Source organism: Nocardioides sp. NPDC057772, from assembly GCF_042798075.1.
GTDB lineage: Bacteria > Actinomycetota > Actinomycetes > Propionibacteriales > Nocardioidaceae > Nocardioides.
The window spans coordinates 1-54,588 of sequence record NZ_JBHVKN010000001.1; the positions used below are offsets into that span (position 1 = coordinate 1).

At 69.0% G+C, this 54,588-nt stretch carries 57 protein-coding genes (1 of these 57 only partly in view); 32 read left to right on the plus strand and 25 right to left on the minus strand.

Going from position 1 to position 54,588, the window contains the following annotated elements:
* Together ACFVJS_RS00005 and ACFVJS_RS00010 are read right to left on the minus strand one after the other, a co-directional pair.
* The coding region (locus ACFVJS_RS00005) for a superoxide dismutase, Ni (RefSeq protein WP_218131477.1) at positions 1-104 on the minus strand (104 nt) is incomplete at its 3' end.
* Between the two features lie 47 nt (positions 105-151).
* Positions 152-682 (minus strand): flavin reductase family protein, encoded by a 531-nt coding sequence (locus tag ACFVJS_RS00010; protein WP_378876118.1) that lies wholly within the window; start codon positions 680-682, stop codon positions 152-154.
* A 309-nt stretch (positions 683-991) separates the two neighbouring features.
* Between ACFVJS_RS00010 and ACFVJS_RS00015 the strand changes: the two genes are divergently transcribed.
* From ACFVJS_RS00015 to ACFVJS_RS00035, 5 genes are all read left to right on the plus strand, one after another.
* Positions 992-2,005 (plus strand): TerC/Alx family metal homeostasis membrane protein, encoded by a 1,014-nt coding sequence (locus ACFVJS_RS00015; protein ID WP_378876120.1) that lies wholly within the window; start codon positions 992-994, stop codon positions 2,003-2,005.
* 16 nt (positions 2,006-2,021) lie between these two features.
* The gene (locus tag ACFVJS_RS00020) at positions 2,022-3,212 is read left to right on the plus strand and encodes a sensor histidine kinase (protein WP_378876123.1); all 1,191 of its coding nucleotides are present in this window, start codon (positions 2,022-2,024) and stop codon (positions 3,210-3,212) included.
* On the plus strand, positions 3,209-3,886 hold the full coding sequence (locus tag ACFVJS_RS00025) for a response regulator (protein WP_378876125.1): 678 nt from the start codon (positions 3,209-3,211) through the stop codon (positions 3,884-3,886). Before ACFVJS_RS00020 ends, ACFVJS_RS00025 begins: the two co-directional genes overlap by 4 nt.
* 75 nt (positions 3,887-3,961) lie before the next feature.
* Entirely contained in the window at positions 3,962-4,573 is a 612-nt protein-coding gene (locus tag ACFVJS_RS00030) for a DUF2867 domain-containing protein (protein WP_378876128.1), read from the plus strand.
* Positions 4,570-5,580: a hypothetical protein gene (locus ACFVJS_RS00035; protein WP_378876130.1), complete on the plus strand. Its 1,011-nt coding sequence runs from the start codon at positions 4,570-4,572 to the stop codon at positions 5,578-5,580. Before ACFVJS_RS00030 ends, ACFVJS_RS00035 begins: the two co-directional genes overlap by 4 nt.
* An 85-nt stretch (positions 5,581-5,665) precedes the next feature.
* On the opposite strand, the gene ACFVJS_RS00040 is transcribed toward ACFVJS_RS00035, so the two are convergent.
* From ACFVJS_RS00040 to ACFVJS_RS00060, 5 genes are read right to left on the minus strand one after another with little or no spacing between them, the layout of a single operon-like run.
* Positions 5,666-5,992: a putative quinol monooxygenase gene (locus ACFVJS_RS00040; protein ID WP_378876132.1), complete on the minus strand. Its 327-nt coding sequence runs from the start codon at positions 5,990-5,992 to the stop codon at positions 5,666-5,668.
* Entirely contained in the window at positions 5,989-6,477 is a 489-nt protein-coding gene (locus tag ACFVJS_RS00045; protein WP_378876136.1) for a DUF1097 domain-containing protein, read from the minus strand. The genes ACFVJS_RS00040 and ACFVJS_RS00045 overlap by 4 nt, the downstream gene beginning before the upstream one ends.
* 11 nt (positions 6,478-6,488) lie before the next feature.
* Positions 6,489-7,523 carry an NAD(P)-dependent alcohol dehydrogenase gene (locus ACFVJS_RS00050; RefSeq protein WP_378876139.1) on the minus strand — a complete coding sequence of 345 codons (1,035 nt, stop codon included), beginning with the start codon at positions 7,521-7,523 and terminating at the stop codon, positions 6,489-6,491.
* A complete protein-coding gene (locus ACFVJS_RS00055; protein ID WP_378876141.1) occupies positions 7,520-8,278 on the minus strand; it encodes an iron-sulfur cluster assembly protein in 759 nt (252 codons plus the stop codon). Before ACFVJS_RS00055 ends, ACFVJS_RS00050 begins: the two co-directional genes overlap by 4 nt.
* A gap of 1 nt (position 8,279) precedes the next feature.
* Positions 8,280-9,323 carry an amidohydrolase family protein gene (locus ACFVJS_RS00060; RefSeq protein ID WP_378876144.1) on the minus strand — a complete coding sequence of 348 codons (1,044 nt, stop codon included), beginning with the start codon at positions 9,321-9,323 and terminating at the stop codon, positions 8,280-8,282.
* 155 nt (positions 9,324-9,478) lie between these two features.
* On the opposite strand from ACFVJS_RS00060, the gene ACFVJS_RS00065 reads away from it, so the two are divergent.
* The 3 genes from ACFVJS_RS00065 (at position 9,479) to ACFVJS_RS00075 (ending at position 14,847) form a co-directional block, all read left to right on the plus strand.
* Positions 9,479-10,951: a helix-turn-helix domain-containing protein gene (locus ACFVJS_RS00065; protein WP_378876146.1), complete on the plus strand. Its 1,473-nt coding sequence runs from the start codon at positions 9,479-9,481 to the stop codon at positions 10,949-10,951.
* Between the two features lie 103 nt (positions 10,952-11,054).
* Complete coding sequence (locus ACFVJS_RS00070) at positions 11,055-12,662, plus strand: serine/threonine-protein kinase (RefSeq protein ID WP_378876148.1); 1,608 nt, start codon at positions 11,055-11,057, stop codon at positions 12,660-12,662.
* Positions 12,663-12,744: 82 nt separating this feature from the next.
* Entirely contained in the window at positions 12,745-14,847 is a 2,103-nt protein-coding gene (locus ACFVJS_RS00075) for a protein kinase (RefSeq protein ID WP_378876150.1), read from the plus strand.
* Here the strand turns inward: ACFVJS_RS00075 and ACFVJS_RS00080 are convergent.
* Positions 14,831-15,655 (minus strand): metal-dependent hydrolase, encoded by an 825-nt coding sequence (locus tag ACFVJS_RS00080; RefSeq protein ID WP_378876153.1) that lies wholly within the window; start codon positions 15,653-15,655, stop codon positions 14,831-14,833. The genes ACFVJS_RS00075 and ACFVJS_RS00080 overlap by 17 nt on opposite strands.
* A 186-nt stretch (positions 15,656-15,841) precedes the next feature.
* Here ACFVJS_RS00080 and ACFVJS_RS00085 point away from each other — a divergent pair, with 186 nt between their 5' ends.
* The 4 genes from ACFVJS_RS00085 to ACFVJS_RS00100 all read left to right on the plus strand — a co-directional run bounded on the left by ACFVJS_RS00085 (position 15,842) and on the right by ACFVJS_RS00100 (position 18,626).
* Positions 15,842-16,144 (plus strand): hypothetical protein, encoded by a 303-nt coding sequence (locus tag ACFVJS_RS00085; RefSeq protein WP_378876155.1) that lies wholly within the window; start codon positions 15,842-15,844, stop codon positions 16,142-16,144.
* A gap of 69 nt (positions 16,145-16,213) precedes the next feature.
* Entirely contained in the window at positions 16,214-16,747 is a 534-nt protein-coding gene (locus tag ACFVJS_RS00090) for a glutathione peroxidase (protein ID WP_378876157.1), read from the plus strand.
* A gap of 114 nt (positions 16,748-16,861) precedes the next feature.
* Positions 16,862-17,335, plus strand: coding sequence for a MarR family winged helix-turn-helix transcriptional regulator (locus tag ACFVJS_RS00095; protein WP_378876159.1), 474 nt, complete (start codon positions 16,862-16,864; stop codon positions 17,333-17,335).
* A gap of 70 nt (positions 17,336-17,405) precedes the next feature.
* Positions 17,406-18,626: an MFS transporter gene (locus ACFVJS_RS00100; protein ID WP_378876161.1), complete on the plus strand. Its 1,221-nt coding sequence runs from the start codon at positions 17,406-17,408 to the stop codon at positions 18,624-18,626.
* Positions 18,627-18,667: 41 nt separating this feature from the next.
* Here the strand turns inward: ACFVJS_RS00100 and ACFVJS_RS00105 are convergent, their stop codons facing one another.
* The 4 genes from ACFVJS_RS00105 to ACFVJS_RS00120 form a co-directional block, all read right to left on the minus strand.
* Complete coding sequence (locus tag ACFVJS_RS00105; protein WP_378876163.1) at positions 18,668-20,503, minus strand: CocE/NonD family hydrolase; 1,836 nt, start codon at positions 20,501-20,503, stop codon at positions 18,668-18,670.
* A gap of 93 nt (positions 20,504-20,596) precedes the next feature.
* On the minus strand, positions 20,597-21,247 hold the full coding sequence (locus ACFVJS_RS00110) for a CoA transferase subunit B (protein ID WP_378876165.1): 651 nt from the start codon (positions 21,245-21,247) through the stop codon (positions 20,597-20,599).
* A gap of 3 nt (positions 21,248-21,250) precedes the next feature.
* Positions 21,251-22,048, minus strand: a complete 798-nt coding sequence (locus ACFVJS_RS00115) for a CoA transferase subunit A (protein WP_378876168.1) — start codon at positions 22,046-22,048, stop codon at positions 21,251-21,253.
* A 50-nt stretch (positions 22,049-22,098) separates the two neighbouring features.
* On the minus strand, positions 22,099-23,325 hold the full coding sequence (locus ACFVJS_RS00120; protein ID WP_378876170.1) for an acetyl-CoA C-acetyltransferase: 1,227 nt from the start codon (positions 23,323-23,325) through the stop codon (positions 22,099-22,101).
* Positions 23,326-23,514: 189 nt separating this feature from the next.
* Between ACFVJS_RS00120 and ACFVJS_RS00125 the strand changes: the two genes are divergently transcribed.
* The 4 genes from ACFVJS_RS00125 to ACFVJS_RS00140 are packed head-to-tail and all read left to right on the plus strand — an operon-like array spanning position 23,515 to position 25,904.
* Entirely contained in the window at positions 23,515-24,207 is a 693-nt protein-coding gene (locus ACFVJS_RS00125) for an energy-coupling factor ABC transporter permease (RefSeq protein WP_378876352.1), read from the plus strand.
* Entirely contained in the window at positions 24,204-24,539 is a 336-nt protein-coding gene (locus ACFVJS_RS00130; protein WP_378876172.1) for a PDGLE domain-containing protein, read from the plus strand. The genes ACFVJS_RS00125 and ACFVJS_RS00130 overlap by 4 nt, the downstream gene beginning before the upstream one ends.
* A gap of 4 nt (positions 24,540-24,543) precedes the next feature.
* The gene (cbiQ, locus tag ACFVJS_RS00135; protein WP_378876174.1) at positions 24,544-25,155 is read left to right on the plus strand and encodes a cobalt ECF transporter T component CbiQ; all 612 of its coding nucleotides are present in this window, start codon (positions 24,544-24,546) and stop codon (positions 25,153-25,155) included.
* On the plus strand, positions 25,152-25,904 hold the full coding sequence (locus tag ACFVJS_RS00140; protein WP_378876176.1) for an energy-coupling factor ABC transporter ATP-binding protein: 753 nt from the start codon (positions 25,152-25,154) through the stop codon (positions 25,902-25,904). The genes cbiQ and ACFVJS_RS00140 overlap by 4 nt, the downstream gene beginning before the upstream one ends.
* A gap of 97 nt (positions 25,905-26,001) precedes the next feature.
* On the opposite strand, the gene ACFVJS_RS00145 is transcribed toward ACFVJS_RS00140, so the two are convergent.
* The 3 genes from ACFVJS_RS00145 to ACFVJS_RS00155 are packed head-to-tail and all read right to left on the minus strand — an operon-like array spanning position 26,002 to position 29,347.
* Positions 26,002-26,421: a DUF3054 domain-containing protein gene (locus ACFVJS_RS00145; RefSeq protein ID WP_378876178.1), complete on the minus strand. Its 420-nt coding sequence runs from the start codon at positions 26,419-26,421 to the stop codon at positions 26,002-26,004.
* A gap of 23 nt (positions 26,422-26,444) precedes the next feature.
* The gene (locus tag ACFVJS_RS00150) at positions 26,445-27,575 is read right to left on the minus strand and encodes an N-acetylglucosamine-6-phosphate deacetylase (protein ID WP_378876180.1); all 1,131 of its coding nucleotides are present in this window, start codon (positions 27,573-27,575) and stop codon (positions 26,445-26,447) included.
* Positions 27,566-29,347 (minus strand): dolichyl-phosphate-mannose--protein mannosyltransferase, encoded by a 1,782-nt coding sequence (locus ACFVJS_RS00155; RefSeq protein WP_378876182.1) that lies wholly within the window; start codon positions 29,345-29,347, stop codon positions 27,566-27,568. The genes ACFVJS_RS00150 and ACFVJS_RS00155 overlap by 10 nt, the downstream gene beginning before the upstream one ends.
* A 33-nt stretch (positions 29,348-29,380) precedes the next feature.
* On the opposite strand from ACFVJS_RS00155, the gene rsmI reads away from it, so the two are divergent.
* Both rsmI and ACFVJS_RS00165 read left to right on the plus strand, forming a co-directional pair.
* Positions 29,381-30,229 (plus strand): 16S rRNA (cytidine(1402)-2'-O)-methyltransferase, encoded by an 849-nt coding sequence (gene rsmI / locus ACFVJS_RS00160; protein WP_378876184.1) that lies wholly within the window; start codon positions 29,381-29,383, stop codon positions 30,227-30,229.
* Between the two features lie 13 nt (positions 30,230-30,242).
* Positions 30,243-31,064: a TatD family hydrolase gene (locus ACFVJS_RS00165; RefSeq protein ID WP_378876186.1), complete on the plus strand. Its 822-nt coding sequence runs from the start codon at positions 30,243-30,245 to the stop codon at positions 31,062-31,064.
* 65 nt (positions 31,065-31,129) lie between these two features.
* On the opposite strand, the gene ACFVJS_RS00170 is transcribed toward ACFVJS_RS00165, so the two are convergent.
* Positions 31,130-33,466, minus strand: a complete 2,337-nt coding sequence (locus tag ACFVJS_RS00170) for an immune inhibitor A domain-containing protein (RefSeq protein WP_378876188.1) — start codon at positions 33,464-33,466, stop codon at positions 31,130-31,132.
* Positions 33,467-33,944: 478 nt separating this feature from the next.
* Between ACFVJS_RS00170 and ACFVJS_RS00175 the strand changes: the two genes are divergently transcribed.
* Genes ACFVJS_RS00175 through ACFVJS_RS00185 form a run of 3 tightly spaced genes read left to right on the plus strand, consistent with a single transcriptional unit; the run spans position 33,945 to position 36,935 of the window.
* Complete coding sequence (locus ACFVJS_RS00175) at positions 33,945-35,102, plus strand: ubiquitin-like domain-containing protein (protein ID WP_378876190.1); 1,158 nt, start codon at positions 33,945-33,947, stop codon at positions 35,100-35,102.
* Positions 35,103-35,136: 34 nt separating this feature from the next.
* Complete coding sequence (gene rsmA, locus ACFVJS_RS00180; RefSeq protein WP_378876192.1) at positions 35,137-36,036, plus strand: 16S rRNA (adenine(1518)-N(6)/adenine(1519)-N(6))-dimethyltransferase RsmA; 900 nt, start codon at positions 35,137-35,139, stop codon at positions 36,034-36,036.
* Positions 36,033-36,935: a 4-(cytidine 5'-diphospho)-2-C-methyl-D-erythritol kinase gene (locus tag ACFVJS_RS00185; RefSeq protein ID WP_378876194.1), complete on the plus strand. Its 903-nt coding sequence runs from the start codon at positions 36,033-36,035 to the stop codon at positions 36,933-36,935. Before rsmA ends, ACFVJS_RS00185 begins: the two co-directional genes overlap by 4 nt.
* 129 nt (positions 36,936-37,064) lie before the next feature.
* Here the strand turns inward: ACFVJS_RS00185 and ACFVJS_RS00190 are convergent, their stop codons facing one another.
* Both ACFVJS_RS00190 and ACFVJS_RS00195 read right to left on the minus strand, forming a co-directional pair.
* Entirely contained in the window at positions 37,065-37,877 is an 813-nt protein-coding gene (locus ACFVJS_RS00190) for an IclR family transcriptional regulator (RefSeq protein WP_165110623.1), read from the minus strand.
* A 220-nt stretch (positions 37,878-38,097) separates the two neighbouring features.
* A complete protein-coding gene (locus tag ACFVJS_RS00195; protein WP_378876197.1) occupies positions 38,098-39,360 on the minus strand; it encodes a TetR/AcrR family transcriptional regulator in 1,263 nt (420 codons plus the stop codon).
* A gap of 107 nt (positions 39,361-39,467) precedes the next feature.
* Here ACFVJS_RS00195 and ACFVJS_RS00200 point away from each other — a divergent pair, with 107 nt between their 5' ends.
* Entirely contained in the window at positions 39,468-41,261 is a 1,794-nt protein-coding gene (locus ACFVJS_RS00200) for an ABC-F family ATP-binding cassette domain-containing protein (RefSeq protein ID WP_378876199.1), read from the plus strand.
* Positions 41,262-41,363: 102 nt separating this feature from the next.
* On the opposite strand, the gene ACFVJS_RS00205 is transcribed toward ACFVJS_RS00200, so the two are convergent.
* Positions 41,364-41,852, minus strand: coding sequence for a MarR family winged helix-turn-helix transcriptional regulator (locus ACFVJS_RS00205; protein WP_378876201.1), 489 nt, complete (start codon positions 41,850-41,852; stop codon positions 41,364-41,366).
* 108 nt (positions 41,853-41,960) lie between these two features.
* On the opposite strand from ACFVJS_RS00205, the gene ACFVJS_RS00210 reads away from it, so the two are divergent.
* The 4 genes from ACFVJS_RS00210 (at position 41,961) to ACFVJS_RS00225 (ending at position 44,068) form a co-directional block, all read left to right on the plus strand.
* Positions 41,961-42,758, plus strand: a complete 798-nt coding sequence (locus tag ACFVJS_RS00210) for a methyltransferase domain-containing protein (protein WP_378876203.1) — start codon at positions 41,961-41,963, stop codon at positions 42,756-42,758.
* Positions 42,758-43,135, plus strand: coding sequence for a VOC family protein (locus ACFVJS_RS00215; protein WP_378876205.1), 378 nt, complete (start codon positions 42,758-42,760; stop codon positions 43,133-43,135). Before ACFVJS_RS00210 ends, ACFVJS_RS00215 begins: the two co-directional genes overlap by 1 nt.
* A 149-nt stretch (positions 43,136-43,284) precedes the next feature.
* A complete protein-coding gene (locus ACFVJS_RS00220; protein ID WP_008362591.1) occupies positions 43,285-43,551 on the plus strand; it encodes a metal-sensitive transcriptional regulator in 267 nt (88 codons plus the stop codon).
* Between the two features lie 49 nt (positions 43,552-43,600).
* Positions 43,601-44,068, plus strand: coding sequence for a hotdog fold domain-containing protein (locus tag ACFVJS_RS00225; protein WP_378876208.1), 468 nt, complete (start codon positions 43,601-43,603; stop codon positions 44,066-44,068).
* Positions 44,069-44,129: 61 nt separating this feature from the next.
* Here ACFVJS_RS00225 and ACFVJS_RS00230 read toward each other — a convergent pair whose 3' ends face one another.
* The 4 genes from ACFVJS_RS00230 to ACFVJS_RS00245 all read right to left on the minus strand — a co-directional run bounded on the left by ACFVJS_RS00230 (position 44,130) and on the right by ACFVJS_RS00245 (position 47,480).
* The gene (locus ACFVJS_RS00230; protein WP_378876210.1) at positions 44,130-45,017 is read right to left on the minus strand and encodes an amino acid ABC transporter permease; all 888 of its coding nucleotides are present in this window, start codon (positions 45,015-45,017) and stop codon (positions 44,130-44,132) included.
* Complete coding sequence (locus ACFVJS_RS00235) at positions 45,014-45,706, minus strand: amino acid ABC transporter permease (RefSeq protein WP_378876213.1); 693 nt, start codon at positions 45,704-45,706, stop codon at positions 45,014-45,016. The genes ACFVJS_RS00230 and ACFVJS_RS00235 overlap by 4 nt, the downstream gene beginning before the upstream one ends.
* 107 nt (positions 45,707-45,813) lie before the next feature.
* Positions 45,814-46,626, minus strand: a complete 813-nt coding sequence (locus ACFVJS_RS00240) for a glutamate ABC transporter substrate-binding protein (RefSeq protein WP_378876215.1) — start codon at positions 46,624-46,626, stop codon at positions 45,814-45,816.
* Between the two features lie 77 nt (positions 46,627-46,703).
* Positions 46,704-47,480, minus strand: coding sequence for an amino acid ABC transporter ATP-binding protein (locus ACFVJS_RS00245; protein ID WP_378876217.1), 777 nt, complete (start codon positions 47,478-47,480; stop codon positions 46,704-46,706).
* Positions 47,481-47,637: 157 nt separating this feature from the next.
* On the opposite strand from ACFVJS_RS00245, the gene miaB reads away from it, so the two are divergent.
* Together miaB and ACFVJS_RS00255 are read left to right on the plus strand one after the other, a co-directional pair.
* Positions 47,638-49,140: a tRNA (N6-isopentenyl adenosine(37)-C2)-methylthiotransferase MiaB gene (miaB, locus tag ACFVJS_RS00250; protein WP_378876219.1), complete on the plus strand. Its 1,503-nt coding sequence runs from the start codon at positions 47,638-47,640 to the stop codon at positions 49,138-49,140.
* Positions 49,141-49,247: 107 nt separating this feature from the next.
* A complete protein-coding gene (locus ACFVJS_RS00255) occupies positions 49,248-50,180 on the plus strand; it encodes a zinc metalloprotease (protein WP_378876222.1) in 933 nt (310 codons plus the stop codon).
* A gap of 83 nt (positions 50,181-50,263) precedes the next feature.
* Here ACFVJS_RS00255 and ACFVJS_RS00260 read toward each other — a convergent pair whose 3' ends face one another.
* Together ACFVJS_RS00260 and ACFVJS_RS00265 are read right to left on the minus strand one after the other, a co-directional pair.
* The gene (locus ACFVJS_RS00260) at positions 50,264-50,824 is read right to left on the minus strand and encodes a hypothetical protein (protein WP_378876224.1); all 561 of its coding nucleotides are present in this window, start codon (positions 50,822-50,824) and stop codon (positions 50,264-50,266) included.
* A gap of 260 nt (positions 50,825-51,084) precedes the next feature.
* Positions 51,085-51,276: an antitoxin gene (locus ACFVJS_RS00265; protein WP_378876226.1), complete on the minus strand. Its 192-nt coding sequence runs from the start codon at positions 51,274-51,276 to the stop codon at positions 51,085-51,087.
* A 152-nt stretch (positions 51,277-51,428) separates the two neighbouring features.
* Between ACFVJS_RS00265 and miaA the strand changes: the two genes are divergently transcribed.
* The 4 genes in view from miaA to dapF are tightly spaced (each overlapping or abutting the next) and all read left to right on the plus strand, a layout consistent with a single transcriptional unit that may run on beyond the window.
* A complete protein-coding gene (gene miaA, locus ACFVJS_RS00270) occupies positions 51,429-52,328 on the plus strand; it encodes a tRNA (adenosine(37)-N6)-dimethylallyltransferase MiaA (RefSeq protein ID WP_378876228.1) in 900 nt (299 codons plus the stop codon).
* Positions 52,325-53,266: a helix-turn-helix transcriptional regulator gene (locus ACFVJS_RS00275; RefSeq protein ID WP_378876230.1), complete on the plus strand. Its 942-nt coding sequence runs from the start codon at positions 52,325-52,327 to the stop codon at positions 53,264-53,266. Before miaA ends, ACFVJS_RS00275 begins: the two co-directional genes overlap by 4 nt.
* Entirely contained in the window at positions 53,263-53,892 is a 630-nt protein-coding gene (locus tag ACFVJS_RS00280; protein ID WP_378876233.1) for a pyridoxamine 5'-phosphate oxidase family protein, read from the plus strand. Before ACFVJS_RS00275 ends, ACFVJS_RS00280 begins: the two co-directional genes overlap by 4 nt.
* Positions 53,892-54,588 carry the 5' portion of a diaminopimelate epimerase gene (gene dapF, locus ACFVJS_RS00285; protein WP_378876235.1) on the plus strand. The gene runs 155 nt beyond the window's last position, so 697 of the gene's 852 nt are visible here — the first part of the coding sequence; it begins with the start codon at positions 53,892-53,894; its stop codon lies beyond the right edge, outside the window. Before ACFVJS_RS00280 ends, dapF begins: the two co-directional genes overlap by 1 nt.

The following is a 54,588-nucleotide window of genomic DNA, read 5'->3' on the forward strand; positions in this document are numbered from 1 at the left end:
GCCTTGACGGACTCGGCCTCGATGCGGGCCTGGGCGGGGTCGTAGACGCCGCAGGGCAGGTCGCAGTGGGCCGAGACCTCGATGGTGGGAGCGAACAGACGCATGATGGTTCCTCTCGGTGATGTGGTGAAGAGACCGTCGAGATCGACGGTCAGGAAGCCTTCTCGGGCAGGATGCGGTCGAGCGGGAGAGTGCTGACGGACGGTCCGAGCGACCAGTAGTGCCGGTCGTGGTGGAGGAGCGGCTCGTCGGTCTCGCCGAGGCGGACGGTGTCGACCTCGAGCAGCACCAGCCAGGCCTCCCCGGCGGGCACGACACGGACCACGCGCCCGTAGAAGCTCGCCGCGGCGTCGTCCAGGATCGGCGGCTCTCCCTGCGGGAGACTCCAGCCCTGAGCCAGGGTGAACCGTGGTGCGGTCCGGTCGGCGAAGGCCGCCGCCACGTGGGCCTGGGCGTAGGTCAGGATGTGCACCGCGAGTCGGTCGCTCCCGGTGAACGCCGGGCCGGACCGGCCGGATCGCGAGACCGAGAACGACAGCATCGGCGGGTTCGCGCTCACGGACGCCACGCTCGAGACCGTCGCCCCCACGGGTCCCGCCTCGGTCGAGGTGGCGACGATGGCCACGCCGGTCGGGTATCGACGGAAGCCGGCCTTGAACTGGTCGGTGAGTGTGTCGGTCACACCGCCTCCTCTCTCTTTCGGAGAGACGCTAAAACATCAAGTCCAGTTGAGGTCCAGTCATCCACGGTGTGATCGCAGACTCATCCGTCTGGTGTCACCTGAGATGATGTGAGGTGTCGCGAGTGCTGCTTGTTAGACTAGTTAAGCACTTGTTATACAACTCGGGCTGGGGTGTCGCCGGATGCTGATCCAGTGCCGTCGCCGATGCCGTCGACGGCCGCTGCGGTCTACTACGACTTCGAAGCTGGGACCTCGGTCGCCTACCCTTCCCGAAGAACCGCTCTGCCTCACGATCTAAGGAGTCCCTTCGTGGACGTCTCCCCGCTCATCTGGTGGTTGACCATCGGCATCGCCAGTGCCGTGCTGCTCTTCGACGTACTCGTCATCGGCCGTCGTCCGCACGAGCCGTCGCGTCGCGAGCTGATCGTCGCGCTGAGCGTCTACATCGGCCTGGCGGTGCTCTTCGGCATCGGCGTCTTCATGTTCTCCGGTCCCAAGTACGGCACCGAGTTCTTCGCGGGCTGGCTGACGGAGTACTCGCTCTCGGTCGACAACCTGTTCATCTTCATCATCATCATGTCCAAGTTCGCGGTGCCGCGGCAGTTCCAGCAGAAGGCGCTGCTGATCGGCATCATCTTGGCGCTGGTCTTCCGCGGCATCTTCATCGCCGTCGGTGCGGCCGCGATCGAGAACTTCAGCTGGGTCTTCTACCTGTTCGGTGCGTTCCTGATCTACACCGCCGTCAAGCTGGCCCTGGAGGGCGGCGAGGACGAGGACGAGTACGAGGAGCCCGCCGTGGTGAAGTTCCTCGAGCGGCACATCCCGCTGACCTCGCAGTGGGGCAACAGCGCGAAGATGTTCGTCCGTGAGAACGGCAAGCGGGTCGCGACCCCGATGTTCGTGGTCATCTGCGCTCTCGGCACGACCGATCTGCTGTTCGCGCTCGACTCGATCCCGGCGATCTACGGTCTGACCAACGAGGCCTACCTGGTCCTGACCGCCAACATCTTCGCCCTGATGGGTCTGCGCCAGCTCTACTTCCTCATCGGTGGTCTGCTCGAGCGCCTAGTCTACCTGTCCTACGGCCTGGCGATCCTGCTCGGGTTCATCGGTCTCAAGCTCGTCTTCCACGCGCTGCACGAGAACGAGCTGCCCTTCATCAACGGCGGCCACCACGTCGAGTGGGCTCCGGAGGTCTCCATCGAGGTTTCGCTCAGCGTCATCATCGGCATCCTGGCGATCACCACGATCCTCAGCCTGCTCAAGTCGCGCAGCATGACCGAGAAGGAGCGCGACGACGCCACCGGCCCGCGCAGCATGTAGGCCCTACGCTGAGGCCATGACTTCAGTGCCTGCCCCAGGTCCCCGTTGGCTCGGAGACCTGGGGCAGGTCGCGTTGGCGGGGGCGCTCGCCGTGGTGCTGATGCCGGTCGGCTGGACGTCCGTGCTCGAAGGCGAGATCGCCAGGGGCTGGGAGATCGCGCTCGTGGTCGCGCTGGTGGCTCTGCACAGCGTCGTGGCCACCGCCCGGCGCTGGCCGCTGGTGTCGTACGTCGTCGGCGCGCTGTGCGAGCTGGTGATGGTCGCGGCCCCGGATCTGAGCGGACCGACGGCCGAGGCGGCGGGCAGCGACTACGGGCCGGTGCTGCTGCCGAGCAGCCTGTGCTTCTTCGTGCTGCTCTACGCGGTCAGCGCCCGGGACCGGAGGCCGTGGCCAGGGATCGCGCTCGGCATCGCGCTGGTGGGATGCCTCGTCACCGTCGTACGTCTGTCGGGGTTCGAGGGCACCGGGCTGGAGGGGTGGACGTGGTGGCTGATGGTGGCGACCGCGACGCTGGGTGCGACGGTGGCGGCTTGGGCGCTCGGCCGGTTCCGGGCCACCCGGGCCGCGTGGATCGAGCAGCTCGCCGACCGGGCCGCCGCCGAGGAGCGACAGCGCATCGCGCGGGAGATGCACGACGTGGTCGCGCACTCGCTCGCGGTGGTGGTCAGTCACGCCGAGGCCGGTCGGATGGTCGTCGGGCAGCAGCCGGAGCGAGCCTCGGGGATCCTCGACACCATCGCGACCACGGGCCGCGAGGCGCTGGCGGAGATGCGCGGGCTGCTCGGCGTGCTCGGCGGCGAGTCATCTCGACAAGCTCGATACATCGCCTCGACCGAACCGCAACCCGGGCTCGCCGACGTGCCCGAGCTCGTCGAGCGGATGCGTGAGGCCGGTCTGACGGTCCATCTCGAGGCGGACGCGCTCGGCCAGGTCGCCCCGGCCGTCGGCCTGACCGCCTATCGCGTGGTGCAGGAGGCGCTCACCAACGTCACCCGCCATGCCGGCCCCGGAGCCGTCGCCACGGTGTCGGTCTCCCGCACCGGACGCCAGCTCCGGGTCGAGGTCAGCGACGACGGCGTGGGGATCCAGCGACCGCCCGGCCGAGGTCTGCGCGGGATGCGCGAACGGGTCTCCGCCGTCGGCGGCACCCTCGAGGCCGGGCCGAGCGACGACGGGTGGCGGGTCCGCGCCATGATGCCCCTATGAGCGAGCAAGAAGCCCCCATCCGGGTCGCGATCGTCGACGATCAGGAGCTGATGCGCTCTGCCCTCCGGATGATGGTGGAGAGCCAGCCCGACCTCGAGCTCGCCGGCGAGGCGGCCGACGGTCACGAGGCGCTCGCCCTGGTGCGTACGAAACGGGTCGACGTCATCCTCATGGACCTGCGGATGCCCCGGCTCGACGGGATCCAGGCGACGGCCGCGATCACCGAGGAGCGGCCGGCCACCAAGGTGGTCGCGCTGACCACGTTCGACCTCGACGACTACGCGTTCCCGGCGATCCGGGCCGGCGCCAGCGGCTTCCTGCTCAAGGACGCCCGTGCCGAGGAGATCGTCGCCGCGATCCGCACCGTTCACGCAGGTCACGCCGTCGTCGCGCCGTCGACGACGCGCCGCCTGCTGGAGCACGTGGCGACCGTGCCGACGCCGGACAACGGGCGGGCAGCCGACATCCGCGCGACTCTCACGCCCCGCGAGCTGGACATGCTCCTCGAGCTCGCCACGGGCGACAGCAACGCGGAGATCGCCCGTCGCGTCCACCTCTCCGAGGCGACGGTGAAGACGCATGTCGGCCATGTGCTCGCCAAGCTCGGGCTGCGCGACCGCGTGCAGGCGGTCGTGCTGGCGTACGAGACGGGGTTGGTCGGACCCCGGAGCTGAGCCTCATCCCAGAGGATGAGGGGTCCGCGACCTGAGGGCGACGAACCGCCGCCCCGGGCGGACCAGTGTGGAGACATGACCACACCAGCACCCACGAGACCACTTCCGTCGGGCGTCTACTCCGGCCGGCCCTGGCGGATCCACGAGATCACCGAGGACTTCGACCTCGAGGACGTCTGGGCCCTGCCCGTCCAGGGCGGAGCCGAGGACTTCCCGCGCTTCGTCGAGTCCATGATGGGCGGTGACGACCGCGACTTCCCCGTGGCGTACCGCTTCCTCTTCGCGGTCCGATGGGCCCTCGGCCGGCTGCTCGGCGCCGACAAGGACGAGCACGGCCTCGGGCAGCGCGTCACGTCGCTGAGCGAGCGGCTGCCCGGCGACCTCCGCGACCAACCCGCACCCGAGCGCGACGTCAGCCCGTTCCACCCGCTCTTCCTGACCGACCGGGAGTACGCAGCCGAGATCGCCAACCGCACGGTCCACGGCGTCCTGCACCTGGGGTGGGTGGAGGACGCCGACGCTTCCGGCGGCTACAGCGCCCAGCTGAGCGTGCTGGTCCGGCCGAACGGACTCGTCGGCGAGGCCTACATGGCGCTCATCAAGCCGTTCCGCTACCTCGTCGTCTATCCGGCGCTGCTGCGCACCGTGGGCCGCCGCTGGGAGACCGCTCAGGAGGTGGCCCGGTGACCACCACGACGGAACGTACGCAGCCCCGATCGGCCGTGCGGCGCGCGGCACCCTGGGTGGCCGGTGCCTGGGCCCTCGCCTTCGGTGCCCTGTCCGGGCTCGCGCTCATGGGCCGGACGTCCGACCCGTGGGCTCCCGAAGCGGCGTCGCCGCTCGGCGGACTGAGCGGCACGCAGATGTCCTGGATCGTCCTCGTCGCAGCGCTCCTGGTGCTGGTCGCCGGCGTGCTGGGGACCGCCGGACGGGAGCGTGTCACGCAGCGCCGCGCGGCCTGGCTGCTGGTGGCGGTCGGGCTCGTGGTCGCGTTGGTCGTCTCCGACGTACGCGCGCTGTCCTTCCTCGGCTACCTGCCGCAGACGCTGCTCGCGCTGGTCGGCCTCGGCCCGGCCGCCGGCCACCTGAACTGGGGCATCGTGCTCGACTCGGGCACCGCGCTCGCGCACGCGGTCGGCGGGCTCGCCACGGTCGTCGCCGGCATCGGTCTGCTCGAGCGGGCCGCACCTGACGGCCGGGTCGACTGGAGCCGCTGGGCGCGCTGGGGGCGTCCGGCCGTCGCGGTCGCGATCGTCATCCCTCTCCTCTACGCCGTCACCCGGATCGCCTGGGCGGTGGGCTTGCCGCTCGGGATCAGGCCGGAGATGCTCGACGAACTCGGTAGCGGACGATGGGCTGGCCTCGGCCTGGCGCTCTTCGCGGTCGTCGGGGCCCTGCTGACCTGGGGTCTTGTCGCTCGCTGGGGCGAGGTCTTCTGGTCCTGGGTGCCCCGGGTCGGCGGCCGCCCGGTCCCGGTCGCGATGGCCCTGGTGCCCGGGCTCCTGGTCGCCGCCGCGGTCACCTCCGCGGGGCTGTCCTTCTGGCGGATGGTGCTCGCGGGTGACCTCTGGGCCGTCCCCGGTGCAACCTCGGACTGGGCGGCCTGGGCTCCGGAGATGCTCTGGCCGGTCTGGGGAGTGGCGCTCGCCGTCGCCTGCCTCGCCTATCTGGGGCGACGTGTTGGTCGCCGCTAGCGCGCAGAGGGGCCCGCTTGATCTGGAACCCCAGGTCAAGCGGGCCCTGTCGGGCGTCAGCCCCCGGGATGTCAGCCCCCGGATGTCAGCCGGTGACCGCGAGCTCGCCGAGCTCGGACCACTCCTGGCCCGGGACGTTGGTGTTGACGATCCGCGGTGTCTCGGCGAGGTGGCGCGGCAGCTCCTCCTGGGCGCGCTTGAAGTGGGCCGAGGCGACATGAGCGGCGCCGGCGTCGTCGTCGGCGAAGGCCTCGAGCAGGAAGTACTCGTCGGGGTCGTCCAGGCTGCGGGCCCAGTCGAACCAGAGGTTGCCGGGTTCGGCCCGGGTGGCCTCGGTGAACGGGCCGGAGATGGCAGGCCAGTCCTCGGCGTACTCCGGCTTGATGCGGAAGCGGGCGGCGATGAAGATCATCGGGCTCTCCTGGGTGTCGAGGGGATCGGTTGACCGGCTCGTTCGACGGCAGCCTGGATTCGCCGGCCGGCGATGTCGGAGAGCCACCCGAGCGCGGCACCGACAACGAGCGCGATGAGCGTGCCGCCTAGGTCGAACGAGGTGCCGAAGAGCACCGCGGTGCCGGCGAAGGCGCCGGGGATGAAGGACAGCAGGTCCACCGCCGCCTGCAGGCACAGGATGAACGCGACGACCGTGACCACCAGGGCCACCGCACCGGTGAACGTGGCGTGGGTCAGGACCAGGCTCGCGAGATATCCCCACAGCGCGCCGGCCAGGTTGGCCGCGAGGCCCTTCAGGAAGCCCTCGCGTCCACCTCCCGCCGCGAAGTAGCAGGCCCAGGCGACGAACCCGACCCAGGTGATGAGCGCGAGCTCGATGCTGACCTGGGTCCAGATGCCGGCGAGCACTCCGACCGAGATGCCGATCCCGATGAGGTTCTTCATGTCGTCACCTCTCAGGGGACCAGGATCGCGCGACCGCGGACCCTGCCGTTGTCGAGGTCGGAGATCGCGGTCTGGAAGTCGTCGAGCGCGTACTTCTGGGTGTGCAGGGTGACGGCGCCGCGGGCGGCGAGCGCCATCAGGTCGCACAGGTCGTTGTAGGAGCCGACCAGGTTGCCGATGAGGTTGATCTCGGTCGAGATGATGTCGATGGTCGGCACATCGATGTTCTCGCCGTAGCCGACGACGTGATAGTCGCCCGCACGACGCAGCATTCGAATGCCCTCGGCCGTCGCGCCGCCCTCGCCGACGAAGTCGACGAGCACCTCGGCGCCGTGACCGCCGGTGAGCTCGAGCACCTGGTCGACCTGGGTCCCTTCGGCGACGACGCCGTGATCTGCCCCGATCGACAGGGCCAGCTTCACCGCCTCCGGGTTGCGGTCGACCACGATCAGCTCGGCCGGGCTGAGCGCCTTGAGGACCTGGATGCCGATGTGGCCGAGCCCGCCTGCGCCGATGACGACGCACCGGTCGCGCGGGGTGAGGCGTCGGGCGGCCTTGGCGGCCGCGTGGTAGGCGGTGAGCCCGGCGTCGGCCAGGGCGGCGACGTCGGCCGGCTCCAGGGAGTCGTCGATCTTCACCACCGAGCGGGCCGAGGTCTTCAGGTACTCCGCGTAGCCGCCGTCGGTGTCGATGCCGGGGAACTGGTTCAGCTCGCAGTGCACGTCGTCGCCGGAGCGGCAGGCGCGGCACAGCCCGCAGGTGATCAGCGGGTGCAGGATCACCTTGTCGCCCTCGGCGACGTGGGTGACGGCGTCGCCCACGGCGTGCACCCAGCCGGCGTTCTCGTGGCCGATCGTGTAGGGCAGCGCGACGCCGGACTTCTCCGCCCACTGGCCCTCCAGGATGTGCAGGTCGGTGCGGCACACACCGGCGCCGCCGATCCTGACGACGACGTCGAACGGGCCGGTCGGCTCGGGCGCCGGGACCTCGGCCATGGCCAGGGGCTGGTGGTAGCCGACCACCTGGACGGCTCGCATGGTGCTCATGATGAAGCTCCTTCTCGGTGAAGGTCGGTCAGGGGTACGAAGGCGGGCGAGGTGACCTCGTCGCCGTAGCGCGTCGCCAGCAGGCCGCGACAGAAGTGCGCGTTCCCGTCGATCGAGATCCGGGTCGAACGCGCCCTCCGCAACGCCAGGGGTACGTCGCCGGGTCGTTCCCCGGCGTGGTCGACCAGGACGTACGACTCCAGCAGGTCGGGCAGCCCGAGGACCGTCCGGCGCCGTCGGAGCGCGGCGGTGAACTCGTCGTCGGGCAGGTCCCGGAGACGGACCTCGCCCACGGCGTCCTCTGCCAGCTCCGGCTGCGCCCGCAGCAGCCGGGTCAGGCAACGCTCGAGCGCCGCCGTGTGAGCCTTGCGGTGGAACGTCCTCCGCAGCTCGTCCAGCGACGTCTCGGCCTCGTGGCGGAACGTCCCGCGGTAGCCGGCGTCGGCCGCCAGCCCCGCGTTGATGAGGTCGGAGTCGTGATGGTCGTCCAGCTCGACGACCACGTCGTCGGTCCACGGCAGCGCGGTCAGTGCGTCCTTGGCGTCGCTCGCCATCAGGTAGGCGAAGTTGGGCGAGCAGAACGACGTCGGCAGCCGCAGGTGGACCTCGACAGCGAACGGGCCGGTTCCGGTGACGGTGAGCGACCGGACGAAGCCGAGGTCGGTGATGGGCTCGTCGAGCTCGGGGTCGACGACGGATCCGAGCGCTGCGTACGCCTGGGCCTCGCGGGTGTTCTCGCAGGTCAGCAAGGTCATGTCACACCGCCGCGAGGTCGGCCCGCTCGGGCTCACGGGGACCGGTGGCGGTCTCGTCGGCAGTGGGCAGGCGCAGCTCGGCGGGGACCTCCAGGCCGTACATCTTCGCGGCGTTGAGACCGAGGATCTTCTTCTTCTGCGTCACGGTGAGCGGGGCGTACTCGGTCATGTCCTCCGGGATCTGGAAGTCGACGAACCGCTCGATCAGCCACCGGGGCGTCCAGAGTGCGTAGTCGGAGGAGAACTGGATCCGGTCCTCGCCGATCCAGTAGATGAGCTCACCGATGATCTGCGCGAAGTAGCGCGGCCGGGTGTGGATGAACGGCATCGCGACGGCCAGCCCTCCGTGCACGTTGGGCTCCTGGGTGCCGATCCAGCAGAAGTCCTCCAGTCGTGGCAGGCCGACGTGCTCGACGACGAAGTTCAGGTCGGTGAAGTCGCTGGCGACGTGGTCGATGTCGGCGACGTCGAAGGCGTCGCGGTCCAGCGGCCGGATCGTCGGACCCTTGTGGATGTGGATGTTGGTGATCCCGAGCTTCCGGCAGGCCTCGAAGTAGCGGTAGGCCCACGGGTCGGTCAGCTTCCAGCCGCGCGACTCTCCGTGCCACTCGGCCGTGTAGAGCTTCACGCCCTGGAGCCCGTACCGCTCGGCGTCCGCATGGAGCTGCTCGAGCCCTGCCTCGCCGTTGCGCGGGTCGAAGTGGTGGTTGTAGGTCAGCTTGTCGGGGTGCTTGGCCGCCAGCTGCGAGGCCTCCTCGGTCTGCCCGAACCCGTTGTTGTAGAACTCGCCCAGGTGAGCCGGCTGGAAGATCGCGTGATCGACGTAGCCGACCCCGAACAGGTCGTGCATCAGCCGGTCGCCACCCTGGTAGAGGTAGTCCTCGTAGGGCCACTGCTCCGACTCCGGGGAGAGGTTGCGGTGGTAGTCGTAGAAGCAGTCGATGAACTGCTTGCCGTGGATGTTGCGCTGGTTCTCCGGGCGTGCGTCCCAGAGAGCGACGTGGGCGTCGACGATGAAGTACGACTCGCCGTCTTTCGTGTACATGAGGGTTCCTCCGATCTGTGGCTTCCGTCACAGGACGCTAGGGCGGCTGGCTCGGGCAGATCAGGGGTGCGGCGTCTCAATGTGAGATCTCGACCGTCTCAATCTGAGACGCTGCCCGACCGCCGCCATCGGCCAACGGATGTAACGTCGATCACATGACAGGTCGCCATCCGATCGCGCAGCGCGCCGCCGTCGTGGACCGGTCGACGCTGGCGCCTCGTGTGCGCGCCTCCTGGCAGCGCAGCCAGGAGTACGGGGTGTCCGTCGAGGAGGTCGATCCGGTCTTCTCCGGCGCCTATGACCAGGAGTCCCTCTTCTTCCAGTGCGGCCGGGAGGTGCTCGACGACCTCCACCGCACCCTGGTCGACGAGCCGGTCAGCCTGATGCTCACCGATCCCGGCGGTCTGGTGCTCAACCGGCTCAGCGGCGACCAGCAGCTGCTCCGAGATCTCGATGCGGTCCACCTGGCGCCAGGATTCAGCTACGCCGAGCGTGCTGCGGGCACCAACGGGCTCGGCCTCGCACTCGCCGACCGGACGCCGACCGTCGTGCGGGCCGAGGAGCACTACTCGCTCTCGCTGTGCAGCTACACCTGCGCGGCCGCGCCCGTGATCGACCCGATCAGTGGGCGGCTGGAGGGCAGCGTCAACCTGACCACCTGGTCGGAGTCGTCCCACGACCTGCTGCTCGCCCTGGCTCAGTCTGCGGCCAGCAACACTGCCTCGCTCATGCTGGCTCGCGCCCATGGCCGGTTCCCGAGACCGGCGCCACGCGGCGAGGTGTTCCGCGTGGAGGCGCCCCGTCTGGAGCCGGGTGCCGGCAGCCTCCGCGACCTCTCATCCGCCTGGCGCGAGGCGCTCGGGAACGTACGCGAGGCGCTGACGGTCGGCCGGCGGGTCGCCGTCGTGGGGGAGCCGGGGGCGGGGCGTACGACCCTGGTCGCCCAGGTTTTCCGAGATCTGCGGCCCCGCGACCGGATCCTCGCGGCCTCCGCGCCGGACCCCGCCGACGCCGAGGCCTGGTTGTCGCTGTGGACGCCTGAGCTCGCCAAGCAGGACACCGCGGTGGTCGTACGCGACGTGAACATGCTCCCCGCATGGGTGGCCGAGCGGCTGCACGCCCTCCTCGTCGAGGCGGTGCCCGGGACGGTCGCCTCGGTGCCGTTCGCGATGACCGCCGACACCTTCGACGCCATCCCCGCGGCGCTGGCCGATCTCGTCGACACCGTGGTCGAGGTGCCGCCGCTGCGGGAGCGGCCCGAGGACGTACTCCCGCTAGCGCATCATGTGGGCCTGCGGGTGCGCGGCAGGGAGGTCGCGCTGACCCCGGCCGCGGAGCGGGCGCTGCATGACCACGGCTGGCCGGGCAACGTCACCGAGCTCGTCCACGTCGTCCAGCGGGCGGTGAGTGCCGGCGACCAGATCGATCTGCGTCATCTCCCCGCCGAGGTGCTCTCCGACACCAGGCGCCCGCTGTCCCGCATCGACGCCTTCGAACGCGGCGAGATCGTCCGGGTGCTGACCCGGCCGGGGATCACGATGCAGGAAGCAGCAGCCGAGCTCGGGATGTCGCGCGCCACGGTCTACCGGAAGGTGCAGCAGTATGGAATCCGGCTCCGGCCGGGTTAGACGGGCATGCCCCACCGGTGGCGGAGTGGAACTCTTGGCCAAGTCCAGGAAAACTCTCGGCTGAGACCGGGGCAGCGGACGCCTGAACAGGGACTATGTACCCATGCGTATCCGTCCCCCACGCGCCGGTCGCCAGCACTTGAATCATCTGACCGGACAGGGCGGACCCGCTCTGAACAGTCAGAGCCTTGCCGGCCGGCTTGTCCAGGAGAGCCGTATTTCGCCTGCGGAGGCCACTGCCATCGTCGCGCAGGTCGCTCGCATCCTCGAGGCCGGCCACGCGGTCGGGCAGGTGCACGGCGACATCCGGCCGGCCACCATCGGGTATGCCCCGGACGGCCGGATCGCCCTGATCGGCGCACCCGCGCCGCGCGGCGGTGAGGCCCTGCCCTACATGTCTCCCGAGCAGATCGACCGTCGGCGAAGCAGTGCGGCCAGCGACATCTACTCGCTCGGCGCCGTGTTCTTCGAGCTGCTCGCCGGGCGCCCGCCGTACGCCGGGGTGGAGCCCGAGCGGGTCGGCACCCTGGTGACCGTGCCCGGCCACCTCGACGGCATCACGACCGCGATGCTCGACGACGACCCGACCAAGCGTCCGCGGGCCGACGAGGTGGCGGCGGTGCTGGAGAGCGGCGTCGCCGCCCCACCGAAGCGGGTCGTCCGCCCCACCGGCCGGACCGGCCCGCGCCTCTCGCCCACTGTCCTCGGGGTGCTGATGCTTCTGGTCCTGCCCGGGCTGGTCTTCGGCGGCTGGGGAACGCTCCGGGCCGCCGACACCACCACGACCGTCGGGAGCGCGAGGCCGCTGGCCAACATCCTGCCGACCAGCTTCCAGCTCGCCTTCGACCTCTCGATCGAGCGCGACGCGCTGCGGACTGATGCCGAGCTGACCGAGGACTTCCTCCAGGTGACCGACCGGTCGATCGAGGCATGGACCGCGGAGGTCAGGGAGCTGGACGCGTCGGGCGACCCGGGGTTGCGGCGGCGTACGGAGAGGTCGGCGGCTGCCCTCGAGCGGCTCTCCGACATCCGCGCGGCCGCCCGAGAGGGTGACAGGTCCGGCAAGATGGTGGCTGTCGAGCTCTACACCAACGCGGTCAACGGGTTGTTCGACCTCGCCGCCGAGCTGCCGTCGTTCCAGGACGACGCGCTGGCCAGGCAGGCACGCAACCTCGAGCTGATCGGTTCCGTCTCCGAAGTGCTCGGACTCGAGCGGCGGGTCATGGCGAACGCGCTGCGGAACGGGCGGATCAGCGATCAGGGCATCGCCGACCTCAGCGCGGCCCAGGACTCCTGGGCCACCCACTCGGAGTCGATCTACGCCCGCGCCGATCTGGAGACGCGGCAGATGCTCGACAGGATCTCCGGCCGCTCGTTCGAGTTCGGGTCCTACGCGGTCTCGTCGCAGCGTTCGGTCATCCGGGTGCTCAACGCTCGTGACGTCGAGGACGTGATCCGGCAACTGAAGGACAGCGCCGACGGCAGGCCGGTGGATCAGGTCTGGCTGGCCGATGCGGCCACCTACGTACAAGACCTCAAGAAGGTGGTCGTCGACTCCGCGCGCCAGCTCGCCGCGGACGTCGATCGCGAGCACCGGGACGCCAAGAACCAGACGATCGGCTGGGGAATCTTCAGCGGTATCGTGCTGGCGGTTTTCGCTGTGCTCGGTATCGCTCTGTTGCGGTCACGAGGACGTGCGGTCGATGCGTAAACCGGCGACTTCTGCGAAGATCGGCGGCTTCCATCGGTGCGTACACGAGACGCACGGGGTGTGAGTCCGACAACATATGCGCATGCGAACGCGCCCCCCGATCGCAGGCCGCTACCGCCTGCACCGACTGCTTGGCCGCGGCGGGATGGGCGAGGTGTGGCAGGCGGCCGACATCAGGCTCGAACGCTGGGTCGCCGTGAAGGTCGTGGAGACCTCCGCCGACCCGAAGGTGACCGAGCGGTTCCGGCGTGAGGCGCTCTCGACCACGGCCGCCAGCCACCCAGGCACGGTGCAGGTGCACGATGTCGGGGTCGAGCAGACCGAGTACGGCAGCATCGTCTACCTCGTCATGGAGCTGCTTCCGGGACCGACGCTCGCCGACCGCCTCGAGAAGCAGGGGCGCTTCACCGTCGAGGAGGCGAGCGAGGCGATGGTCCAGGTCGCCCGCACCCTCACCGCGGTGCATGCCTCGGGCATCATCCACCGCGACATCAAGCCGTCCAACCTCGTCTACGACGGCGACGGCCGGATCCGGGTGCTCGACTTCGGCATCGCCCAGCTGGCCAACCATCAGGCCGAGCGGCTCACCTCCACCCGGCACGTGATGGGGAGCCTGCCCTACATCTCGCCCGAGCAGGCCGCCGACACCGTGGTCGGCCCGCCGAGCGACATCTACGCGCTCGGGTGCGTGTACTTCGAGCTGCTCACCGGGCGTGCTCCCTACGCCGGCTCCGAGCCGGTCTCGATGATCTACCAGCACGTGACCGCGCCGGTCCCGCACGTCAACGACGTGGTCACGGTGCCGGCCCACGTGGACGAGTTCGTGGCGTCGATGATGGACAAGGATCCGTCCCGGCGGCCGACCGCCGGCGAGGTCGTCACCTTCGCGCGCCGGCCCGGTGTGGTGCCCGTGATCGCTGCCGGTAGCCGGGAGCTCTCCGCCGCGCCCAAGCCTGCGGCGCTCGCGGCACCCAAGGTGTCCACGCCCTCGGTGGTCTCCTTGTCGTCGCCGGCCTCTCCGCACGCGTCGGCGCTGTCGGCATCGTCGGCATCGCCTGTGACAGCGCTCGCCGGCGTGGTGGAGTCGGCGCAGCGTACGCCTCGGTCGCATGCCGCCCCGAAGCCGCGGTTCCTGCGCACCCGGGTTCTCAGCGTGCTGCTGGTCCCGGTCGTGATCGGTCTGGTCCTGGGCGGGCTCACCTTCGCCGACGCGTTCGACGAGCAGTCCGTCTCCAGCCGGGCGATGACGATCGCCGGAGCGCTGCCGGAGAGCTACGAGCTCGGGATGGACCTCATCTTCGAGCGCGACGCGCTGAGCTCCGACCAGGTCCCGGACGCGGTCCGGCAGGCCTATCGCCAGGTGACCGACGACTCGATCGAGGCCTGGCACGACGACATCACCAAGGTCGACCTCGCCGACACCCCGAGCCTGCGGGAGCGGGTCGAACGCACCTACACCGTCCTCAAGGGCATCGACGCCTACCGCAAGGACCTCGAGGACGGCGACAAGGCGAGCACGGACGCGGCGGTCGCCGCCTACACCGACACCGCCTACGAGCTGCTCGACTTCGCGACCGAGATGCCCAACATCCGCAACGAGAAGATCTACAAGCAGGTCACCAACCTCAAGTACGTCAGGTCGGCGGCCGAGTCACTCGGCGTCGAGCGCGCGATCATGGTGCCGGCGCTGATGACCGGCCGGATCGACGAGGAGTCGATGGAGGCGATGAGCGAGGCGCGTACGTCCTGGCAGCTCACCTCGCGCTCCTTCTACGCCGACTCTCCGAAGGCCACCCAGAAAGCGCTGGACAAGATCTCGAACGGCACCTTCGCGGACGGTTCCCGAGGGGTGGTGTCGCAGGACGCCGTCGTCCAGGTCATCAACGAAGGGTCGCTCGAGAGCGTCGTCCCTGATCTGGAGAGCCACGGTATCGGCAGGCCCGCCGCGCAGGTCTGGGCCGAGGACATGAACCGTTTCATCCAACTCCTCAAGGACACCATCGTGGCGATGACGCTGATCGTCGCCGAGGACGTGGCCGAGGAGCACCGGGGCGTCCAGACCAAGGTCGTCCTCAGTGGGGTGCTCGCCGTCGCCGCGTTCCTCGCCGGTCTCGCGCTGCTGGCGGGGATCTTCGTCGTGCGCCCGCTCCGGGGGCGCCGACGGTCGGTCAGATCAGACCGGTGAGGCTCGCGACCAGGGCGTCCCAGCGGCTGTCGACGTCGAAGCCCATCTGGCTCAGCATCGCCCAGCCGAAGCCGACGATCGCGTAGAGGCTGATCGGGGTCATCACGACCCACTCCCGGATCGAGCCGGCATCGCCGAGGATCGGCAGGGCGAAGTGGCCGCCCCGGGTCCACATGTTGTCGAAGGGCAGCCACTTGTTGCGCCGCACCCACCTGGGCGGCTTGGGGGCGATCGGCCAGAACAACGGGATCCCCATCGTGGTCACGAAGTCGCCGATGAGATGGACGACGCAGCCCAGCGCGACCGAGAACGGCATCCACCACCACTCCTCGGGCGCGAAGATCGCGATCACGGTCGCCAGCGTCACCGCTGATACCCAGGGCCAGATGAATCCCCGGCGGGTGAGCTTCAGGGCGTTCATCGCGAAGGCGACCAGCAGCACGCACATGATGCCCGGACCGATCAGGATGCTGCCGAAGCGCTCGGTCTGGACGGAGAGCGTCCCGGCGCCCCAGGCGAGGCCGGTGAAGGCGAGCACGCCGAGGATCGAGTGGGTGCCGTTGCGGTGGCCGCCGGAGACCTGTCCGACGATCTTGGTCAAGCCGTCGGAGATCGGCGGTAGCGAGTTGGCGATCGTGCCGTTGTGGTGGTCCGCGTCCGGAAGCAGTGCGGCGCCGGCGCACACCAGGGTGCCGGTCATCACGCCGACGTCGGAGACCCCCGGATACCACCCGAACGCGATCGGTGCCGACGATGTCACTGCGATCCACGCGGCCGCGCCAGAGGCCGCGTGATGCCCGCCCATCATGTGAAGTTGTGTCCCTCTCCAGTGTTCCCCCGCCGAATGACCGCGGACGAACGTACCGGTCATCGGGGGACCGCGCGCGTCTCGGGGTGGTGTGTCTCGTGGCGAGATTCGAATCACTGTTCGAGGGGTGATCCGCGGGGTGAAAGACGTGCGGCCGAGGCGGCAACCTGAATATGATCCGCGGTCATGACGACTCCCGGCACCCAGGGCGAGACCCGCCGTGCGCCGTGGACGTTCCAGACCAGCCGGTGCGCTGCCGCGGTCACTCCCGAGGCGATCGAGTTCCGGTTCATGGTGGCCGCGCCCGACGGATCGCTGAGCGAGATGCTGCTCTCGGTGGGCCGTCACGACATGCCGACGCTGCTCGAGGAGATCGCGTTCGAGATGCCCGAGGCGCTCGAGTGGATGTCGGCGGCGATCATGACGGTCGCGCGGGAGCGGCGTCTGGCCGAGGAGGCCTCGTCCATGCCTCGTCAGCGCGGGGCATAACCTCGGGCGGAGCGGGGTTGTCCCGACAAGCTCGACCCCTGTGCCCGACGACGTCCCAAGGAGAGATCTGTGACCACCACGCACGACTTCGAAGCGACCGCCGCAGATGGCAGCACGGTCCGGCTCGGCGACTACAAGGGCAAGCTGCTGTTGATCGTCAACGTCGCGAGCAAGTGCGGTCTGACGTCGCAGTACGAGGGCCTGGAGGCGCTCTACCGCGCGACCAAGGACTCCGGCGTCGAGGTCATCGGGTTCCCGACGAACCAGTTCCTGGGCCAGGAGCCCGGCACCGACGACGAGATCCAGGAGTTCTGCAAGACGACGTACGACGTGACCTTCCCGGTTCTGTCCAAGGTCGACGTCAACGGTGAGAACGCCGCGCCGCTCTACGACTTCCTGCGCGCTGAGGCGCCCGGCGACTGGGGGCCGCACCTCGGCTCGTTCTACGAGCACGTCAAGGACCTGACGCCCGCGACCGAGCCCGGCGACATCAAGTGGAACTTCACCAAGTTCCTCATCGGGCGCGACGGCGAGGTCATCAAGCGCTACGAGCCCCCGGTGACGCCGGCGGAGATCCAGGCGGACCTCGCCCAGTACCTCTGACCTGACCGCTGAGCGGCGCTCGGCCCCGATGTCACGTCGAGGCGGGCGCCGCTTTTGCGTAGATAGTTGATCAGAAGATAGTTCGGTATCAGATGGTTCGTTATCATCTAGTTCATGACCGGACCGCGCATTGACCTGCTGTTCCTGCTCAACCAGTCCGCCCATGCCTTCGCTGCCCAGGTCGGCGAGGCCCTGGCGGACCTGGACCTCTCCGTGCGGGAGTACTGCGTCCTGATGAAGGCCGCCGAGGGGGAGTACACCCAGAACGCGGTGGCCGAGATGGCGATGCTCGACAAGACCACCATGGTCACCACCCTCGACAACCTCGAGCGGCGTGGCCTCGCCGAGCGCCGCGTCTCGAGCACCGACCGCCGAGCTCGCATCGTCGCGCTCACCCCGGACGGCGCGAAGGCGCTCGAGGAGGCCTCGAAGGCCTACAACGCGACCGTCGCCACGGCGCTCGAGGGCTTGGCGCCCAGCGAGGGCGAGGCGTTCATCGAGGCGCTCCAGCACTTGGTCGAGGGGCCGTGGGCCACGCCGTCGCACACGATGACGCTGCGTCGTCGTGCGCCTGCTTTGGCTCGCTGAGAGATAGGTTCACAAATGAATATCCCGAAATAGATTGTTTCATAACAAACAATCTTCTATGGTCGTATCTATGACGACCAAGACAGTCGCGCTCGCGACCCTCGCCGCAACCCAGCTGATGGTGATCCTCGACGGCACGGTCGTGACCGTCGCCCTCCCTGCAATCCGCGACGACCTCGGCTTCGGCGACACCTCGCTGTCCTGGGTGGTCAACGGCTTCCTCCTCGCCTTCGCCCTCGTCCTGCTCCCGGTAGGCCGGGCCGGCGACGCCTTCGGAACCCGCCCTGTCTTCCTGGCTGGGCTGAGCATCTTCACGCTCGCCTCGGCATGGTGCGGCATCGCCTGGGATCCGATCTCCCTGGTGCTCGCCCGCTTCGTCCAGGGTCTCGGCGGCGGCATCGCCTCGGCCGTGGTGCTCGGCATGATCGCGGGTCTCTACCCCGAGGCCCGCGACCGCCTCCGCGCCTTCGCGGTGCTCGCGTTCGTCGGCTCGATCGGTGCGTCGGTGGGCACGGTCCTCGGTGGCGTACTCACCGAGGTGGCCTCGTGGCGCTGGGCCTTCCTGATCAATGTGCCCTTCGGGATCATCGCTCTGATCGTCGCGCTCCGCGCGGTGGAGGGTACGCCGCCGACCGGTGCCAGGGGTGGCCTGCTCCCGCGCGGCCTGTTCGCCGAGCAGCGGTTCGCGCTCGCGAACCTGATCCTGCTGACCCTCACCTTCGCCGGCTTCACCTTCCAGTTCGTCACCACGCTCTACCTCCAGGACGTCCTCGGCTTCGGCGCGCTGGCGACCGGGCTGGCGTTCCTCCCGGTCAGCGGGGTGATCGCGGTCGCGAGCCTCGGCTTCAGTGCCGCGCTGGCCGAGCGGTTCGGCTCCGAGCGCATCCTGGTGACCGGCGTGGTCGCGTTCCTCGCCGGCATGGCCTACCTGGTCCGTCTGCCGGAGTCGGGCAGCTTCCCGCTCGACGTCCTCCCCGGCGCGGTCGTGATGGGTCTCGGGTTCGGGCTCGCGATGCCGCAGGTGACGGCGCTGGCGATGGGTGCGCTGGCGCCGGAGTACGCCGGGATCGGGTCGGGCCTGACCACGACGACCCAGCAGGCCGGCGGGTTCCTCGGCACCTTGATCGCTGCCGGTCTGGTCACGACCTCCGGCTACGCCGCCGCCTACGCCTCCGCGGCGATCGCGTTGGTCGTGGGGGCAGCGGTCGCGGCGTACCTGCTCGTGAACGCCGCACGCGCCCGGGACCCGAAGGTCTCCGAGCGCGTGCCGGACGAGGCCGCCAGCCTCTGATCTCCGCGACGCGAGATCCGCGACGCGAGATCCTCTCGGCCCTACCTCCGGGCCGGGAGGATCAGTGTCGAGGGGTGCGTCTTGGTGTGATGGACGGTGACCACACCGGCCACACCACGGACCAGTTGCTTGACGTTGGGCAGCAGGTGCGGGACGTCGTAGGAGTGGACCGTGACCCGGAGGCGGTGGCCCTTCTTGATCACGGCACCGGTCGGGAAGACCTCGACGGGTACGCGGTAGATCGTGCCGGGAGTCACCGACTGCTCGGCCTCGCGGGTGAAGGGGTGCCAGGGCTGGACGACCTGACCGTTCAGCGTCCGCGCCCTCGACGCGATGACGGCACGGTGACGCAGGGTCTGCCAGCCGCCGGTGATGCGGTCGACGGATCCATCGGGAGCGACGTCCTCGACGGAGACCGCGATCAGCCCGTCGGTGCCGGTCGTGGACACGGACAGATCGGCGTTGATCGGACCGGAGAACGCCAGGTCGGAGGTCGCCGGCTCCGTCTCGTAGGAGACCCCGAGCGCATCGTTGATCCGGTTGTCGGTCTCGCAGCCGGGGATCGCGAGGGCGCCGGCGGTCCATTGCGAGGTGCTCCGGGAGCAGAGCCCCTGCACCGGCAGCGGCACGACGGTGTCGCCGCCGACCGGCTTCAGGGCCGACCCGAGGGCGTACGTCTTGGCTCTGACCTCACTCCCGAGCCACGACCTCATCGTGCGCCACTTCCCGGACCCGATCTCGTGGTAGGTCACCGGGGCGACGTCCAGGTCGAGGGTGGTGTCGGGGATGTCCTTGATGTGCGTGTCGAACCAGCGCAGCGCCATCTCGTTCAGGCTGCCGATCCCGCTGCCCTCCAGGCCGCCGCCCATCGAGCCCTCGGCATGCGTCCACGGCCCGATGAGCAGCTTGGCGTCGACGCCGTTGCGCTGCATCCGGTCGAAGAGCATCGGAGTGCCGCGCTGGAAGATGTCGTACTGGCCGCCCGTCATGAAGGTTGGCACGTCGATCTCGTCGACGACGCTCAGCGGTGAGCGCTTCCGGTAGAAGGGGCCGTCGTAGGCGGCGTCGCTGCCCAGCGCCGCACTGACGAGCATGGGCACCTGGAACCCGAGGGCGCCGCCGACGTGCTGCAGCAACGTGGTCAGCGTGGCCTCCGGGCGGGCCTTGTTGACGGCCGGAGGCACCAGCCCCGATCCGGTGACCAGCCCGAACCACAGCGGGATGAACCCGGCGTCGATCTGCCCGCCGGAGGCGACGACGTCACGGTAGACGTCGCCGGCCGGGACGATCGGGAACATCGCCTTCAGCCCGCGCGGGTGCTGGGCTGCGGTGAAGAACTGGTTGATCGCCATGTAGGACGGGCCCCACAGGCCGAGCTCGCCGTTGCTCCACGGGCGCTTCTTCGAGGTCGCCCAGTTGGCGACCTCGAGGCCGTCCTTCTGCTCGCGGTCGCCGAACGCGTCCCACTGGCCGGCGGAGGAGCCGGTGCCGCGCACGTCGGTCTGGACGAAGACGTAGCCGCGCTGCACGAAGTAGTCGCCGCCCCCACCCGTGGCGCCGCCGGAGACGTTCTTGTTGTAGGGGTTCTGCGTCAGGATCACCGGGAACCGACCCGCCGCGGGGGTGCCGTCGGCCTTGGCAGGACGGTGGACGTCGGCGCGCAGCACGACCCCGTCGGACATCGCGATCTCGACGTCCTTCTCCACGACCACGCCGTACGTCGCCGGCCGCGGCTTCCAGGTCCCGACCCGCGCCTGGGGCGCCTGGGTGGTGGCCGCAGGCGCCGCCGAGGCGACGGTCGGCGTGAGTGCCGGGGGCAGGAAGGTCGCGACGAGAGCCAGGAACGGAACGAGGAATGCCAGTCTGCCGAGTTTCACGACTCACTCCAGGGGTGTGGTGGGTATCACACCTCGAAACGAGAGAGTGCAAACGCGAGTTACGGAACCCGGTTCCGATATTGGATAGTGAGACTAAGCGACCGCTGCCGCCGTCTTGTCGACCACCGGTGCGCCCGTCGCCGCCACGACCTCGTCGTACGTCACCCCGGGAGCCAGCTCGACGAGCTCGAACGCCTCACCTGAGACGTCGAGGACACCGAGGTCCGTGATGACCCGCTTCACGATCCCGCGGCCGGTCAGCGGCAGGTCGCAGGCCGCCAGCAGCTTGGGGGCGCCCTTCTTGGTGACGTGCTCCATCAGCACGATCACGCGCCCGGCGCCGGAGACCAGGTCCATCGCGCCGCCCATGCCCTTGACCATCTGGCCAGGCACCATCCAGTTGGCGATGTCGCCGTTGGTCGAGACCTGCATCGCGCCCAGTACGGCGACGTCGATGTGGCCACCGCGGATCATCGCGAACGAGGTGGCGGAGTCGAAGTAGGAGGCCCCGGCAAGGACGGTCACGGTCTGCTTGCCGGCGTTGATCAGGTCGGGGTCGACCTCGTCCTCGTAGGGGAACGGGCCGACGCCGAGGATGCCGTTCTCGGCGTGCAGCACGACCGTCGAGGTCTCCGGGATGTAGTCGGGGATCAGCGTCGGCAGGCCGATGCCGAGGTTGACGTAGTCGCCGTCCTGGAGCTCCTGCGCGGCACGTGCGGCCATCTGGTTGCGGTCCCAAGCCATGACTCAGGCCTCCTTGCTCGAAGTGGTCTCGGTGGGGCGCTCGCCGCGCGTCGTACGCTTCTCGATGTCCTTGCGCGCCGCCTGCTCGGGCGTCAGCGCGACGATCCGCTTCACGAAGATCCCGGGAAGGTGCACGTCGGCCGGGTCGATCTCGCCGACCTCGACGACCTCCTCGGCCTCGACGACGGTCACCCGTCCGGCCATCGCCGCCGGCACGTTGAAGTTGCGCGAGGAGGCGTGGAACTGGGCGTTCCCGGCCCGGTCGACGCGGGTCGCGCGGACCAGCGCGAAGTCGGTGATGATGCCCTCCTCGAGCACCATCTGCTTGCCGTGGAACTCCCTGACCTCCTTCGGCTCGGAGGCCTCGGCGACCGTGCCGTCGGGGTTGTAGCGGTAGGGCAGGCCTCCGTCGGAGACCATCGTGCCGACGCCGGTCGGGGTGTAGAACGCGCCGATCCCGCTGCCGCCGGCGCGCATCCGCTCGGCGAGCGTGCCCTGCGGGGTGAGCTCGAGGGTGATCTCGCCGGCCAGGTACTGGCGGCCGAACTCCTTGTTCTCGCCGATGTAGCTCGCGATCACCCGGGAGATGCGGTGATCGTCGAGCAGCAGCCCGAGCCCGGCCCCGTCGACGCCGCAGTTGTTGGAGACGACCATCAGGTCGTCCGCACCCTGCTCCCGCAGCGCCTCGATCAGGAACCACGGGATGCCCACCAGCCCGAAGCCGCCCACGGCCAGGCTGGCCCCGCTGTGAATGTCGGCGACCGCCTCCGCGGCCGACCCGACCACCTTGTCCAAACCCATGTCTTCTCTGCTCTCTCGAAGGCTCTACTGAAATGAAGGGGGCGTACGCCTCAGCGCACCGACTCGAAGACCGCCGCGAGCCCCTGGCCGCCACCGATGCACATCGTCTCCAGGACGTACCTGGCCTCGCGGCGCTGCGCCTCGCGGGCGGCCGTGGCGAGGATGCGGGCGCCGGTGGCGCCGATCGGGTGACCCAGCGAGATCCCGGAGCCGTTGGGGTTGAGCCGCTCGTCGGTCGCGTCGATCTTCCACTCGCGCAGCACGGCGAGGACCTGGGCGGCGAACGCCTCGTTGAGCTCGATCAGGTCGATCTCGTCGAGGGTGAGCCCTGCGCGACCGAGCGCGGCCTTGCTCGAGGGGACCGGACCGATGCCCATCCGCTCGGGCTCGCAGCCGGTGACGGCCCACGACTTGAGCGTCAACAGGGGAGTCAGGCCGCGCCTCTCGGCCTCGGCGCGGGTGGTCACGATGCACATCGCGGCGCCGTCGTTCTGGCCGGAGGCGTTGCCCGCGGTGACCGTCGATTCCTCGTCGATCTTCAGCCGGACCGGGCGCAGCGAGGCGAGCTTCTCCAGGGAGATGTCGGCACGCGGGTGCTCGTCGCGGTCGACGACGACGTCGGGATTGCGTCGCCCGCCGGGGACGGTCACCGGGACCAGCTCGTCGGCGAACTTGCCGGCCTCGTGGGCGGCCACCGCGCGCTGGTTGGAGCGCAGCGCGAGCTCGTCCTGCTCCTCGCGGGAGATGCCGTATTCACGACGGAGGTTCTCGGCGGTCTCGATCATGCCGCCCGGGATCGGGTGATCCTTGCCGCCGGCGGTCTCTCGGGCCCGGTCGAGACGGTCGAGCAGCTCGATGCCGCCCTGCTTCACCCCGCCGCGCAGCCCGAGTGCGTAGTGCTCGACGTTGGACATCGACTCCGCGCCACCGGCGATGACGAGGTTCGCGGCGCCGGTGGCGACGGAGCCAGCGGCGTACAGGATGGCCTGAAGACCAGAACCGCAGCGGCGGTCGATCTGGAGGCCCGGGACGCCGGTGCCGAGGCCGGCGTCGAGGGCGGCGATGCGGCCGATCGCGGGGTTCTCGCCGTTCGCGTAGCCGTTGCCGAGGATGACGTCGTCGACGTCACCCTCCTGCAGGCCGGTGCGCTCGACCAGCTCGCGCAGGACGGTGGTGGCGAGGTCGGTCGCGGTCAGGGGCGACAGGGCCCCCAGGAAGCGGCCGACCGGGGTGCGGAGGGGCTCGCAGATGACGATGTCGTTGGCGGCGCTGCTCATGTCCTCGACGGTACGCGGACAGTCATGACTTGAGAAGTATTCATTTGGCGCAGATTGACACCTCAGACGTCTTGATTCACTACCCGACCGGACGGTGCGCGGGCGAGGCTATTGCGATAAGTTCGCGTTAGCAGTTCTCATGTCTCGGGCTCCACTTCGACCTACCCCACGCAGATCCCAGAGGTGACCATGCACGTCCCCGACGGCTTCCTCGACGCTCCGACGTCGATCGCCACCGGCGCTGTCGCTGTCGTCGCTGTCGGTGTCGCGCTGCGCGGCGCGCGCCGCGAGCTCGACGACAAGACCGCTCCGCTGGCCGGCCTCGTCGCCGCGTTCGTCTTCGCGACCCAGATGCTCAACTTCCCGGTGGGTGCGGGCACGAGCGGCCATCTGATGGGTGGCGCCCTCGCGGCGGTGCTGGTCGGCCCGTGGACCGGGGTGCTGTGCGTCTCGGTCGTGCTGATCGTGCAGTCGCTGCTCTTCGCCGATGGCGGCATCACCGCGCTCGGCACCAACATCCTGCTCATGGCGGTCACCACGGTGGTTGTCGGCTGGGTCGTCAGCCGGGTGCTGCTCAAGGTGCTGCCGAAGCGGGTCGGCCTGGTCGCGCCCGCGGCAGCGATCGGCGCCTTCGTCTCCGTGCCCGCGGCCGCGCTCGTCTTCACCGCGCTCTACGCCGTCGGTGGCACCGCCGACATCTCGCTGACCACGCTGGCCACCGCGATGCTCGGCTGGCACACCCTCATCGGCTTGGGTGAGGGCGTGATCACCTTCCTCGCGGTCGGCGCGATCCTGTCCGTACGCCCCGACCTCGTCTACGGCGCCCGCGGCGTGATCACCGCGCGTGACCTGGTCATCAAGCCGAAGGAGTCGGTGGCATGACGACCGCATCGAAGCGCACCGTGCCCTTCAAGTGGGTCGCCGTCGGCATCGCGGTCGTCGCCCTGCTCCTGGCCGGCGTCGTGTCCTACTACGCCTCCGCCCATCCCGACGGCCTCGAGTACGTCGCCGGCAGGACCGGCTTCCTCGACAGCGCCTCCGAGCACGGCACCGCCGACGGTCCGCTGGCCGACTACGGCACCAAGGGCGTCGACAACGAGCGGCTCTCCGGTGGTCTGGCCGGCGTGATCGGCACCGCCGTGGTGCTCGTGCTCGCGGGTGGTCTGGCGATGGTCGTGCGCCGCCGGTCCGGCAGCTCCTCCGACGAGGCCTGATCCGGTGCCCGCCCATCTGAAGGTGCTGGCTCTGGTCGGCTTCATGCTCGTGGTGGTGGCGACCCCGCGGGAGTGGTTCGCTGCGTACGCGTTCTTTCTCGCCGTCCTGGTGACGGTCGGGGCGGTGGGCCGGGTGCGTCCGGGGTGGGTGCTGAAGCGGATGGTGGTCGAGACGCCGTTCGTGGTGTTCGCGGTGCTGATGCCGTTCATCGCGCACGGGCCGCGGATCGAGGTGCTCGGGCTGAGCCTGAGCGAGTCGGGTCTGCTCTCCGCGTGGGGACTGCTGGCCAAGGGCACGCTCGGTGTGATCGCGGGCCTGCTGCTGGCCGCGACGACGACGCCGCAGGAGCTGGTCCACGGCCTGGAGCGGCTGCGCTTGCCTCAGCAGCTGGTGCAGATCATGGCGTTCATGGTGCGCTACCTCGAGGTCGTGACCGACGAGATGCGCCGGATGGCGGTGGCGCGCGCCTCCCGAGGGTTCGTCGCCCGCAACCCGCTCCACTGGCCGGTGCTCGCCCGATCGGTGGGCGCCCTGTTCATCCGTTCCTTCGAGCGCGGCGAGCGGGTGCACCTGGCGATGGTCTCGCGCGGCTACACAGGGAGAATGCCCCGGTGACCACTCCAGTCCTCGACGTACGCGGCCTCGCCTTCGCCTATCCCGACGGCCATCAGGCGCTCTTCGGCGTCGACCTGCACGTCCACCGCGGCGAACGGGTGGCGTTGCTGGGGCCCAACGGGGCCGGCAAGACGACGCTGGTCCTGCATCTCAACGGCATCCATCTGGCCGGCGCCGGCTCGGTCGCGGTCTCCGGGCTGCCGGTCACCAAGGCCAACATCAAGGAGATCCGCCGCCGCGTCGGCGTCGTCTTCCAGGACCCCGACGACCAGCTCTTCATGGGCACCGTCCGCGAGGACGTCGCCTTCGGCCCCGCCAACCTCGGCCTGCGCGGCGAGGCCCTCGACGCGAAGGTCACGGAGGCGCTCGCGAAGGTAGGGATGGAGGAGTTCGCCGACCGGCCGCCCCACCATCTCTCCTTCGGTCAGCGCCGCCGGGTCGCGGTCGCCACCGTGCTCGCGATGGACCCCGAGATCCTCGTCCTCGACGAGCCGTCCTCCAACCTCGACCCCGCCTCCCGCCGCGAGCTCGCCGACATCCTCCGCGGCCTGGACGTCACGGTCTTGATGGTCACCCACGACCTGCCGTACGCCCTCGAGCTCTGCGAGCGCTCCGTCATCCTCGACGGCGGCGTCGTGGCCGCCGAGGGCCGCACGGTGGATGTGCTGTCCAACGCCGACTTCATGCGGGCCCATCGCCTGGAGCTCCCCTTCGGCTTCGACCCCGTGGCCGCAGCCGCTACCCTCTAGCCGAGGCGTCGCCCGCGTCGGCCGAAGCGTCACGTACGTCGGCCGAGCTGGCACGGCGATGACAACTCGGCCGACGTACCTGACGCCTCGGCAGAGGTCAGTCAGCGAGGCGTCTCGAGCGGTAGTGGAGCTTGGCGCTGACGTAGCCGCGCCAGCCGACCAGGGTGAGGCCGAGGAAGAGGATCGAGACGACCAGGAAGGCCGGCGCGAGACCCTCGCCGGTGAGGCCGCGCAGCACCATCCCGATGGCGTACGTCCCCGACCAGACGACCACGCCGGCCGGCCAGGCGCGGACCGCCGACCAGCGCCGCCAGGCCACCACGGCCCAGGCCACGACGAGCCCGACCAGGAACGGCCAGGCGATGCGGAGCACGACGAGCGCCGGACCGGAGTCGTGCGACTGGCGCCCGGCGAAGGCGAAGAGGAGCACGAAGAAGACGTCGACCGCGAAGGCCGCGACCGCCCACTTCGGCACGAGCCCGGCGACGATTGGGGAGGAGGACTCCGTGGAGGACATGGTGCTCAGAATACGAGCCCGGCCTACGCAGACAGCCAGGCCCCGCCGCGCATCACCCGGATCGGCTGCAGCGACTCGTCGGTGACCAGCAGGTCGGCGCGGGCACCGGTCTCGAGGCGGCCCGCGTCGAGCCCGACCACCGAGGCCGGCCGCAGGCTGGCAGCCTTCATGAGCATGGCCAGGTCGACCCCGGCGGCCGCGTGGCGGCGCACTTGGTCGAGGAGGCGGGAGGTGCCACCGGCGATCGATCCGCTGCCGGTCCCGTCGGCGACGCGGGCGACGCCGGAGCGTACTTCCACGGACAGCGGGCCGAGCTGGTAGTCGCCGTCGGCCATCCCGGCAGCGGCCATCGCGTCGGTGACCAGAACGACCGAGCCGGGCACCATCGACATGACCGCCCGGACCGTCTCGTCGTCGAGGTGTACGCCGTCGGCGATCAGCTCCACGCAGGCATCACCGACACCCGCGGCTCCCAGGGACCCGAGCACAGGCCCCGGAGAGCGATGGTGGGCAGGCGGCATCCCGTTGAACAGATGGGTGACCAGACCACCGGGCCCGGAGAGGAACGCGCGAGCCCGCTCCGCCGATGCTGCGGTGTGCCCCAACGCCACCACGGCCCCGGCCTCGGTGAGCACCGCGGCGACCTCGTCGGCTCCGGGAAGCTCCGCCGCGAGCGTCATCACCCGCAGGTGGCCACGCGCGGCGGCGACGAGCTCGCGGGCGAGCCCGGCATCCGGTGCCCGGAGCAGGTCGGGGTCGTGCGCCCCGCGGCAGGAGTGCTCGAGGAACGGCCCCTCCATGTGGATCCCGGCGATCAGCCCGTCCTCCGCTGCGGTGGCCAGGGCCGAGACCACGGACAGCAGCCGAGAAGGCGCGTCGGTGACGGTCGAGGCGAGCAGCGTGGTCGTGCCCGCGGCGTGGTGGACGCCGGCGGCAACCGCGATCTCCTCCGGCGACGTGGAATGGAAGGACGCGCCACCGCCGCCGTGGTTGTGGATGTCCACCAGGCCCGGCAGCAGGATCCCCGAGGACGCGGGGTCACCGGACGCGGCGGCCCGTACGTCGGAGACGACCCCCGAAGTCACCGTCACGACGACATCGTCGAACCCGCCCGGCCGGGGCACCCGACCACGCACCACATGCGTCAGATCCATCGCTTGAACCAGATCCTCGTCAGCCATTCCTGCCTGGTCAGCAGTTCGTCGGTGTAGATGGGCCAGAACCAGGCGAAGTTGCAGATCACCAGCACCACGAAGATGCCACCGGCGATCGCGCCCCCGACCCGGCGCCTGGCAGCGGGACTGCCTCCGGCCAGGGGCGGCGGTCGGTCGAGCAGCTTGCCAAGACACAGACACAGACCGAGCACCAGGAACGGCAGCGCGATGATCATGTAGAAGGAGAAGATCGGCCGACCGGCGTACTGCAGCCACGGCAGCCACGTCGACAGCACCCCGACGACGGCGACCCCGAACCGCCAGTCGCGCGCGGCGACCCACATGAAGGCCGAGACGATCAGTGCGACGAAGGCGCCCCACCACAGCACCGGGGTGCCGAGCAGCAGCACCTGTCGTAGACAGGTCCCCGCCTCCTGCGGACCGTCGCCGTCCGGATCGGCCGTCGGCGTCGCCTCGCACATCTCGCCGCGCGACTTCGAGCCCGACAGGATCCCGGTGTCGGCGGCGACGCCCACCGGCCGGTTCAGGACCAGCCAGCCGATCGGGTGCGAGCCGTAGGTGTGCTCGGCGCACTCCAGGAAGTGGGTGTGGAACGTGTAGACGTCGCGGTGGTAGTGCCACAGCGACCGCACCGACTGGACCGCCTCGCCCAGACCGGAGGCGTCCGGCTCGGTCGCGGTCGGCCAGCGCTTGTCGTTGAGGTTCTCGGGGACGTACGACTTGTTCTCGCAGTGGCCCTCGCCGGAGTAGCGCGTGTACTGCGTCGAGGAGAGCGCCTTCTCGTAGACGTCGGCGTGGGTCATCCACGGGATCCAGGTCATCACGTAGACCGCGAGTGCGACGCCCACCAGGTGCACGAACGCCGTCGGTCCGTCGGCCACACAGGCACGCAGCCAGGAGAGACGTACGCCGAAGGAGCGCCGCATCCCGGCGGACCAGGCGACGTAGAGGAGGCCGAACGCGGCCAGCGGGTAGAGCGCCTCCCACTTGCAGCCGATCGCCAGGCCCCAGGCGATGCCCGAGCAGAGCAGCCACGGCCGGAACAGCATGCGCCGGACCGGACCCCAGGCGCCGGGCTCGGCCAGCTGGGTGGGCGCGAGCGCCGAGAACCGGCGCCGGCACCAGTCGCGGTCCATCACCATCAGGTGCACCGCGAGCAGCAGGAAGAAGGCGACGAAGAGGTCGAGCAGGGCCAGCCGGGAGAGGACGAAGGCGAGCCCGTCGAAGGTGACCAGGATGCCACCGACGAGACCGAGCAGCATGGACCCGGAGACGCGGCGTACGAACCGGATCGTCAGCAGCACCAGGAGCGAGCCGACCACGACGGACGCGATCCGCCAGCCGAAGGGGTCCATCCCGAAGAGCTTGATGCCGATCGCGATGAGCCACTTGCCCACGTCGGGGTGGACGATCATCGACGGCCCGTCGGCGAACTGTCCGTCGAGCTGGCCGGCCAGGATGTTCTCGTCGGCGCCCTCGATGAAGTTGCGCGCGTAGCCGAACTCCAGCAGCGCCCAGGCGTCCTTGGCGTAGTAGGTCTCGTCGAAGGCGAAGACCTTCGGGGTGCCGAGGTGCCACAGCCGCAGCAGGAAGGCGAGCAGGGTGATCCCGATCGTCGCCGCCCAGCCGGCTCGCGGCGAGCCGCTGATGCGGCGCCGAGCACGCTCCCAGGCGGTCGGGAGAAGGTGACCCGAGGGGGTGCTTGCCAACCCCTCCATGGGCTCGTCGGCCCTGGTCACCGTCGTTGTCACGATGGCACCCTATAGGCCTGCGACAATATCGGGGTGGTAGTTCCAGACGACGGCGTGCTCGTACTCGCGGCAACCCCCATCGGACGTGTCGAAGACGCCCCACCCCGGTTGGCCTCCGAGCTGGCCACCGCGGACGTCATCGCCGCCGAGGACACCCGTCGCCTGCGCCGGCTGACGACCGATCTCGGGGTCGAGCTCAAGGGCCGCATCGTCTCCTACTTCGAGGGCAACGAGAGTGCGCGTACGCCGGCGCTGCTCGCCGACCTCCTCGACGGCAACCGCGTCCTGCTGGTCACCGATGCCGGCATGCCCTCGGTCTCCGACCCGGGCTATCGGCTGGTCGCGGCGGCGGTCGAGAAGGACGTACGCGTCACCGCGGTGCCCGGGCCCTCGGCCGTCCTGACCGCCCTGGCCGTCAGCGGGCTCCCCGTCGACCGGTTCTGCTTCGAGGGCTTCCTGCCGCGCAAGGCGGGCGAGCGCTCCCGCCGCCTCGCGTCGTTGGCGAAGGAGGAGCGCACCATGGTCTTCTTCGAGGCCCCTCATCGCACCGAGGCCGCCCTGGAGGCGATGCGCGAGGTCTTCGGCGACACCCGGGCCGCTGCGGTCTGCCGCGAGCTCACCAAGACCCACGAGGAAGTACGCCGTGGCGGCCTCGCCGAGCTCGTCGACTGGGCGCGCGACGGAGTGAGAGGAGAGGTCACCATCGTCGTCACCGGCGCCGACCCCTCTGCCGAGATCGGCAGCGACCCCGACAGCCTTCGCGAGGCCGTGGCCGACCTGGAGGGCGAGGGCCGCACCAGGAAAGAGGCCATCGCCGAGGTCGCCAAGCTCGCCGGCGTACCGAAACGCGAGGTCTACGACCTCGTGCACAAGAGCGTGTAGAAGACTGGTGAGCATGAGCTTCGCCCCGGCACCCGAGCCACTGCCCGCACCGGTCGTCGACAACCACACCCACCTCGACATCGTCCGGGGGGACGAGAGCCTCCCGGTCGAGGAGGCGCTGGCCCAGGCGGCGGCGGTGGGCGTGACCAGGGTGGTCCAGATCGGCTGCGACCTGCCCGGCGCGCGCTGGGCGGTGGAGGCGGCCGAGACGTACGACAACATGGTCGCCGGTGTCGCGCTCCACCCCAACGACGCTCCCCGCCAGCCCGACCTCGAGGCGGCGCTCGACGAGATCGAGAAGCTCGCCGGCGCGCACGACAAGGTGCGCGTCGTGGGGGAGACCGGGATGGACTTCTTCCGCACCGACGAGGACGGCCGCGAGACCCAGGCCTACTCCTTCCGGCGTCACATCGACATCGCCAAGCGTCTCGACAAGACCCTGATGATCCACGACCGCGACGCCCACCAGGCGGTGCTCGAGGTGGTCGACAGCGTCGGTCCGCCGGAGCGCTGGGTGATGCACTGCTTCTCCGGCGATGCCGAGTTCGCCCGGCAGTGCCTGGACCGCGGCGCCTACCTCTCCTTCGCCGGCACGGTGACGTTCAAGAACGCCCAGTACCTCCGCGACGCCCTCGCGATCGCGCCCCAGGACCGCATCCTGGTCGAGACCGACGCCCCCTTCCTGACGCCCCATCCCCACCGCGGCGCGATCAACTCCAGCTACATGATCCCGGCGACGATGCGGGTGATGGCAGAGGTACGCGGCGAGGACCTCGAGGCGCTCTGCAACGCCGTCAACACCAACACCGAAGCGGCTTTCGGCGGGACCTGGTGACCTGCTGAGATCGAAGAAGAGCCCGAGGCGACCGCCACGGGCTAATCTCTCGCCGAATGGTCAGGTCAGGAGACGCTGATCTTCATGATGCCGGCCTTCTCGTCGGAGGAGAGCACCTCGATCTTCACGCCGCTACCGGCGGTCTTGGTCGAGTGGCGGGGGTTGGCGGGGTTCCAGTAGGTCGTCTCCGAGCTGTCGAAGAAGGTGGAGACACCCTTCCGCGACGGAATGTCGAGAACGTTGTTCGGAGCGCCGGCGATCTCGCTCTCCAGGTGGAGCGCGTCGGTGCGGTCCACGTCGAAGGTCGAGTCGTAGCCCTGGATCCGGTTACGAGACAGGGTGCCGTTCGACCACTTCTGGACGCCGGCCGAGGCGTCGACGATCAGTGCCTGGCCGCCACCGGGGTGAGTGGAGGTGTTGTTGTCGGAGTAGAGACCGTTCTGGTACCAGACCAGCAGGCCGTCCTGGTAGCGGTAGTGGTCGACCTTGTCCGGCGCGGTGACGCCGTAGCCGAAGTTGTACGGACCCTCGGCCAGCGTCTTGTCGTAGCCCTTGTACTGCCGGTTCTCGGCGATGTAGAAGTGCTTGTACGGCAGGGTGTAGGTGCCGTCGGTGAGCTGGAAGTACTTGTTCACCGTCCAGCCGTCGAAGGACGAGAAGTCCGTCGTGTAGGCCGAGCCGACAGCCAGGTCGTCGATCGCGAAGCCGTAGTAGTGCACGCCACCGTCGGTGGCGGTGCGGAAGCGGAGCTTCACGGTCTGACCGGCGTACGCCGACAGGTCGACGGACAGGTCCTTGAACTCGACCGGGTCCTTGGTCTTGCAGTTGGTCGTGCAGGAGCTGTCCGAGGTGCCGTCGATGCCGTTGTTGGCCTCGGGGGAGGTGGAGGACAGGTTCGTCTTCAGCGGGGTGGACCAGGTCGAGCCGCCGTCGGTCGAAGCCTCGACGAAGGTGTAGTCGTATTCCTTCTCGAGGTCGTACTTCACCTTGGCAGTCAGCGTGCCGCCCGCGGGGATGGCGATCTCAGGGGTGGTCGCAGTTGCCGAGAGGTCGTCGCCCTTGCCCGAGTAGAGGAACGAGCGCCCGGAGGAACCGTCGCCGGCGTCGTACGTCTTCTTGCCGTCGGGCAGGTTGACGATCAGCGCCTGCGGCGTCTTGGCGCCGGTGTCGTGGTACGACGGGCCGAGCGTGAGCTTCTTGGCGGTGCCGGCGTCGACGGTGTCGTAGTTGAGCCAGCCGAGGAAGAGCTTCTCCGGGGCACCCATGTGGTTCGGGGTGGTGCCGATCGCGCCGTCGCCGTGACCCAGCCACGAGCCGGAGCTCATCAGGGTCCAGAAACCGGTGCCGTTCTCACCGCCGGCGGTGTCGTAGAAGTCCGGCAGACCCAGGTCATGGCCGAACTCGTGCGCGAAGACGCCCAGGCCACCGTTCTCCGGCTCCGTGGTGTAGTCACGGATCCAGATGTCGGTGTTGCCGATCTGTACGCCGCCGACCTTCGGGAAGTTCGACGGACCCTCGGATCCGGAGGCGTTCGCGGCCCAGCGGTGCGACCAGATGGCCCACGGGTCGGCGCCGGCCTCCTCGCCCTCGCCGGAGTGGATCGCCTGGAAGTGGTCGATGTAGCCGTCGGGCTCGTTGAAGTTGCCGTCACCGTCGATGTCGTAGCGGTCCCAGATGTCGAAGTCCTTCAGGTAGGACACGATCTCGGCGTCGGTCTTGCCGGCCGCCTTCTGGGCGTCGTACCAGGCGTTGGCGCTGTCCTGGATGAAGTTCTTCATCGAGGAGGCGGTCTCGTCGCCGGTCTCGCTCTGGTAGTAGGACGCGGCGTGCGGGAGCTTCACCCAGTCGCTGGTGTCGCCCTGGAGGTCGAAGCGGCCGCTCGACATCTCCTTGTAGACGTTGTGGAAGGACTCGGCGCTCGGGTCCTCGTTGAAGAACATGTCCTGGTAGTGATCCCGCGAGAAGTCGGGCTCCCAGTAGGTGGAGTTGTCACCCTCCTCCGGGGCCTCGATCTCGTTGTGGAGCGGGCCCGAGGTGTTGTCGGGGAACGCCGGGTTGCCACCCTCGCCGAACTCCACCAGGAAGCTGAGCAGCTGGGACTTCTCGGTCGGCTGGTGCTCGACCCAGCGGGTGTTGTCGCCCTTGCCCATCTTGACGACTTCACTGCCGTTCTTGGTGACAGTCTTCTTCTCGCCCGTGACGAGGGCCTCGGCGGCGGCCTGCTTCAGCTCGGTGCGCTTGGTGTGGAGCGCGTCTGGCTTGTTGTCGATCTTCTGCTTCACGCTGGCGGAAGCCGGGGTCCTGTTCATTTCGGCGGCGCTGGCCGTCGAGTGGGAGAGGGCAACCGGCGTCACTCCCGCGACCGCAACTGCGGCGAGGGCGCTGAAAACGCGCTTGTTCATCGTTCCTCCGGAGTGTGGTGACATCGCGCACATCTGCCTTCCCGAGAACCGACCGGCACGACGGGCCATCACGACGCTGATGGCTTCGGAGTACAACACCAAGCAACGCAGTTACCTGTAAAGGATTTGTCGCCTATTGGCCAGCGGGCGCGATATTTCGTGGCGGGATTACGACATCAACCCTGATCAACCCGCTTGACCTGCGATTTCGGCGTGGTGAATCGCACACCTGTCATTCGCTGCGTCAGGTATTGACAACGCTCCCTGGTGCCCATTTGGTGCTGAGATTGCATGCTTGTAATTGCCTGCGGAGCGGGCAGGGGACTTGCATTTAACCGCCCGCATTTGTTCCGCTGTCCGGCGAAAAGCCGGGGTCGGGATAGATCCGGACGGTGTTGGGGGTGGGCCTCAGCGCGTAGATCACCAGATCTCGCAACACCGTGCGCCCGTGCCCGGGGAGCACGAACATCGGAGCATTGTGCCCGTCAGCAGCACCACCTCATGGGTTCGCAACATCGCATCTACTCGTCGTCGTAAGGCCATTCTGGTCGGCGGTCTCGCCGCAGCAGTGGTGGCCGCAGGCGGCACCGCATACGGAGTCAAGACCTCCCAGACCGATGTCATCCTCTCGGTGGACGGCAAGGCCAAGGACGTCAGCGTCCACGCCGACACCGTCGGTGAGGTCCTCGAAGCCCAGGGCATCGAGGTCGGCGACCGCGACGCCGTCGCCCCTTCGCTCGACACCGAGGTCGAGGACGGCAGCGCGATCAGCGTCCGTTACGCCCGGCAGCTGACCCTCGAGGTCGATGGCAAGTCCCAGGACCACTGGGTGACCGCCACGACCGTCGGTGGCGCTCTCGCCGAGCTCGGCCGTGACTACGACCGAGCTGAGCTCTCCACCAGCCGCGGTGCCTACATCGGCCGCGACGGGATGTCGCTCGACGTCGTCACCCCGAAGACCGTCCAGGTCGAGCTGGCAGGGAAGAAGGCCAAGAAGGTGAGCGTGACCGCGCTGACCGTCGGCGACGCGCTCGCGGACCTCGGGGTCGAGCTCGAGCGTCGCGACAAGGTCTCGCCGGCCTCCGACAAGGCCCTGAAGACCGGTCAGAGGATCGTGTTCACCGACTTCTCCGCCAAGAACCAGGGGGTCGCCCGTGAGACCATCGAGGCGCCGGTCGAGGAGCGCGAGGACTCGTCGATGTACGAGGGCGAGACCGAGGTCATCGACGAGGGCTCCGACGGCGTCCGCTCGGTGACCTACCGCATCTTCTACAAGAACGGCCAGGTCGTCTCCCGGAAGGTCCTCGAGCAGAATGTCATCGAGGAGGCCGAGCCGCGCATCGTCAAGGTCGGCACCAAGGAGAAGGCCCCGGCGGCCAACTTCGCCGGCGGCAGCACCGTCTGGGACCGGCTCGCCCAGTGCGAGTCCGGTGGCAACTGGGCGATCAACACGGGCAACGGCTACTACGGCGGTCTGCAGTTCAACCTGCAGACCTGGCAGGCCTACGGTGGCTCCGGCTACCCCCACGAGAACAGCCGCGAGGCTCAGATCGCGGTGGCGACCAAGCTCCGTGACGCCAACGGTGGCTACGGCGCCTGGCCGCACTGCTCGCAGCAGCTCGGTCTGCCGCAGTAAGGCTGTTTCGGCCTTCGGGCCATAGTCTGTACCCATGACCGACCGCACCCCGCCGCGCCTGTTGGGCCCGGCGGAGGTGCGGTCGCTCGCATCCGAGCTCGATCTGCGCCCCACCAAGCAGCGGGGACAGAACTTCGTCATCGACGCCAACACCGTCCGCCGGATCGTGCGCGAGTCCGGTGTCGGCGCTTCCGATGTCGTCGTGGAGGTCGGCCCGGGCCTCGGGTCGCTCACCCTCGCCATCCTCGAGACCGGCGCACAGGTGACCGCGATCGAGATCGACGAGGTCCTGGCCGAGCGGCTGCCGCGGACCATCCAGGAGTACGCCCCCGATCAGGCCGACGCGTTCAGCCTGATCCGCGCCGACGCCCTCCGCGTCGAGTCCGTCCCGGGCCCGCCGCCCACGGCGCTGGTGGCCAACCTGCCCTACAACGTCTCGGTCCCGGTCCTGCTCCACCTGATGTCTCTGCTGCCGTCGCTGCGCCACGGGCTGGTGATGGTGCAGGCCGAGGTCGCCGACCGGCTCGCGGCCAAGCCCGGCTCCAAGGTCTACGGCGTCCCCTCGGTCAAGGCCGCCTGGTACGCCGACGTACGCCGCGCCGGCGCGATCGGCCGCAACGTCTTCTGGCCGGCGCCCAACGTCGACTCCGGGCTCGTCTACTGGAGTCACCGCGAGCCGCCCTCGACGACGGTCTCCCGCGAGGACGTCTTCGCGGTCGTCGACGCAGCCTTCGCGCAGCGCCGCAAGGCGCTCCGCGGCGTACTCAAGCCGCTGGCCGGCTCCGCTGACGCGGCCGAGAAGGCGCTGGTCACGGCGGGCATCGACCCGCTCGCGCGCGGGGAGTCGCTGACCGTCGACGACTTCGTACGCATCACCGAATCGCTCCACGCGGATCGCCTCGGGCTCCGCTCCGGCAAGAAGGCTCCCTCATGACGATCACCGTCCGTGCGGCCGCGAAGTTCAACCTGCACCTCGGGGTCGGGCCGGTCCGCGACGACGGCTACCACCCGCTGGCGACCGTCTACCAGGCGATCGGGCTCTACGACGACGTCACGGTGAGCGACGCCGCCGAGTGGCAGGTCGCGCTCACCGCTGAGGACCACATCGCGCTCGGCGAGGTCCCGACCGGCGACGACAACATCGTCGTGCGGGCCGGCAAGGCGCTGGCTGCCCACCACGGCCTCGACCTGGCGGCGAGGATCGAGATCCACAAGGGCATCCCGGTCGCGGGCGGTCTCGCCGGCGGCTCCGCCGATGCGGCCGCGACGCTGGTCGCGCTCGACCGGCTGTGGTCGCTGGACACCTCCGACGAGGATCTGCTGGCTCTGGCCGGGCAGCTGGGCTCCGACGTACCCTTCGCGCTCGTCGGCGCCACCGCCATCGGCGGCGGCCGTGGTGAGATCGTCGAGCCGCTGACCGACAACGGCGCCTGGTGGTGGGTCGTCGTCGGCAACGAGCAGGGGCTCTCGACGCCGTCGGTCTACCGCGCCTTCGACGAGCGCACCGGGACCGAGGTCAGCGACCCACAGGTGCCCGAGAGCCTGCTGATGGCGCTGGAGAAGGGCGACGCCGAGATCCTCGCCGAGGCCCTCGCCAACGACCTGCAGGCGCCCGCGCTCGCGCTCCGTCCCGACCTCGCCCAGACCTTCGCCGACGGCGAGGAGGCCGGCGCCCTCGCCGTCCAGCTCTCCGGATCGGGCCCGACGATCCTCATGCTCTGCCGCGACGCTGCCCACGCCCGCGAGGTCGCCGGAGTGATGCAGGCCAAGGCGTACGACCGCGTCTGGACCGCTCCCGGCCCCGTCGCCGGCGCCCACGTGATCACCTACTGACCCCGACCCGCCGAGGCGTCGGCCCCGTCGGCCGAGACGTCGGTCAGATCGGCCGAGACGTCAGCGTGTGACGCCTCGGCCGACGTAGCCGACGTCTCGGCCGGCGTACGTGACGCCTCGGCAGGGGTGCTACGCGGCGCTGGTGACGACCTCGTCGGAGATCGCCGCGGCGGCGCGGCGCAGGTGGCGGGTGATGCTCGCCGCGTTGAAGCCGGCGGCGCTGCCGGAGACGGAGACCGCGGCGATCGCGCGGCCCTCGATCATGATCGGGACCGCGGCGCAGACGATGCCGAGCTGGGCCTCCTCACGGTCGAAGGCGATGCGCTCGCTGTTGGCGCGGCGGAGCTCGGCGAGGAACTTCGCCGGGTCGCTGTGCGAGTGGCGGGTGCGCCTGACCAGGCCGGACTCCAGCACCGCCGCGATGTGGTTGCGGTCGCTGAAGGAGAGGATCGCCTTGCCGAGGGCCGAGCAGGCCGCGGGCGCCCGACCACCGACGTACGTGTCCGGCTGGATGCCGCCGCGTCCGGTGATCTTCTCCAGGATGACGATGTCGGTGCCTTCGAGGATGGCGAGGTGGACGGTCTTGCCGGTGGCCACGTAGAGCTCGGCCAGATGCGGCATCGCGGTCTCACGGATGCCCTGCGGGCGGCAGATCTGCACCGCGTTGCCGAGCTCGAAGAGCCGGCGGCCGAGGACGTAGTGGCGGCCCGTGCGCTCGACGTATCCGCTCTGCTCGAGGTGACGCAACAGGCGGAAGGCGGTCGACTTGGGTAGGCCCGCGGTGCGCGCGATCTCGCTGACACCGAGCTTCGGGCCGGCTCCGAGAAATGCCTCCAGGATCTGGAGGGCCTTCGTCGCAGACGGGGTCGCCGAGGAGGTCGTCCTCGGGGCACCTTCATGGTCGTGCTGACTAGCCAGGGTGGGGATAGCAGAGACGCTCATGGGGGATCTCCTTTACTGAGCCGAAGACACACCACGACGGGGGGATCTGGCGGTCCCGGCTCTCTGTGACAGCAGTCACTGTAACGATCGTTCCGGAGGTTGTGGTGGAAATGTTGGATAAATCTCATTCCTGACCTGCGGAAATAGATGACACGGCATACATTTCGATGCGTTTTCGACCGTTAGCGTCGTAGATCGGCTGTGGATCTACGGTAGTAGGTCAGTGGCTTATCTGTGTATGAAACGGCGTCGCCGTGACCAGTCGCGCCAGCAGGTCCGAGGTCGTGGCCGGTGGCATGTCGGCGCTGTCGAGCGCCTCGGCGAAGAGAAGTCCGTCTGCGATCACGAGCAGGAGCGCGGCCATCTCGTCGGCGTGGTCCGGCCCGTTCTCGCCGAGGGCGCCGCGGAACCAGCCCGCGAAGTCTGCTCGCGCCTGGAGGCGTACGGCGAGGAACCGGTCCCGGCCGGGAAGTGGCTCGGGACGCTTGGGAAGCACGAGCATGAGGCCGATGCGCAGGAACGGTGGCAGCCGGCGGAGGCTGGCCACCAGGGGCGTCAGCATCCGGGGGAGCTCGGTGGAGCAGTCGCAGTCCGCGCGCGGGGGCTGCCAGGAGGACTGCGCGCCCTGCCAGGCGCGGTAGGAGTCGTCGACCGCCGCCGAGAACAGGTCGTCCTTGTTCGCGAAATGCCAGTAGACCGAGGAGGCCGGGAGCCCGGCCGCCGCGCAGATCCGGCTGATCGAGGCGCCCTCGTAGCCGCTCTCCGCGGCCACCTCCAACGCGGCCGCGACCAGCTTCTCGCGGCTGCCGCTCCTGCCCTCGTACGTCACGGGCGGCAGCTCCACGGCCGCCGGCGTCGCTGCCGGGTCCTGCTTGCGCAGGTGGTTCGCGATGGCGGCCAGGCCGTCGGCGAGCCGTTGCCGGAGCGGGTCGAGCTCGGCGTACTCATCGGTCTGGACATGGATGAAGAGACCGTCGTGGGCGGCGAGGGTCAGCCGGGCGAGGGTCTCGATGTGGGCGGGCGGAAGGTCGACCGCCTCGGACCACCACAGCTCGAAACCGGCCAGGGTCTGGGTGCGGATCTGGAGGAAGCGCTGGCGCGGGCCGTCGCCGACGGTCGGTCCGGATTCGAGGGCGAGCATCAGGCCCATCCGCCACCAGTCGGCCTCGGCGTCGCGGGTGTCCGAGGTCGTCCGCCGCAGGTTGGCCAGCAGGCCTTCGCGCAGGTTTCCTCGGCTGGGCGTCTCCTCCCAACGGGGGACGGCCCGGTGCCAGCGGGTGTAGCCGTGCTCGAGCGCCTCGGCGAGCAGCTGGTCCTTGTTGGGGAAGTGCCAGTAGAGGGAGGACGGCGGCAGACCGGTGGCGCGCCGGACCAGCGCCATCGTCGTGCCGACGTAGCCGCGCTCGGCTGCCAGCCGGAGCGCTGCTTCGAGGATCATCTGACGCGAGCCCTGGGTGTGCTCGCGGAGCGTCTTCTCGACCATTGCACGGAGTCTAGGCAGGTCAGGGGCGGTTCGTCCGCCCGGTGTGCCGCTGGGTGGCCGCCGCGATGCAGGCCGGCTCACCGCCCTCGGGGACAATGGGAGGCGATATGGCGAACCTTCTCAACCTCGAGCACGTCTCCAAGGCCTACGGCATCCGGCCCCTCCTCGACGACGTCTCCCTCGGTATCAACGCCGGTGACCGCGTCGGCATCGTCGGCCGTAACGGCGACGGGAAGACGACGCTGCTGCAGGTGATGACCGGCCTGGAGGAGCCTGACTCCGGTCGCGTCTCGCGCCAGCGTGGGCTGCTCGTGGGGTTCCTGCACCAGGGCGACCACCTCGTGGACTCCCACACCGTCCGGGAGGCGGTGCTCGGCGGGCGCTCGGACCACGAATGGGCGGCTGTGCCTGCGCTTCGGGAGATCGTGGAGCAGCTCCTGGCCGGGATCGATCTCGATCGTTCCGTCATGGGTCTCTCCGGTGGTGAGCGTCGCCGCTGTGCCTTGGCCGAGCTGCTGCTCGGTGAACACGACCTGATCGTGCTCGACGAGCCCACCAACCACCTCGACGTCGAGGCCGTGGCCTGGCTCGCCTCCCACTTGGCCGCGCGCACCTCGGCCCTCGTCGTGGTCACCCACGACCGCTGGTTCCTCGACGCGGTGTGCCAGTTCACCTGGGAGGTGCACGACGGTCAGGTCGACGCCTATGAAGGTGGTTACGCCGCCTTCGTGCTGGCGAAGGCGGAGCGGCAGCGACAGGCGGCCGCCTCCGAGGTACGCCGCCAGAACCTGGTCCGCAAGGAGCTGGCCTGGCTGCGTCGCGGCGCCCCGGCGCGTACGTCCAAGCCGAAGTTCCGCATCGACGCCGCCAATCAGCTCATCGAGGACGTACCTCCGCCTCGAGACCGCTTCGAGCTGCAGAAGTTCGCCACCCAGCGGCTCGGCAAGGACGTCATCGACGTCGAGGACGTCGACCTGTTCCGCGGCGAGCGGCAGCTGCTCTCGCACGCCACCTGGCGGATCGGTCCGGGAGACCGGATCGGCATCGTCGGCGTCAACGGCGCCGGCAAGACCTCGATGCTGTCGTTGCTGGACGGCACCTTGGCGCCTGCGGCGGGAAAGGTACGCCACGGCCGCACCATCGCGCTGCAGCACCTGACCCAGCAGCTCGACGACCTCGACCCCGACGCTCGGGTGCTGCCGACCGTGGAGTCGATCAGGCGCGTCACCAAGACGACCGACGGCCAGGAGCTCTCGGCGACCTCCATGCTGGAGCGCTTCGGCTTCACCGGCGACAAGCTCGTCACCCGCATCGGTGACCTCTCCGGCGGTGAGCGCCGCCGCTTCCAGCTGCTGCGTCTGCTCCTGACCGAGCCTAACGTCCTGCTGCTCGACGAGCCCACCAACGATCTCGACATCGAGACCCTCAACGTCCTCGAGGACTTCCTCGACGCCTGGCCCGGCACGTTGATCGTCGTGTCCCACGACCGCTACTTCCTCGAGCGCGTCACCGACTCCATCTGGGCGCTCCTGGGTGATGGCCAGATCTCCATGCTCCCGCGCGGCGTCGACGAATACCTCGAGCGACGTCTCCCGATCCCTGCCGAGCCGTCGGTTCCGCAGGCCGAGGCGTCACCCACGTCGGCCGAGACGTCATCTGCAGGCCCGGCCAAGGCCAAGGCCGGCTCGGCCGAGGAGCGGGCGGCGAAGAAGGTCATCGCCCGGATCGACAAACAGCTCGAGCGGATCGGTGAGCAGCAGCAGAAGCTCGAGCTCGCGATGGCCGAGGCCGTCAACGACTACACCCGGCTCGCCGAGCTCAGCGCCGAGCTCGACCAGCTCGCGGCGGAGAAGGACGAGCTCGAGCTGGAGTGGCTCGAGGCGGCTGAGGTGCTCGAGTAGCAGCCCACGGCTGCTGTAACACGTCGTTCGTGGGACTACTCGCCCTATTCGAACGACCGGATGGTCCTACGAACAGCGTGTTACAGCGCGCGTGGAGACCGGTCAGGCCGAGAAGGGGGCCAGCAGGCGGCGCAGCAGATCGGTCAGCTGGCTCTTCTGGTCGGCAGAGAGCCCGTCGAGGAACTCCCGCTCGGCCGCGAGCAGGGCTTCGAAGGCGCTGTCGACGGTCGCCTTGCCGTCGGGGGTGAGCCGGACGAGCACGCCGCGGCGGTCGGCCGGGTCCGGGAGTCGCTCGACCAGGCCGCGGGAGGCCAACCGGTCGACCCGGTTGGTCATGGTGCCGCTGGTCACCAGGGTCTCGCGTAGAAGCCGGCCAGGGGAGAGCTCGTAGGGGTCGCCCGCGCGTCGCAGTGCGGCGAGCACGTCGAACTCCCACGACTCGATCCCCGAACCGGAGAACGCGTCGCGCCGAGCGAGGTCGAGGTGGCGTGAGAGGCGGGAGAGACGCGAGAAGATCTCGACGGGACCCAGGTCGAGATCGGGCCGCTCATGTGCCCAAGCCTCGCTCAGGTCGTCGACTTCGTCGCGCATGCGTCGAGCCTAGCCCAAGTCCGCCTCATCGAGAATCTTGACATCGAGACAAGTCGGGAGGACGATCGGAATATCTTGACGTCAAGAGAAATCGAGAGGACGTACGCCATGACCGCATGGGATCCCGAGCGCTATCTGACCTACTCCGATGAGCGCGGTCGGCCGTTCGTCGACCTGCTCCGCCGGGTTTCCGCTGACCGGCCGAGGTCGGTGGTCGACCTGGGCTGCGGTCCCGGCAACCTGACCGCGCTCGCGGCCGGGCGCTGGCCGGAGGCCGGGGTCGTCGGGGTGGACTCCAGTGCCGCGATGATCGACAAGGCGCGCGCGACCGTCGATGGCGTCGACTTCGCGGTGGCGGACCTTCGTGACTGGGCTGACGCGTCGGTGCCCGGGTCTGTTGACGTACTCCTCTCCAACGCCACCCTCCAGTGGGTCCCGGGTCACCTCGAGCTGCTGCCGTCGCTCGCCCGTGCGGTGAGCGACGACGGATGGTTCGCCTTCCAGGTGCCGGGCAACTTCGGCGAACCCAGCCACCGGCTCCGCGAGGAGCTGGCCGCCGAGGAGCCCTATGCCGACCACGCCCGCCATCTCGAGGCTCCGGGGTCGCACGATCCGGCCGACTACTTCGACGTGCTGGCCGGAGAGGGTTTCGAGGTCGATGCCTGGGAGACGACGTACCTGCACGTGCTGACCGGCGCTGACCCGGTCTTCACCTGGATCGCCGGCACGAGCCTGCGGCCCACCGCTGCTGCCCTGGAGAAGGCGGGGCTGTTCGAGCCGTTCGCCGAGGAGCTCAAGAACCGTCTGGCGCAGGCCTATCCGGTACGAAACGATTCCGTAGGAAACAGTTTCGTCCTGCTGCCGTTCCGTCGCGTCTTCGTGGTCGCCCGCAGGCAGGCTGCCTGATGCGCATCCATCACGTACAGGTCGGTATGCCCGCTGGCCGCGAGGACGAGGCGAGGACCTTCTATGCCGACGGGCTCGGCCTGACCGAGGTGCCCAAGCCGGCCAAGCTCGCCAAGCGAGGCGGCGCGTGGTTCCGCTCGCCCGGCGGTGCGGAGATCCACCTCGGGGTCGAGGATCCGCACCGGCCGCAGGCCAAGGCCCATCCCGCTCTGGCTGTCGGGACCGAGGCAGAGCTCGAGGCGCTGGGGTCGAGGCTCGCGCGACTCGGCTTCGACGTCGACTGGAGCCAGCGTCGCAACGCCGACGGATTCGAGCGCTTCCACGTCCGTGACCCGTTCGGCAACCGTGTCGAGGTCGTGTGGCCGGTGGCCATTTAGCACGAACTTCTGGCCCATGTAGGCGAAAACGGGAATCAGGCAAAAAGAACCGTAACGCCAACTGGTCTGGACCGTTGTCCCCCGGGGGATACAACAACGAGCCAGGAATGATGCCAGAAACGATGGAAGGCAAGACTTTGACTGACGACGTGACCGTCCCCCAGCCTCGGGACGCGGAGACGACGAGCGTGGTCAATCGAGTCCGCCGGGCTCAGGGCCAGCTCGGTGGCGTGCTCCGCATGATCGAAGACGGCCGTGAGCTCGCCGACGTGGTCGGCCAGCTCAAGGCAGTGACTCGGGCCCTCGACAAGGCGGCGTTCGCGCTGCTCTCCAACGAGCTGCGCCGTGCGCACGCCGACGGAGACCGCCCGGAGCAGATCGAGGAGCTCGAGAAGGTCTTCCTCTCCCTCTCCTGATCTCGGGCCAGGAGAGGGGAGGGGGTTACCCTCGGGTAACCTGACCGCCATGAGCCAGCTCTACGACCTCTGGAAGTCCTTCACCCGCGTGCCGGTTGTGGGCAAGCGAGCATTCTCGGTCGCCTTCGCGAAGAAGGCGCCCTACTTCGGGTCCATCCACCCGCTGGTCAACCAGCTGCGACCCAACTACGCCGAGGTCGTCGTGCCCAACCGCAAGGGCAACCACAACCACATCGGGACCGTGCACGCCATCGCGCTGTGCAACGGTCTCGAGATGGCGATGGGTGCCCTTGCGGAGGTCACCATCCCCCGCGACAAGCGCTGGATCCCCAAGGGGATGACCGTCTCCTACACCGCCAAGGCGACCTCCGACATCACCTGCATCGCGGAGACCGACCAGGAGGACTGGGACACCGCCGATGGCGACCTCGCCGTTCGGGTCAAGGGCATCCGCGAGGACGGCACTGTCGTCATCGAGGGCACCATCAACCTCTGGGTGACCCCGAAGAAGAAGTAGGACCGCGTACGCAACGGCCCGCCGCCCCGAGGGGCAGCGGGCCGCTGTCGCGTCTCCTCCGTCAGGCAGCTCCGCCCGGCATGCCGGCGGCCGTGGCGGTCTGAATCTCCGGGTCTTCCGCCGTGCCAACCGGCCCGGCGGTGTGGCCCACCCGTCGTGTACGAGCCTCGATCCAGTTGGCGACCAGACCCAGAATCGTGTTCAGGACGATGTAGATGACTGCCACCACGATCGCCGCAGGTATCAGGTTGTGGAAGTTGCCGTCCAGCTTCGTGACCTGGTTGAGCAGCTCGCTGTAACCGAGCACGTAGCCCAGTGCGGTGTCCTTCAACAGCACCACGAGCTGGGCGATGATCGCGGGCAGCATGGACCGAACCGCCTGTGGCAGCAGGATCGTACGCATCACCTGGCCCGGAGTCAGGCCGACGGCGACGCCGGCTTCCTTCTGGCCCTGCGGCAGTGCGTGAACGCCGGCGCGGATGATCTCTGCGATCACCGACCCGTTGTAGAGCATCAGACCGAGCACAACGGCCCAAAAGATGCTGGTCGGTGTGATCCCGAGCGCGGGCTGCATGAAGTAGATGAAGAACATCAGCAGCAGCATCGGGATCGCACGGAAGAACTCGACGACGACAGCGCACGGGATGCTGATGATCTTCAGGTCTGAGAGCCGCCCGACTGCGAAGACGAATCCGAACGCCAGTGCAAGCACCGAGCCGACGGCGAACGCGCTCAGCGTGCCGATCAACCCGGGGATCAGCAGGTTGTTCCACACGTCGGCGTCGAGGAACGGCGTCCACTTCTCGCTCTCCCACTGGCCGGTCTCCTCGAACTTCGAGTACACCAGCCAGGCGATGACCCCGAGTGCGGCCAGGGCGACGCTTGAATAGACCCAATTGAGGGCCTTGGCGCGAGGGCCGGGAGCGTCGTAGAGAACAGAGGCACTCATCGGATCACCGCGAACTTCTTGGACGCCCAGCCGGCGAGAAAGCCGACCGGCAGGGTCAGGATCATGAAGCCGATCGAGAAGATGATGAAGATCAGCACGATCTGGTCGGCCTCGTTCTCCATCATCGTCCGCATCTGGCCGGAGGCTTCGTTGACGCCTGTGGCGGTGACGACTCCGATGGTGACGGCCACCGTGGTGTTCTTGATCATCGCGATCATGACGCTGGCCAGAGGGTTGAGCACCGACCGCAGTGCCTGGGGGAGGACGATCAGGCGGAGGTTCTGGGAGAAGGTGAGGCCGATCGCCCGAGCTGCCTCGGCCTGGCCGAGCGGCACGGTGTTGATTCCCGAGCGCAAGACCTCACAGACGAACGTCGAGGTGTAGATCGACAGCGCCAGGACCGCGAGCTGGAAGTTCTGCTCGTTGAGCGGAGCGTCTTGGCTCGCGCCCAGCTTGAGCTGGTAGAAGAGCCCGAAGAGAGCAAAGAACATCACCAGCGTCAGCGGGGTGTTGCGGAACGTGTAGACGACTGCGGAGCCGACCCAGCGCAGCACCGGGACCGGGGAGACCCGGAAGACGGCGAGAACGACGCCGAGCAGGAGCGCGAACAGGCCGCTGAAGACGGCGAGTCTCAGGGTCAGCCCGAACGCTTCGAGGATGGCCGACCCATACTCGGAGAAGAGGTCCATGAGGTCCTTCCAGGAGTTGCAGAGTGCATCAACTCACGCCGAGTCGGCGCAGTACGGTCCGCGCTTCGCTGCGGTCCGTTTGCGCCGACTCGACCTTCGCCGAACGCTCAGTAGCGGTCGACCGTCGGCGGTTCCGGCAGTTCGTAACCGGAGTCACCGAGGTTGTCGTTGAACGCCTTCTCCCAAGCACCGTCCTCGAAAGACTTCTCGATCAGGTCGTTGATCTTGTCGCGGTCCTCGCTGCCCTTGGGCAGGCCGACGCCATAGTTCTCCTCGGAGAACGGCTGGCCGACGATCTTGAACTCACCGGGGAACTCGTTGGCGTAGCCGGCGAGAATGATGTCGTCGGTGGTGAGAGCGTCGATCTGGCCACCCTGAAGAGCGGTGATGCACTTGCTGTAGGAGTCGAACTCCTGCGGCACCGCGCCGTACTCGTCCTTGACCTTCTGGGCGGAGGTGGAGCCGGTGACGGAGCAGATCTTCTTGCCCTTCATGTCCTCCGGACCCGCGATGGAGGAGTCGTCGGCGCGGACAAGGAGGTCCTGGCCGGCGACGTAGTAAGGACCGGCGAAGTCGACCTCGGCCTTGCGCTCGTCGGTGATCGAGTAGGTCGCCAGGATCATGTCGACGGTGCCGTCCTTGAGGAAGGTCTCACGGTTGGCGGACACCGCCTCCTTCCACTCGATCTGGTCCTCGCTGTAGCCGAGACCCTCAGCGATGTAGGTCGCCATGTCGACGTCGAAACCGGAGTAGGTGCCGTCGGCGTTCTTGAAGCCGAGGCCGGGCTGGTCGAACTTGATGCCGATCTTGATCTTGTCGCCGCCGGCGTCGGTGCCGGTGTCGTCGCCGCCACCACAGGCAGCAAGCGAGCCGGCGAGCGCGAAGGCGCCCACGGCCGCGGCGATCTTCTTGAACTTCATCGAATCCACCTTCTGGGATATGAGTGTTGGTGCGTTGCAGGGTTTCGCGAGCTCAGGGGCTCACCCGAGACGTACGTTCAGTGCTTGAGGATCTTGCCGAGGAAGTCCTTGGCGCGCTCGGACTGCGGGTTGTCGAAGAACTCGCTCGGCGTGTTGGACTCGACGATCTGGCCGTCGGCCATGAAGACGACGCGGTCGGCGGCCATCCGGGCAAAACCCATCTCGTGGGTGACCACGATCATCGTCATGCCCTCCTTGGCGAGGCTGACCATCACGTCGAGCACCTCCTTGACCATCTCCGGGTCGAGGGCGGAGGTGGGCTCGTCGAAGAGCATCACCTGCGGCTTCATCGCCAGCGCTCGGGCGATCGCGACGCGCTGCTGCTGGCCGCCGGAGAGCTGAGCCGGATACTTCGCCGCCTGGGCGCCCACGCCGACGCGGTCGAGCAGCTTCTTCGCCTCGGCCTCGGCGTCGGCCTTCTTCAGCTTGCGGACCTTCATCGGGCCCAGCGTGACGTTCTGCAGGATCGTCTTGTGGGCGAAGAGGTTGAAGCTCTGGAAGACCATCCCGACCTCGGCGCGCAGCTTGGCCAGGCCCTTGCCCTCCGCGGGCAGCTCCTTGCCGTCGAGCTTGATCGTCCCGGAGTCGATCGTCTCCAGTCGGTTGATCGTGCGGCAGAGGGTCGACTTCCCCGAACCCGAGGGCCCGATCACCACGACGACCTCGCCACGCTTGATCTCCAGGTTGATGTCCTGGAGCACGTGCAGGTCGCCGTAGTGCTTGTCGACATGGTCGAGCACCACCAGGGCGTCTCCCGAAGGTGCGCTGGTGGGTTCTGTGTCAAGCACGGTCATGCCGCAGACCTAACCACATCCTGCATTGCACATCCATGACTTGGCCCCCGGTATCGGTTACAAGCGGATAACCAACAAGATTCAGTACGCCGGCAGCGAGCGTCGTCCGCGCTGGATTCCTCCGCGCAGCCCCTGCGGTCGTACGCTTGAGGGCGCTATGACTACGTCGATCGCCTCTGGCTCCGCAACGGCCCGTACGTACGAAGTCCGCACCTACGGCTGCCAGATGAACGTCCACGACTCCGAGCGCCTCTCCGGGCTGCTCGAGGACGCGGGCTACCTCAAGGCGGCCGACGGCACGCAGGCCGACGTGGTCGTCTTCAACACCTGCGCGGTCCGGGAGAACGCCGACAACAAGCTCTACGGCAACCTCTCCCACCTGGCCCCGATCAAGGAGGCCAACCCCGATCTCCAGATCGCCGTCGGCGGCTGCCTCGCGCAGAAGGACCGGGCGACGATCACCGAGAAGGCGCCGTACGTCGACGTGGTGTTCGGGACCCACAACATCGGCTCGCTCCCGGTGCTGCTCGAGCGGGCCCGGGTGCAGGAGGAGGCCCAGGTCGAGATCCTGGAGTCCCTCGAGGTCTTCCCGTCCACGCTGCCCACCAAGCGCGAGTCGGCCTACGCCGCCTGGGTGTCGGTGAGCGTGGGCTGCAACAACACCTGCACGTTCTGCATCGTCCCGAGCCTGCGGGGCAAGGAGAAGGACCGGCGCCCGGGCGAGATCCTCGCCGAGATCGAGGCGCTGGTCGCCGAGGGCGTCACCGAGGTGACCCTGCTGGGCCAGAACGTCAACGCCTACGGCGTGGAGTTCGGCGACCGGCAGGCCTTCTCGAAGCTGCTGCGCGCCTGCGGTGAGATCGAGGGGTTGGAGCGCGTCCGGTTCACCAGCCCGCACCCCGCGGAGTTCACCGACGACGTCATCGAGGCGATGGCCGAGACGCCTAACGTGATGCCGTCGCTGCACATGCCGCTGCAGTCCGGCTCCGACCGGGTGCTGAAGGCGATGCGGCGCTCCTACCGGTCGACCAAGTTCCTCGGCATCATCGAGCGCGTCCGAGCGGCGATCCCGCACGCGGCGATCACCACCGACATCATCGTCGGCTTCCCGGGTGAGACCGAGGAGGACTTCCAGGCCACCCTCGACGTGGTCCGCGAGTCGCGCTTCGCCTCCGCTTTCACGTTCCAGTACTCCAAGCGGCCCGGCACCCCTGCCGCCGACCTCCCCGACCAGATCTCGCCCGAGGTCGTCAAGGACCGCTACGGCCGGCTCGTCGACCTCGTCAACGAGATCGCCTACGAGGAGAACAAGAAGAACGTCGGACGTACGCTCGAGCTGCTGGTCGCCGAGGGGGAGGGCCGCAAGGACTCCTCGACGAACCGGCTCTCAGGCCGTGCCCCGGACAACCGGCTGGTCCACTTCGTCGCCGCCGGCGCCGAGGGCGTACGTCCCGGCGACATGGTGAAGGTCGAGATCACCCGTGCGGCCCCTCACTATCTGATCGCCGACAAGCCGGTGCTCGAGGTGCGGCGCACCCGTTCCGGTGACGCCTGGGAGGTGCGGCAGGGCCGGACCGAGCCCGAGGCGCGTTCGGTGGGGCTGGGCATGCCGTCGATCGGCGTACCCGCTCCGCTGCCGGCGGCGCCGGCCTGTGGCTGATCATGCGGTGACGCGTTACCCGTACAGCAAATTCTCCGTAACTCCGTTCCGCCGGGCGGTATTCCTGCTCTAGCCTGAGTCAACTTGTCTCAGGAAGGGATACCCCCATGTCGATTCCCAAGCTGGCCAGCAGAGCAGCGGCGATGGGCGCGCTCGGCGTGCTCGTGGCATCAGGCCTGGCGGCCGCTGCGCCCGCGTCCGCGATGCAAGCGGCAGGAGAAGGTGGTGCCTGCTTCGACCCGCACGAGGTCGGAGCGGCCCGTGTCGCCGAAGGCGCCAAGCAGGTACGCGACACCAACCATCTGACGGCGAAGCAGGCCGACGCCAAGGAGAAGGCGCTCAGCGACGCGCTGGCGGCGAAGGGGAAGAAGGGCGGCAGCGCCACTCTCGGCCCGACGACCATCCCGACCTACATCCACGTCATCCAGGAGGACGCCACCACCGGTGCCGTCCCGCAGACCAGCATCGACGCCCAGATCGACGTGCTCAACGCGGCGTACGCAGGCACGCCGTTCTCCTTCGAGGTTGCCGGCCAGGACACCACGATCAACCCGGCGTGGTACCCGATCATCTCCGGCTCTGCCGGCGAGCGGGAGATGAAGTCGACGCTGCGACAGGGCGGCGACAACGCGCTCAACATCTACATCGGCGAGATCGACGACGGCCTGCTGGGCTGGGCGACCTTCCCGGCCAAGAACATCTCGTCGCAGGACGGTGTGGTCATCCTCGGTGAGTCGATGCCGGGCGGCTCGGCGGCGCCGTACGACGAGGGTGACACCGCCACCCACGAGGTCGGCCACTGGCTGCACCTCTACCACACCTTCCAGGGTGGCTGTCACGGCAAGGGCGACCACGTCGCCGACACCCCGGCCGAGGCGGCGCCGGCCTTCGGCTGCCCGGAGGGGTCGGACACCTGCACGGCTCCGGGCCTCGACCCGATCCACAACTTCATGGACTACACCGAGGACGCGTGCATGGACGAGTTCACGCCGGGTCAGGTGCAGCGCATGATCGACGGCTGGGTGGCCTACCGCGCCTGATCTGATCACGCGCCCCAGAAGCGCCGAGCGCCGGGTCCCGTGCGGACCCGGCGCTCGATCTGTGTGCGATGAGCAGAACTGAATCAGTACTGCGACTGCTCCTGGTCGCCGCCGAAGCCACCCTCGGACTGCTCGCCGCCGAAGCCACCCTCGCTGGAGCTCTCGGAGCCGTAGGAGGAGCCCTCGGACTGCTCCTGGCCGCCGCCGAAGCCGCCCTCGGACTGCTCGCCGCCGCCGAAGCCGCCCTCGGACTGCTCGGAGCCGTAGCCACCCTCGCTCTGGCCGCCCTCGGAGCCGTAGCCACCCTCGCTCTGGCCGCCCTCGGAGCCGTAGCCCGCACCGGACTCCTGGCCGCCGCCGAAGCCACCCTCGCTCGAGCCCTCGGACTGCTCGCCGCCACCGTAGGAGCTGCCCTCGTTGGACTGCTCGCCGTAGGAACCCTCGGACTGCTCGCCGCCGCCGAAGCCGCCCTCGGACTGCTCGGAGCCGTAGCCACCCTCGCTCTGGCCGCCCTCCTGGCCGCCGAAGCCGCTCTCGTTGGACTCAGAGCCGTAGGAGGCGCCCTCGTTGGACTCCTGGCCGCCGAAGCTGCCCTCCTGGCCGTAGTTCTGCTGCTCGTCGCTGTTGCCGTAGTTCTCAGACATATTGGTCCACACTTCCGAGTAGTTGTGATCGGACCGGATTCCGAACATGCCGACGCACGTCCGCCCCCGGTTGCCTCATTCGGTGAGCCACGCGAATGAGACGGTCTAGACCGTTCCATGTGACGGCACGGATAGCAACAGGTCCGTAACAGTGTTTCGGAAAAAGCCACGCAAAATGTCAACCGGGTGTAAGGCGAACGAAACGCGAGGCGGGGAGCAACCCGGTGTGGGTCGCTCCCCGCCTCGATGCGTGGATGGCCTCAGTTGCCGTCCAGCTTCTCCGCCTCGTTCTTGGCGGCCTCGACGCCCTGGTCGATCTGGTCGCTGAACTTGCCACCGGTCTTCTCGTCGGCGAACTCGCCGGCCTTGTCCAGGCCCTCGCCGACCTTGTCGGCGCCAACCTTGTCGATGCCCTGCTGGGCGAGGTCCTTGGCCTTGTCCAAGAAGCTCATGCTTCCCCCTCGTGGTCGGTGGCTCCCCGTATGAGCCAACTAGCGGTCAGACTAACCACATGGAGTACGACAGCAACAGGGGGACACGCGACCTGAATAGTTCACATGAACTACGCGGCTCGGGATCTTTTCCTCGGTCCGTCACCCCGATCGTGGCTGTCGTCGGTGCCACCGCGGCGGGCAAGACGTCGCTCTCCCTGGACCTCGCCGAGACCCTGGGTGGCGAGATCATCAACACCGACGCGATGCAGGTCTACCGCGGCATGGACATCGGCACCGCGAAGCTCCCGGTCGCCGAGCGCCGCGGGATCCCACACCATCTGCTGGACCTCCTCGACATCGCCGAGCCGGCCTCCGTCGCCGACTTCCAGAGCCTGGCGCGCGAGCGGATCGCCACGCTCCGCGAGGCCGGGAAGACACCCGTGCTGGTCGGCGGCAGCGCCCTCTACACCCGAGCGATCCTCGACCGCTTCGAGTTCCCGGGGACCTCGCCCGAGGTGCGCGAGCGGCTCGAGAAGGAGCTCGAAACCGCAGGTGAGAAGGCACTTCATGACAGGCTGCGAGCCCTGGACCCGGTGTCGGCCGAGCGGATCGAGATCGACAACGGTCGTCGCGTCGTACGCGCCCTGGAGGTCATCGAGCTGACCGGAAAGCCGTTCAGTGCCCGGCTGCCCGAGCAGGTCTACGAGGACCCGGCCTCCATCCAGATCGGCGTCGACATCTCCCGAGAGGCCCTGGACGTACGCATCCGGCAACGCGTCGCGGAGATGTTCGAGGCCGGGTTCGTCGACGAGGTGGCCCGGCTCCTCGAGGAGGGCCTGGGGCGGTCGCGGACGGCGGCGAAGGCCATCGGCTACAACGAGGTCTCGGCGCACCTCTCCGGGGAGATGACCCTGGAGGAGGCCATGGAGCGGACCGCCATCAGGACGCGACAGTTCGCGCGGCGTCAGGACGCCTGGTTCCGCAAGGATCCGCGGGTCGTGTGGGTCTCATATGATGATCCGTCCCGTCTCGAGAAGGCCGTCGCGGCCGTGCGGGCGGTGGCGTTGTGAGTGAGCAGGTGCGCGACCGTCTGCGGGAGCTGCTGGACGCAGTGCTCGAGGGCGCCGACGACGGAGAGCCGCGCACGCTGGCGCAGATGGCGGGGGACGCCTACACCTCGCCCTACCACTTCAACCGGCTCCTCTCCCGCGGCACGGGCGAGCCGCCGGTGGCGATGCGGCGGCGGGTGATGCTGGAGCGCGCCGCCTGGCAGCTGAAGCACGGCGGCACGGTGACCGAAGCTGCCTGGGCCGCCGGCTACGAGTCGGTGGAGGGCTTCTCCCGGGCCTACGCCAAGGCCTTCGGGCACCCGCCGAGCACCCCCGTGGTCAGCCACTGGCTGCCGGCGCCGAACGGGATCCACTTCCATCCGCCCGAGTCGCTCTGGGTCGACTCCCAGGAGCGGGTGCTCGCGCCGCTGACCGAGCAGCTGGTGATGCACGACCTCGACGACACCCGGGCGCTGCTCGACCTCGCCAAGGGGCTGTCCGAGGAGGTGCTCACCGGGGTGCGGCTGCCGGGTCACGAGGTGCTCCCGTGGGACGGCCCGGAGGAGTCACTCGTCCAGGTCCTGGAGGCCACGGTGTGGTCCAAGGAGTGCTGGGTCGCGTCCATCGAGGGACTCTCGATGCCCGTACGCAGCCGCACCGGCTCCGTGGTCGCGCTGATCGAGCGGCACGAGGCCGTCGCGGCGCGCTGGCTGGCCGTCGTACGCGACATCGAACGCCGCGGCGCCTGGGAGGACCGGCTCGTGGACGCTCTGTGCGAGCCGCCGGAGAGCTTCCAGATGGGGTCGGTGGTCGCCCACGTCCTGACGTACGCAGCCCACCGGCGCCTCCTGGCCCGGATGATGCTCCGGATGGCCGGTGTCGAGGTCGACCGAGGTGACCCGATCGACTGGCTGCGGGCTCGCCGGGGTGAGGTGCCGCCTCGTACCCTTGGGCCGTGACCCCTACCTGGACTGAGATCAGCACGCTCGAGGAGCTCGTCGGCGTGGTCGGCACCCCGCACGAGCGGGCGGTGACCAAGGGCCGCCCGGCGCTCCTCGACATCGACCGGGAGTGGCTCGCCGCGACACCGTTCTGCGTGCTCGCGACCTCCGACGCCGACGGCAACTGCGACGCCTCACCCAAGGGGGACCCGGCCGGCTCGCTGGTGCACGTCATCGACGACACGACGATCGCGATCGCGGAGCGACCGGGCAACAAGCGTGTCGACGGCTACCGCAACGTCCTCTCCAACCCGCACGTCGGGCTCAACTTCCTGATCCCGGGCCGTGGGGACACGCTGCGGATCAACGGTCGCGCCCGACTGGTCTCGGAGGCGCCGTTCTTCGACGAGATGGTCGTGAAGGGCAAGCGGCCGATCCTCGCCCTGGTCGTCGAGATCGACGACATCTTCTTCCACTGCGCGAAGGCGTTCCTGCGCTCGGGGCTGTGGGACCCGGAGACCTGGAACCCCGACCACCTCCCCAAGCGTGCGGTCATCGCCAAGCAGGTCGAGAACGACCCGCGCACGCTGGCGGAGATGGAGGACTACTACCGCACCGACGTCTACTCGAAGTACCTCTACTGATGACCTACTCCTACCTGAAGGGCCACGGCACGGAGAACGACTTCGTGCTGCTGCCGGACCTCGACGGATCGGTGCACGGCTCCCTCTCCGACGAGGAGATGGCCGCGCGCGTCCGGGCGCTGTGCGACCGCCGGGCCGGCATCGGCGGCGACGGGATCCTGCGGGTGATCCGCACCGCCGCCTACACCGGTGCGGACCGGCCGGCGAGCGACGCCGAGTGGTTCATGGACTATCGCAACGCCGACGGCACCCTGGCCGAGATGTGCGGCAACGGCACCCGGGTCTTCGCCGAATACCTGCGCTCGGCCGGGCTGGCCCGCGACGAGGTCACCTTCGCCACCCGTGCCGGCGACAAGACCCTTCGCGCGGAGGGGGACGTCTGGACCGCCGACCTGGGCTCGCCGAAGGTGCTCGGGACGACCCAGGTCACCGTCGCCCACCACTTCTGGTCGGCCTGCAACGTCGACATGGGCAACCCGCACGCCGCCGCCGAGGTCGAGTCGATCGACCCCCACGGGCCTGTTGGCGACCTCTACGACTCCCCGGTCTTCGACGAGACGGTCTACCCGCACGGGGTCAACGTCGAGTTCTTCGAGCGCGTCGCCGAGCGTCACGTCGCCATGCGGGTCTACGAGCGGGGCGCCGGCGAGACCCGCTCCTGCGGCACCGGTGCCTGTGCGGTGATGGTCGCGGCCG

Bases quoted from the DNA above. Each gene is read 5' to 3' on its own strand.
- ACFVJS_RS00020 (WP_378876123.1), top strand. From the start codon at position 2,022: ATGACTTCAGTGCCTGCCCCAGGTCCCCGTTGGCTCGGAGACCTGGGG.
- ACFVJS_RS00025 (WP_378876125.1), top strand. From the start codon at position 3,209: ATGAGCGAGCAAGAAGCCCCCATCCGGGTCGCGATCGTCGACGATCAG.
- ACFVJS_RS00030 (WP_378876128.1), top strand. From the start codon at position 3,962: ATGACCACACCAGCACCCACGAGACCACTTCCGTCGGGCGTCTACTCC.
- ACFVJS_RS00040 (WP_378876132.1), bottom strand. From the start codon at position 5,992: ATGATCTTCATCGCCGCCCGCTTCCGCATCAAGCCGGAGTACGCCGAG.
- ACFVJS_RS00045 (WP_378876136.1), bottom strand. From the start codon at position 6,477: ATGAAGAACCTCATCGGGATCGGCATCTCGGTCGGAGTGCTCGCCGGC.
- ACFVJS_RS00050 (WP_378876139.1), bottom strand. From the start codon at position 7,523: ATGAGCACCATGCGAGCCGTCCAGGTGGTCGGCTACCACCAGCCCCTG.
- ACFVJS_RS00055 (WP_378876141.1), bottom strand. From the start codon at position 8,278: ATGACCTTGCTGACCTGCGAGAACACCCGCGAGGCCCAGGCGTACGCA.
- ACFVJS_RS00060 (WP_378876144.1), bottom strand. From the start codon at position 9,323: ATGTACACGAAAGACGGCGAGTCGTACTTCATCGTCGACGCCCACGTC.
- ACFVJS_RS00065 (WP_378876146.1), top strand. From the start codon at position 9,479: ATGACAGGTCGCCATCCGATCGCGCAGCGCGCCGCCGTCGTGGACCGG.
- ACFVJS_RS00070 (WP_378876148.1), top strand. From the start codon at position 11,055: ATGCGTATCCGTCCCCCACGCGCCGGTCGCCAGCACTTGAATCATCTG.
- ACFVJS_RS00075 (WP_378876150.1), top strand. From the start codon at position 12,745: ATGCGAACGCGCCCCCCGATCGCAGGCCGCTACCGCCTGCACCGACTG.
- ACFVJS_RS00080 (WP_378876153.1), bottom strand. From the start codon at position 15,655: ATGATGGGCGGGCATCACGCGGCCTCTGGCGCGGCCGCGTGGATCGCA.
- ACFVJS_RS00085 (WP_378876155.1), top strand. From the start codon at position 15,842: ATGACGACTCCCGGCACCCAGGGCGAGACCCGCCGTGCGCCGTGGACG.
- ACFVJS_RS00095 (WP_378876159.1), top strand. From the start codon at position 16,862: ATGACCGGACCGCGCATTGACCTGCTGTTCCTGCTCAACCAGTCCGCC.
- ACFVJS_RS00100 (WP_378876161.1), top strand. From the start codon at position 17,406: ATGACGACCAAGACAGTCGCGCTCGCGACCCTCGCCGCAACCCAGCTG.
- ACFVJS_RS00110 (WP_378876165.1), bottom strand. From the start codon at position 21,247: ATGGCTTGGGACCGCAACCAGATGGCCGCACGTGCCGCGCAGGAGCTC.
- ACFVJS_RS00115 (WP_378876168.1), bottom strand. From the start codon at position 22,048: ATGGGTTTGGACAAGGTGGTCGGGTCGGCCGCGGAGGCGGTCGCCGAC.
- ACFVJS_RS00120 (WP_378876170.1), bottom strand. From the start codon at position 23,325: ATGAGCAGCGCCGCCAACGACATCGTCATCTGCGAGCCCCTCCGCACC.
- ACFVJS_RS00125 (WP_378876352.1), top strand. From the start codon at position 23,515: ATGCACGTCCCCGACGGCTTCCTCGACGCTCCGACGTCGATCGCCACC.
- ACFVJS_RS00130 (WP_378876172.1), top strand. From the start codon at position 24,204: ATGACGACCGCATCGAAGCGCACCGTGCCCTTCAAGTGGGTCGCCGTC.
- ACFVJS_RS00145 (WP_378876178.1), bottom strand. From the start codon at position 26,421: ATGTCCTCCACGGAGTCCTCCTCCCCAATCGTCGCCGGGCTCGTGCCG.
- ACFVJS_RS00150 (WP_378876180.1), bottom strand. From the start codon at position 27,575: ATGGATCTGACGCATGTGGTGCGTGGTCGGGTGCCCCGGCCGGGCGGG.
- ACFVJS_RS00165 (WP_378876186.1), top strand. From the start codon at position 30,243: ATGAGCTTCGCCCCGGCACCCGAGCCACTGCCCGCACCGGTCGTCGAC.
- ACFVJS_RS00170 (WP_378876188.1), bottom strand. From the start codon at position 33,466: ATGAACAAGCGCGTTTTCAGCGCCCTCGCCGCAGTTGCGGTCGCGGGA.
- rsmA (WP_378876192.1), top strand. From the start codon at position 35,137: ATGACCGACCGCACCCCGCCGCGCCTGTTGGGCCCGGCGGAGGTGCGG.
- ACFVJS_RS00185 (WP_378876194.1), top strand. From the start codon at position 36,033: ATGACGATCACCGTCCGTGCGGCCGCGAAGTTCAACCTGCACCTCGGG.
- ACFVJS_RS00190 (WP_165110623.1), bottom strand. From the start codon at position 37,877: ATGAGCGTCTCTGCTATCCCCACCCTGGCTAGTCAGCACGACCATGAA.
- ACFVJS_RS00195 (WP_378876197.1), bottom strand. From the start codon at position 39,360: ATGGTCGAGAAGACGCTCCGCGAGCACACCCAGGGCTCGCGTCAGATG.
- ACFVJS_RS00200 (WP_378876199.1), top strand. From the start codon at position 39,468: ATGGCGAACCTTCTCAACCTCGAGCACGTCTCCAAGGCCTACGGCATC.
- ACFVJS_RS00205 (WP_378876201.1), bottom strand. From the start codon at position 41,852: ATGCGCGACGAAGTCGACGACCTGAGCGAGGCTTGGGCACATGAGCGG.
- ACFVJS_RS00210 (WP_378876203.1), top strand. From the start codon at position 41,961: ATGACCGCATGGGATCCCGAGCGCTATCTGACCTACTCCGATGAGCGC.
- ACFVJS_RS00215 (WP_378876205.1), top strand. From the start codon at position 42,758: ATGCGCATCCATCACGTACAGGTCGGTATGCCCGCTGGCCGCGAGGAC.
- ACFVJS_RS00225 (WP_378876208.1), top strand. From the start codon at position 43,601: ATGAGCCAGCTCTACGACCTCTGGAAGTCCTTCACCCGCGTGCCGGTT.
- ACFVJS_RS00230 (WP_378876210.1), bottom strand. From the start codon at position 45,017: ATGAGTGCCTCTGTTCTCTACGACGCTCCCGGCCCTCGCGCCAAGGCC.
- ACFVJS_RS00235 (WP_378876213.1), bottom strand. From the start codon at position 45,706: ATGGACCTCTTCTCCGAGTATGGGTCGGCCATCCTCGAAGCGTTCGGG.
- ACFVJS_RS00240 (WP_378876215.1), bottom strand. From the start codon at position 46,626: ATGAAGTTCAAGAAGATCGCCGCGGCCGTGGGCGCCTTCGCGCTCGCC.
- ACFVJS_RS00245 (WP_378876217.1), bottom strand. From the start codon at position 47,480: ATGACCGTGCTTGACACAGAACCCACCAGCGCACCTTCGGGAGACGCC.
- miaB (WP_378876219.1), top strand. From the start codon at position 47,638: ATGACTACGTCGATCGCCTCTGGCTCCGCAACGGCCCGTACGTACGAA.
- ACFVJS_RS00255 (WP_378876222.1), top strand. From the start codon at position 49,248: ATGTCGATTCCCAAGCTGGCCAGCAGAGCAGCGGCGATGGGCGCGCTC.
- ACFVJS_RS00260 (WP_378876224.1), bottom strand. From the start codon at position 50,824: ATGTCTGAGAACTACGGCAACAGCGACGAGCAGCAGAACTACGGCCAG.
- ACFVJS_RS00265 (WP_378876226.1), bottom strand. From the start codon at position 51,276: ATGAGCTTCTTGGACAAGGCCAAGGACCTCGCCCAGCAGGGCATCGAC.